This window comes from Cyanobacteria bacterium GSL.Bin1 (assembly GCA_009909085.1).
Classification (GTDB): domain Bacteria; phylum Cyanobacteriota; class Cyanobacteriia; order Cyanobacteriales; family Rubidibacteraceae; genus Halothece.
In genome coordinates this window covers 1-57671 of sequence record JAAANX010000194.1, presented here as the reverse complement: position 1 = coordinate 57671, position 57671 = coordinate 1, and the positions used below count along the sequence as shown (strand labels likewise).

53 protein-coding genes, 1 tRNA gene and 1 pseudogene (1 of these 55 running past the window's edge) are annotated in these 57671 nt (G+C 44.1%); 27 read left to right on the top strand and 28 right to left on the bottom strand.

What is annotated here, in order from left to right:
- The 4 genes from GVY04_22510 to GVY04_22495 all read right to left on the bottom strand — a co-directional run.
- A protein-coding gene (locus tag GVY04_22510; protein ID NBD18800.1) for a DUF748 domain-containing protein crosses the window boundary here: on the bottom strand, positions 1-5002 show its 5' portion. The gene continues 449 nt to the left of window position 1, outside the view; only the first 5002 of its 5451 coding nucleotides appear in the window; its start codon is at positions 5000-5002; its stop codon lies beyond the left edge, outside the window.
- 59 nt (positions 5003-5061) lie between these two features.
- Positions 5062-5484: a hypothetical protein gene (locus tag GVY04_22505; protein ID NBD18799.1), complete on the bottom strand. Its 423-nt coding sequence runs from the start codon at positions 5482-5484 to the stop codon at positions 5062-5064.
- A gap of 646 nt (positions 5485-6130) precedes the next feature.
- Positions 6131-6574: a hypothetical protein gene (locus GVY04_22500; GenBank protein NBD18798.1), complete on the bottom strand. Its 444-nt coding sequence runs from the start codon at positions 6572-6574 to the stop codon at positions 6131-6133.
- Positions 6575-6770: 196 nt separating this feature from the next.
- The gene (locus GVY04_22495) at positions 6771-7262 is read right to left on the bottom strand and encodes a cupin fold metalloprotein, WbuC family (GenBank protein NBD18797.1); all 492 of its coding nucleotides are present in this window, start codon (positions 7260-7262) and stop codon (positions 6771-6773) included.
- A 123-nt stretch (positions 7263-7385) separates the two neighbouring features.
- On the opposite strand from GVY04_22495, the gene uvrB reads away from it, so the two are divergent.
- Positions 7386-9383, top strand: coding sequence for an excinuclease ABC subunit UvrB (uvrB, locus tag GVY04_22490; protein ID NBD18796.1), 1998 nt, complete (start codon positions 7386-7388; stop codon positions 9381-9383).
- A 33-nt stretch (positions 9384-9416) separates the two neighbouring features.
- Here uvrB and GVY04_22485 read toward each other — a convergent pair whose 3' ends face one another.
- Positions 9417-9782: a carboxymuconolactone decarboxylase family protein gene (locus GVY04_22485; protein NBD18795.1), complete on the bottom strand. Its 366-nt coding sequence runs from the start codon at positions 9780-9782 to the stop codon at positions 9417-9419.
- 357 nt (positions 9783-10139) lie between these two features.
- Between GVY04_22485 and GVY04_22480 the strand changes: the two genes are divergently transcribed.
- From GVY04_22480 to GVY04_22470, 3 genes are all read left to right on the top strand, one after another.
- Entirely contained in the window at positions 10140-10388 is a 249-nt protein-coding gene (locus GVY04_22480) for a NifU family protein (protein ID NBD18794.1), read from the top strand.
- 160 nt (positions 10389-10548) lie between these two features.
- Positions 10549-12063 (top strand): site-2 protease family protein, encoded by a 1515-nt coding sequence (locus tag GVY04_22475; protein NBD18793.1) that lies wholly within the window; start codon positions 10549-10551, stop codon positions 12061-12063.
- Between the two features lie 196 nt (positions 12064-12259).
- Entirely contained in the window at positions 12260-13213 is a 954-nt protein-coding gene (locus GVY04_22470; protein ID NBD18792.1) for a ribonuclease Z, read from the top strand.
- Positions 13214-13334: 121 nt separating this feature from the next.
- Here GVY04_22470 and GVY04_22465 read toward each other — a convergent pair whose 3' ends face one another.
- The gene (locus GVY04_22465; protein NBD18791.1) at positions 13335-13652 is read right to left on the bottom strand and encodes a hypothetical protein; all 318 of its coding nucleotides are present in this window, start codon (positions 13650-13652) and stop codon (positions 13335-13337) included.
- Between the two features lie 98 nt (positions 13653-13750).
- Between GVY04_22465 and GVY04_22460 the strand changes: the two genes are divergently transcribed.
- From GVY04_22460 to GVY04_22440, 5 genes are all read left to right on the top strand, one after another.
- Positions 13751-15094, top strand: coding sequence for a cytochrome P450 (locus tag GVY04_22460; protein NBD18790.1), 1344 nt, complete (start codon positions 13751-13753; stop codon positions 15092-15094).
- A 172-nt stretch (positions 15095-15266) separates the two neighbouring features.
- The gene (locus GVY04_22455; GenBank protein ID NBD18789.1) at positions 15267-16046 is read left to right on the top strand and encodes a hypothetical protein; all 780 of its coding nucleotides are present in this window, start codon (positions 15267-15269) and stop codon (positions 16044-16046) included.
- Positions 16047-16061: 15 nt separating this feature from the next.
- The gene (gene prmC / locus GVY04_22450; GenBank protein NBD18788.1) at positions 16062-16967 is read left to right on the top strand and encodes a peptide chain release factor N(5)-glutamine methyltransferase; all 906 of its coding nucleotides are present in this window, start codon (positions 16062-16064) and stop codon (positions 16965-16967) included.
- Complete coding sequence (locus GVY04_22445) at positions 16967-17710, top strand: hypothetical protein (GenBank protein ID NBD18787.1); 744 nt, start codon at positions 16967-16969, stop codon at positions 17708-17710. Before prmC ends, GVY04_22445 begins: the two co-directional genes overlap by 1 nt.
- A 370-nt stretch (positions 17711-18080) precedes the next feature.
- A complete protein-coding gene (locus GVY04_22440; protein NBD18786.1) occupies positions 18081-19085 on the top strand; it encodes a DnaJ domain-containing protein in 1005 nt (334 codons plus the stop codon).
- Between the two features lie 35 nt (positions 19086-19120).
- On the opposite strand, the gene chlG is transcribed toward GVY04_22440, so the two are convergent.
- A complete protein-coding gene (gene chlG / locus GVY04_22435) occupies positions 19121-20119 on the bottom strand; it encodes a chlorophyll synthase ChlG (protein ID NBD18785.1) in 999 nt (332 codons plus the stop codon).
- 97 nt (positions 20120-20216) lie between these two features.
- Positions 20217-21041, bottom strand: a complete 825-nt coding sequence (locus GVY04_22430; protein NBD18784.1) for a DUF3598 family protein — start codon at positions 21039-21041, stop codon at positions 20217-20219.
- A 162-nt stretch (positions 21042-21203) separates the two neighbouring features.
- Here GVY04_22430 and GVY04_22425 point away from each other — a divergent pair, with 162 nt between their 5' ends.
- The 8 genes from GVY04_22425 to GVY04_22390 all read left to right on the top strand — a co-directional run bounded on the left by GVY04_22425 (position 21204) and on the right by GVY04_22390 (position 28528).
- The gene (locus tag GVY04_22425) at positions 21204-21584 is read left to right on the top strand and encodes an aspartate 1-decarboxylase (GenBank protein NBD18783.1); all 381 of its coding nucleotides are present in this window, start codon (positions 21204-21206) and stop codon (positions 21582-21584) included.
- 2 nt (positions 21585-21586) lie between these two features.
- The gene (gene rlmD / locus GVY04_22420; GenBank protein NBD18782.1) at positions 21587-22966 is read left to right on the top strand and encodes a 23S rRNA (uracil(1939)-C(5))-methyltransferase RlmD; all 1380 of its coding nucleotides are present in this window, start codon (positions 21587-21589) and stop codon (positions 22964-22966) included.
- 153 nt (positions 22967-23119) lie between these two features.
- Positions 23120-23542 carry an ATP-binding protein gene (locus tag GVY04_22415; protein ID NBD18781.1) on the top strand — a complete coding sequence of 141 codons (423 nt, stop codon included), beginning with the start codon at positions 23120-23122 and terminating at the stop codon, positions 23540-23542.
- 93 nt (positions 23543-23635) lie between these two features.
- Positions 23636-24202: a CBS domain-containing protein gene (locus GVY04_22410; protein NBD18780.1), complete on the top strand. Its 567-nt coding sequence runs from the start codon at positions 23636-23638 to the stop codon at positions 24200-24202.
- Between the two features lie 9 nt (positions 24203-24211).
- Complete coding sequence (gene deoC, locus GVY04_22405; protein ID NBD18779.1) at positions 24212-24895, top strand: deoxyribose-phosphate aldolase; 684 nt, start codon at positions 24212-24214, stop codon at positions 24893-24895.
- Between the two features lie 43 nt (positions 24896-24938).
- Positions 24939-25742, top strand: a complete 804-nt coding sequence (recO, locus tag GVY04_22400; protein NBD18778.1) for a DNA repair protein RecO — start codon at positions 24939-24941, stop codon at positions 25740-25742.
- A gap of 134 nt (positions 25743-25876) precedes the next feature.
- Positions 25877-27244: an MFS transporter gene (locus GVY04_22395; GenBank protein ID NBD18777.1), complete on the top strand. Its 1368-nt coding sequence runs from the start codon at positions 25877-25879 to the stop codon at positions 27242-27244.
- A 144-nt stretch (positions 27245-27388) separates the two neighbouring features.
- Complete coding sequence (locus GVY04_22390; GenBank protein NBD18776.1) at positions 27389-28528, top strand: glycosyltransferase; 1140 nt, start codon at positions 27389-27391, stop codon at positions 28526-28528.
- Positions 28529-28532: 4 nt separating this feature from the next.
- Here GVY04_22390 and GVY04_22385 read toward each other — a convergent pair whose 3' ends face one another.
- The 7 genes and pseudogenes from GVY04_22385 to GVY04_22355 all read right to left on the bottom strand — a co-directional run bounded on the left by GVY04_22385 (position 28533) and on the right by GVY04_22355 (position 36262).
- Positions 28533-29054 (bottom strand): ComEA family DNA-binding protein, encoded by a 522-nt coding sequence (locus GVY04_22385; GenBank protein NBD18775.1) that lies wholly within the window; start codon positions 29052-29054, stop codon positions 28533-28535.
- A 3-nt stretch (positions 29055-29057) separates the two neighbouring features.
- The gene (locus GVY04_22380) at positions 29058-29495 is read right to left on the bottom strand and encodes an NINE protein (GenBank protein ID NBD18774.1); all 438 of its coding nucleotides are present in this window, start codon (positions 29493-29495) and stop codon (positions 29058-29060) included.
- Between the two features lie 216 nt (positions 29496-29711).
- On the bottom strand, positions 29712-31325 hold the full coding sequence (murJ, locus tag GVY04_22375) for a murein biosynthesis integral membrane protein MurJ (GenBank protein ID NBD18773.1): 1614 nt from the start codon (positions 31323-31325) through the stop codon (positions 29712-29714).
- Between the two features lie 466 nt (positions 31326-31791).
- A pseudogene (locus tag GVY04_22370) lies at positions 31792-33180 on the bottom strand (hypothetical protein).
- A gap of 323 nt (positions 33181-33503) precedes the next feature.
- Entirely contained in the window at positions 33504-35159 is a 1656-nt protein-coding gene (locus GVY04_22365; GenBank protein NBD18772.1) for an iron uptake porin, read from the bottom strand.
- A gap of 392 nt (positions 35160-35551) precedes the next feature.
- Positions 35552-35624: transfer RNA gene (locus tag GVY04_22360), tRNA-Glu, on the bottom strand.
- Between the two features lie 95 nt (positions 35625-35719).
- Positions 35720-36262, bottom strand: a complete 543-nt coding sequence (locus tag GVY04_22355; GenBank protein ID NBD18771.1) for an NYN domain-containing protein — start codon at positions 36260-36262, stop codon at positions 35720-35722.
- 148 nt (positions 36263-36410) lie between these two features.
- Here GVY04_22355 and GVY04_22350 point away from each other — a divergent pair, with 148 nt between their 5' ends.
- Both GVY04_22350 and GVY04_22345 read left to right on the top strand, forming a co-directional pair.
- Complete coding sequence (locus tag GVY04_22350) at positions 36411-36647, top strand: 50S ribosomal protein L28 (protein ID NBD18770.1); 237 nt, start codon at positions 36411-36413, stop codon at positions 36645-36647.
- 323 nt (positions 36648-36970) lie between these two features.
- Positions 36971-38539, top strand: coding sequence for a rhomboid family intramembrane serine protease (locus tag GVY04_22345; GenBank protein ID NBD18769.1), 1569 nt, complete (start codon positions 36971-36973; stop codon positions 38537-38539).
- 450 nt (positions 38540-38989) lie between these two features.
- Here GVY04_22345 and GVY04_22340 read toward each other — a convergent pair whose 3' ends face one another.
- Complete coding sequence (locus GVY04_22340; GenBank protein ID NBD18768.1) at positions 38990-40174, bottom strand: transposase; 1185 nt, start codon at positions 40172-40174, stop codon at positions 38990-38992.
- 189 nt (positions 40175-40363) lie between these two features.
- On the opposite strand from GVY04_22340, the gene lepB reads away from it, so the two are divergent.
- Positions 40364-40945 (top strand): signal peptidase I, encoded by a 582-nt coding sequence (lepB, locus tag GVY04_22335; protein NBD18767.1) that lies wholly within the window; start codon positions 40364-40366, stop codon positions 40943-40945.
- 93 nt (positions 40946-41038) lie between these two features.
- Here the strand turns inward: lepB and GVY04_22330 are convergent, their stop codons facing one another.
- Positions 41039-41230 (bottom strand): DUF2949 domain-containing protein, encoded by a 192-nt coding sequence (locus tag GVY04_22330; GenBank protein ID NBD18766.1) that lies wholly within the window; start codon positions 41228-41230, stop codon positions 41039-41041.
- Between the two features lie 625 nt (positions 41231-41855).
- On the opposite strand from GVY04_22330, the gene GVY04_22325 reads away from it, so the two are divergent.
- Complete coding sequence (locus GVY04_22325) at positions 41856-42440, top strand: thioredoxin fold domain-containing protein (protein NBD18765.1); 585 nt, start codon at positions 41856-41858, stop codon at positions 42438-42440.
- Positions 42441-42444: 4 nt separating this feature from the next.
- Here the strand turns inward: GVY04_22325 and GVY04_22320 are convergent, their stop codons facing one another.
- The gene (locus tag GVY04_22320; GenBank protein NBD18764.1) at positions 42445-43662 is read right to left on the bottom strand and encodes a coproporphyrinogen III oxidase; all 1218 of its coding nucleotides are present in this window, start codon (positions 43660-43662) and stop codon (positions 42445-42447) included.
- 229 nt (positions 43663-43891) lie between these two features.
- Here GVY04_22320 and GVY04_22315 point away from each other — a divergent pair, with 229 nt between their 5' ends.
- A complete protein-coding gene (locus GVY04_22315; protein NBD18763.1) occupies positions 43892-44971 on the top strand; it encodes a PIN/TRAM domain-containing protein in 1080 nt (359 codons plus the stop codon).
- 13 nt (positions 44972-44984) lie between these two features.
- Here GVY04_22315 and GVY04_22310 read toward each other — a convergent pair whose 3' ends face one another.
- The 6 genes from GVY04_22310 to GVY04_22285 form a co-directional block, all read right to left on the bottom strand.
- A complete protein-coding gene (locus GVY04_22310) occupies positions 44985-45455 on the bottom strand; it encodes a tetratricopeptide repeat protein (protein ID NBD18762.1) in 471 nt (156 codons plus the stop codon).
- Positions 45456-45511: 56 nt separating this feature from the next.
- On the bottom strand, positions 45512-46780 hold the full coding sequence (locus GVY04_22305) for a transposase (GenBank protein ID NBD18761.1): 1269 nt from the start codon (positions 46778-46780) through the stop codon (positions 45512-45514).
- 187 nt (positions 46781-46967) lie between these two features.
- The gene (locus GVY04_22300) at positions 46968-47189 is read right to left on the bottom strand and encodes a hypothetical protein (protein NBD18760.1); all 222 of its coding nucleotides are present in this window, start codon (positions 47187-47189) and stop codon (positions 46968-46970) included.
- 82 nt (positions 47190-47271) lie between these two features.
- A complete protein-coding gene (locus tag GVY04_22295; GenBank protein ID NBD18759.1) occupies positions 47272-47763 on the bottom strand; it encodes a YbgC/FadM family acyl-CoA thioesterase in 492 nt (163 codons plus the stop codon).
- 27 nt (positions 47764-47790) lie between these two features.
- Positions 47791-48312, bottom strand: coding sequence for a gamma-glutamylcyclotransferase (locus GVY04_22290; protein NBD18758.1), 522 nt, complete (start codon positions 48310-48312; stop codon positions 47791-47793).
- 56 nt (positions 48313-48368) lie between these two features.
- Positions 48369-48560, bottom strand: coding sequence for a heavy metal transporter (locus tag GVY04_22285; GenBank protein NBD18757.1), 192 nt, complete (start codon positions 48558-48560; stop codon positions 48369-48371).
- 163 nt (positions 48561-48723) lie between these two features.
- Between GVY04_22285 and GVY04_22280 the strand changes: the two genes are divergently transcribed.
- Positions 48724-49887, top strand: coding sequence for a ferrochelatase (locus tag GVY04_22280; protein NBD18756.1), 1164 nt, complete (start codon positions 48724-48726; stop codon positions 49885-49887).
- A gap of 32 nt (positions 49888-49919) precedes the next feature.
- On the opposite strand, the gene hxpB is transcribed toward GVY04_22280, so the two are convergent.
- Entirely contained in the window at positions 49920-50582 is a 663-nt protein-coding gene (gene hxpB / locus GVY04_22275) for a hexitol phosphatase HxpB (GenBank protein NBD18755.1), read from the bottom strand.
- Between the two features lie 15 nt (positions 50583-50597).
- Positions 50598-51680: an NAD-dependent epimerase/dehydratase family protein gene (locus GVY04_22270; GenBank protein NBD18754.1), complete on the bottom strand. Its 1083-nt coding sequence runs from the start codon at positions 51678-51680 to the stop codon at positions 50598-50600.
- A gap of 144 nt (positions 51681-51824) precedes the next feature.
- Between GVY04_22270 and GVY04_22265 the strand changes: the two genes are divergently transcribed.
- Positions 51825-52523: a PHP domain-containing protein gene (locus GVY04_22265; GenBank protein NBD18753.1), complete on the top strand. Its 699-nt coding sequence runs from the start codon at positions 51825-51827 to the stop codon at positions 52521-52523.
- Positions 52524-52803: 280 nt separating this feature from the next.
- Positions 52804-53118: a hypothetical protein gene (locus GVY04_22260; GenBank protein ID NBD18752.1), complete on the top strand. Its 315-nt coding sequence runs from the start codon at positions 52804-52806 to the stop codon at positions 53116-53118.
- A 290-nt stretch (positions 53119-53408) separates the two neighbouring features.
- On the opposite strand, the gene GVY04_22255 is transcribed toward GVY04_22260, so the two are convergent.
- On the bottom strand, positions 53409-53591 hold the full coding sequence (locus tag GVY04_22255) for a hypothetical protein (GenBank protein ID NBD18751.1): 183 nt from the start codon (positions 53589-53591) through the stop codon (positions 53409-53411).
- Between the two features lie 357 nt (positions 53592-53948).
- Between GVY04_22255 and GVY04_22250 the strand changes: the two genes are divergently transcribed.
- Positions 53949-54710, top strand: a complete 762-nt coding sequence (locus GVY04_22250) for a succinate dehydrogenase/fumarate reductase iron-sulfur subunit (GenBank protein NBD18750.1) — start codon at positions 53949-53951, stop codon at positions 54708-54710.
- Positions 54711-54896: 186 nt separating this feature from the next.
- Here the strand turns inward: GVY04_22250 and GVY04_22245 are convergent, their stop codons facing one another.
- A complete protein-coding gene (locus GVY04_22245) occupies positions 54897-56144 on the bottom strand; it encodes a hypothetical protein (protein ID NBD18749.1) in 1248 nt (415 codons plus the stop codon).
- A gap of 697 nt (positions 56145-56841) precedes the next feature.
- Between GVY04_22245 and GVY04_22240 the strand changes: the two genes are divergently transcribed.
- Entirely contained in the window at positions 56842-57297 is a 456-nt protein-coding gene (locus tag GVY04_22240; GenBank protein NBD18748.1) for a DUF29 family protein, read from the top strand.
- The last annotated feature ends 374 nt before the right edge of the window (positions 57298-57671 follow it).

The following is a 57671-nucleotide window of genomic DNA, read 5'->3' as shown; positions in this document are numbered from 1 at the left end:
TATTAGCCCTTAATTGTCCCGGTTGGAGTTCACTGGCCCGTCCTTCTACTAAAGCTTCTACTTCCACTGATCGTAACGTTCCCACACCCGGATTAATGCCAGTACTCACTTCGTTGGCTGCACTAGCATTACTAATACTCCCGCTCGTTTCAGTAACCGAGGTGACTAAACGTAGATTGAGAGTGGGGTCTAGCCCTTGGCTCGGAATAAATGTAGCAGTTTGTTCATAGCCGTTAGCTAAACGAAACTGAGTGGGCCCCAAATTCACTTGACCGCCTTCTAAGGTGATCGTTCCCTGAGGACGAAGAGTCGCCAGGGTGCCATTGAGAGTCAGATCTCCCTCCGCTAAGAAATTCATGATCGGTGGACGGGTCACCTTAAGGTTTTCCCCGAGCGTAATTTTTAAGTCCCTGAAGGCGAGATTGGAGGTATTATCTGGAGACGTCTCATTATTGGTTGGGGCTGAATCTTGTCCCGCTAAAATAATTTTTCCCTCTGACACGGTCATTTCCCCGCCAATTTCCGGCTCAATTACGCTTTGACCAATATTAATCTTTCCAGCAACCGCTCCTTCATAGAGATTAGGAAGGTTAACACTCAGGTCGTCTAGGGTAATATCGAGGCTTTCGGAACTAGCAGTGGGGTTAAATAAGGGCAATCCTCCCGTTGCAATGACTTTCCCCCCACCCAGATCAGCATTAAATTCTTCTAGGGAGAGCTGATTAAAATTAAATGTGACTCGGCTATTAATATTGGTTAACGGTTTGGGAAGCACTTCGGTGCCAATCTTAGCTTGGGAAAGCGTTACGACACCGCTGGTATTGAATTGGTTGAATTGAAAATTCTCCTGATTAAAAGGACCATTAATCGCAAGATTAACAGCCCCTTCTCCTCCCTGCCAGGTTAATTGACCATTCGTAATTACATCGAGTAAAGCCAAGCCATCATCTTGGAGGTTAATATCGATATTTAAATCGTCTGAGGCGGGAGGAACAACCGCAAAGGGAAGTTGATAGGGAATATCACCGCTGAGCGTGAGAGGGTCGCTATCTTCAGACAGTAACCCTTCGGCAAAGAAATTCAGTTGGGAGTTGTTATAGCTAAAACTGCCCTGAATCGTCTCAACAGGAGTTTGATTGAGCGTTGCTTGTTCAACACTGAGTTCCCCTCTGGCAGTGGGGTTATCTTGTTTTCCGGCGACAGTTGCTGTGCCGTTAACAAACCCGCTAACACCGATAAACTCTGGCAGTTCAACAATATCTTTTAAGTCAGCAATAGGAATTTGGTTCACTTGTAATTGGGCGGATTGGTTTTGCCCGCCAATGGTACCGGAAAGGTTGATAAAACTCTCTCCAGAGGCGAAGCGAACCGGGAGGAGGGTAATCACCCCATTATTCAGGCTACCCTTGGTTGTGACAGTTTGTGCTTGGTAGGGTCCCCATTGCCAAGTGTTGCCCTGGAGATTAAAGTTTCCTTGGATATCTGCAAGATTAAACGAGGTTCCTTGGAGACTAACCTGACCCGTAAAGTTGCCTTGAGCCGAATTAAGGGGCGGAATAGCAGTGACAGTGTCTTCTTCTGCTTGCATTTGCGCCAGAAGGGCTTTAATTTCGGAGAATCGTTGCAGTTGGGTTTGAATCGGTTGGTTTTTGATCCCAACCGCTGCAATATCTAGATCATCAGCATTCCCATAATTAGGAGTAGCAAAATTGGGGTTGAGATCAGAGAACTCAAAAAGTTGCAGCGCACTGAGAATGTCTTGAATCCGTCCTTGTTCAATGTTTAAGTTGGCTTGAAAATCTGGGTTCGGTTCACTCAGGTTGAAACGACCGCTGGCACGATATTTGCTTTCTTGTTCAATCAGAGTTGCTTCTTGGACAGTAACCGTGTTGTCAAAATAGGTAAAGTTTGCGGTGACGCGATCGCTGTTAAAGCGTCCTAAAGCAGGATCTAAGAGAGCAAGTTCCCCAGAAAGGTCATAATTGTTGAGATTGAGGGCGAGTTCTCCTTCTAAGCTTCCAGAGACCGGTTGAGTTGCTAATGAGGCGGGGAGAGGGGTGAAGTCTTTAACGAGGTCAAGGGGAATTTCATCTAACGTTACTTGTAAGGTGTTGTTTTGGCGGGTTCCTTCGGCAATGGCATTGTCTCGTTTAACAAAAAAGGAAGCGGGTTCGAGAGGGAATAAACGATTCGGTCGCGGTGAGGATAACGCCAACTGAATTTGATCAGGGGTTTCCGTATTTCCGATTAAGCCCAGCTGAAGCCCTTGTTCAGCGTTGATTTGGATCCCACCGGTCATTTCGGGGTCAAAGGTCAACCCTTCAACAGCGAAGTTTTGCAGACGAATCCTACCTTCGGCTTGAGGTTGGATCAAATTACCAGTAAGGGTCCCGGAAAAATTGGCGAAGCCCTGTACATCAGTTGACTCCATGGCTTGCGGACGCGGGAGTGGCAGTTGAGCTAAATTGAGTTGTTGTGCATCAACCGTTAAGTTGATTTGTTCAACAATGGCTTGTCCCTGCTGCTCAAAGTCCAGATCGACCACACCTTCGGCAAAAAAGTTTGTTGCTTGGGCTTCTTCAAGAATAACTTGTTGACCATCCCAACTGAGGCGCGTGGTCAGAGGACTCGTAATCAGGGCAAGTCCTTCACTGAAGTTTAAGTTGGCTTGCGCGGTAATTCCTGCGGGCGTGAGGTTATTAAGGGTCCCCTTCACGGTCACTTCGCCAGCGAGATTCCCTTGTAATTGGTCTGAAAATTGAGAGAGTTGGATATTTTTTGGAGTTGCGACGACTTGAAAGGCTCCTTCATCTAAGCGAATGACATTGGCGGTTACACTGCCCCCTGAAACTTGATTAACTGCGGCAGTTCCTTGCACCGTAATGCCGGCTGGGGTTAACTGATCTAAGGTTCCTTGAGCAGTGAGTTGAGTATCAATGACGGCATTTTGTAGGAGTGGCGGCAGGTTAGGAACAAAGGGAGAAAGCTTGAGACGGTCAGCCTGTATTTGCCCTTGCCAGTTCCCTTGATTTAGGCGAACGTTACTGAGCGCAATTTGTTGGTTTTGATCATTGCCATTAATGGTAATTGACCCAGACCCTTTACCTTGAATTTGGTTGAGGGCAAATTCTTTGATATCGGCATTGACCTGAAACTGTGCAGAGAGCAATTCATTGAACTCAGGTGGGGTTTGCGGTGCCAGTAAGGCGATGGGAATATCCCTGAGTTGGAAATCAGCATTCAACTGACCTTCATTCAAGGTCAGGTTGGTAGCAGCCAATTCTCCTTGCGGAACCCTTAACGAACCTGATCCAGTAACCCGCAGTTTTTCAGGAGAAAAGTCAGCAATATTAGCATCAAGGCGAAACTGTCCGGAAATAGGCTTTTGAAGTTGAGGAGGCACTTGCTCACTCAGTTGTTCGGGTTGCAAGGCATTGACGTTAATTTGAGCTTTTAGGCGACCTTGAGCCAGTTGCAATTCCGGTAGAGTTACTGTCCCCTCAGCAATGGCTAAATTGGCTGTTCCTTCTCCCTGAAGACGTTTCCAGTCCCTTAAGGATCCTCTAATTTCACCAGAGGCATTTAAGGTGCCAAGATCCTCAGGAAGATTCTCTTGATAAGGGCGAATGATCTCTCCAGAAACATCGTTCACCTGAAAATCTAAGGCAATTTTTTGGTCGTCAGTCAAGTTAAGCGTTCCTTGAGCAGTTACTGTTCCGCCTGTTTTGGGAGTCGCTTGAAAGTTCTCAACCTTGAGTTGTGTTCCTTGTACCGAGAGTTCCGTTTGCAAACGACTTATTTTGACTTGATCAACGGTTGTGGTTTCAGTGCTCTTGGCAGTGATGTTAATTTGGGGGTTATCTAAGGCACCGGTAATGGCAAGATTAGCTTCAATGGTTCCACTGATTGGAATTTTACTGGGATCAATATCAATGGCGGATAAAAGCTGAGCCACTGGAGTCGGTTCCACATTGGCTGTTAAATCATAGCCCTGAGCAAGGTTAATGTTTCCTTGGGCAGTCGCGTTAATGTCACCCAATTGAGTATTGAGATTTTCAACAATAATCTTTTGTCCAGCAAGCTCGAGCTTGGCGTTGGTGTTTTCAATCGCAGTGGTAAATTGGTTCAGTTTTCCCTCAAAATTGTTCAATTCGGCAGTTCCTTGAAAACTGGGCAAACTGCCATCTAAGGCAAGAGAAATGTTGGTTTGAGCGTTCAGTGTTCCTGCTGAAATATCGAGGGGTGAGGCAACTAAGCGGGCTAACTCAGCCACGGCTAATTGATTACTACTGAGCGCAATCTCCACTTCGCCATTTTCGAGTTGCGCTTCTCCTTCTAAGTCGAGACTACCTTGGGTATTGGTAACCGATAAGTTTTTGGCTTGAAAGGGAATGCGTTGATTATTATCCAGAAACTGGCTCTTGACTTGCGGTAAAGTTAAATTAACAGGCGCTTCTAGTTCTCCTGCTGGGTTGCGAGGGTGAAGGGCAAGATTCCCCTCTTCAATGGCAAGGGTTTTGACTTTAAACGCGATCGCGCCAGGGGGTTGCGGTGTGAGTTTTGTGGTGAACCATTTCCGATTGGGCGTTTGCTTAATCGTAATCTTGGGTTTGACGAAGGTAACCTCTAATTCCAGAGTCTGTTCAGTAATGAGCTTGAAGGGAGTAAAATCAATTTCAACAGCAGCAATTGTTGTTGCTTCTGAGTTGTCTTCTGTGGGTGGAATCACACTTGCGCCAAAGGTCAGAGAAGTCAAGGAAAAGGCTTCGAGATTCCCTACTTCAACGGGACGGGAGAGAAGAGCACTCATACTTTTAGCGACAGTTGGCGAGAGCCGATAATTCACAAAATACCAACCGTAAGTCACTCCTCCCCCTAATCCCAGAAGAATCAAAATCAGCAGCGATCGCAGCCAACGGGGCTGAGAGGGCGATGAGGGAGATGGCTCAGGAAGAGATGTCTCTGAGGTTGAATCCGATGGGGAATTAGGCTGAGCACTCATGATCGCAATTTAAAGATTAGGAGATTTAAGTTGAAAGGACTTCTCACCAGACTCCGGTTTTATGGATTGAGCCATTTAGCTGCCATAATACCAACGATTGCGGACAAAACGGGGGGACTCAAAAATTGCACCACATTGGGTTGGGTGAGAACGGCTTCAAAAATCTCCGGATAATGCTCATACGTATAAGTCGCCACATGACTAATGTCTTTGGCATTCATTCGTCTGGGATCAGTCGTTTGGATGCTCACCGTCTCGGCTAAGGTTTGTTCCTCAATTCCTTGCTCGCGAAGTTGCTTGATGAGCTGATCGGCAATCCCTTGACGTTGTTCTCGATTCAGATTAGGAATAATTTGCTGAAGTTCCCGTCGAATTAAAGGTGCTGATTTGCTCATCGGCTGGTGATTGGGTTGATGCGGGAAAGAGTTTTGTTCTGCTTGCTTTTGAGTTTTGGGTTTTATTTTTTCGGATTGAGATGACATTTAAAGACTCCTTTTGAATGCAAAATTTTAGCTTGAAAGGAAATAGTTTTATCAAAAATTGTTATCGATTTTTTATTAAGGTAACAAAAGCGCGATCGCGCTCCTTCCCTCGCAAGCAAGAAATAACAATTAAAAACTCCCTTGTCACAGCAAGGGAGCATTGAATCATCCAATAAGGAATATTTGTTCTAAGCTTTGACGCTCCAAAATTTGAAGAAGTTGGATTCTTGGGCTGAATCTTGCCTCCGTCAACTCAGTTGACTGTGGTCTTACAGTCTCATGTCTTGTCCGACTACACCTTTTACAGCAAGCACTCTTCAGGACAACTCCCCAAGCGTTTAGATTTCCGTCCGCCCGACGGTATCGTAAATTTATTTTTCTCTCCCGCCCTTGATCCTTCTTGAGCAGTGGAGCAATGGGGCAAGCGGTTTCCGATACCAACTTGGTGATACTAGCTTTTATACAGCCGGAGCTTTAGTGAGGATAGGTTCGCGTATCACGGCTAATCCAAGATGTCTCCTTTAGCTTACGTTCAATGTACCAGAAACTTTTTCGATTCGCCAACTTCGAGATATCGAATCTCTCCGTTGACCCGCCTTATCACCAACGGCTGAAGCACGTTGGTTTTACGGCGACTTTTATAAATTTAATCAATATAACCCATCAATAAGCTCGGATCATCAATTTGATTAGAGGCAACGGGACGATTGCCAAAGTTAGAATAAGTTTCATCAATTTTGAGCTTGCTTGCTCCAATCGGACGATTTCCAGAAGAATAAAAGTTACCCACAGTTGGCACTTGACTGGCAAAAACGGGACGATCTCCGCCCATGGTATGGAAAGTTTCCGCAATTTTCAATTTACTGGCAAGGATGGGACGATCTCTGCCCATACTACGGAAAGTTCCTGCCAGTTCCAGCTTCCCTCCACTCACCGGACGATCCCCAACTGATTTCAAAGCCAGGGCGTTTTGACTGTCCTGAGTTGCTTTCTCTTCCGATTTGGCTTTGGTTTTAGAAGTGGTTTTAGAAGTGGTTTTCTGTTTCTCAGCTTCTAAGGTCGCATATTCCTGCACTTGTTCTTCACTCATGATAATTTCCTTTTAATTCGCCTTCCCAACTTAAGCTGTTTCTGAAGACAGTTTATCTTTTCCGTTACTGATTTTAAACTTTTAGGTTTTCTTTTGATTTATTTCTATTATAGGAAGTTATGGAGATTTCGTACAAAACCCTTGGCAATTTGGGCAAGAAAAGCTGATCGGACTAATAAAAAAAAATTATAGTTGGTTAGGGAAGGTCAGTCAATCGCGCTTCCCAGGATCGGACTTGTGCTTGCGCCTCCGGTGTTCCTTCCGGAGGAAATGTTGTGAGAAAGTCTTTATCCCTTGCCGGAACATAGGGACCTTCTTTAAGCTCAAATAGAACTGTATTGGGCGCCAAGGCAACTAAGGTGTGAAAGGTTCCTTCGGGAATTTCAATGCCATATTTGTGATCTTGTGGACTAAGTTTCTCAGTATGAATCACGGTTCCTGACTCCTCGAATAGTAAGACTCCCGCTTTTCCTTGTAGCGCGAGAAAAAACTCAAAGCCATTTTTATCTTCTGGACGAGTATGGCGATGGGGACGGACATAAGTTCCGGGTTGCATAATATTGATGAAGCGTTGCACTTGCTCAGAAAGTTGATGAAAATTGTGATTTTTCCGTAGGCGCTGACTATTTGCTGCTTCATTGGCTACGGTATCAATTAGCGTTTGGTTAAGGAGTTTTAGATTCGTCATTGGTCACTGGTCATTCGTTACTCATGATTAATTGTATTTCATTTCTTGTAAAAAGAAAAAATAACTAATAACAAATAACGTCCCCTAATTCACCTTATACTTTAACAGATTAAATAACGCAATATGTCAGATTTTCAACTACAATCATCTTATCAACCGACAGGCGATCAACCGCGCGCGATCGCGCAATTAACCCAATCTTTGCAAAGTAAAAATCGGTTTCAAACCCTTCTGGGGGCAACGGGAACTGGAAAAACTTATAGTGTTGCTCATGTCATTGAAAAAGTCGGTAAACCCACTTTAGTTTTAGCGCATAATAAAACGTTAGCGGCACAATTATGCAATGAGTTGCGAGAATTTTTTCCTAATAATGCGGTCGAGTACTTTATTAGTTATTACGACTATTATCAACCGGAAGCTTATATTCCCGTTTCTGACACTTATATCGAAAAATCCGCTTCAATTAATGATGAAATTGATATGTTGCGCCATTCAGCAACGCGCTCTTTATTTGAACGACAGGATGTTATTGTTGTCGCCTCCATTAGTTGCATTTATGGTTTAGGAATGCCCAGCGAATATCTTAAAGCAGCGATTCCATTACGCTTAGGGGAAGAAGTGAATCAGCGTCAACTGTTAAGAGACTTAGTCTCAGTTCAATATGCCCGCAATGATACAGAATTACAACGGGGAAGATTTCGCTTAAAAGGGGATGTTTTAGAGATTGTTCCGGCGTATGAAGACCGGATTGTTCGGGTAGAATTTTTTGGGGATGAAATTGATGCGCTACGTTATGTTGACCCGACAACGGGGGAAGTTTTAAACAGTTTAAAAGGGATTAATTTATATCCGGCGCGTCACTTTGTGACCCCGGATGAACAATTAGAAGCCGCCTGTGAAAATATAGAATTAGAATTAAAACAACGCTTAGAAGAATTAGAATCGGCAGGGAAACTATTAGAAGCGCAACGGTTAGAACAACGGACTAAGTATGATTTAGAACTCTTAAGAGAAGTGGGATATTGTAATGGCGTTGAAAATTACTCCCGTCATTTAGCTGGCAGAAATGCCGGAGATCCACCGGAATGTTTGGTGGATTATTTTCCTGAGGATTGGCTGTTAGTTGTAGATGAATCCCACGTGACAGTGCCGCAACTGAGAGGAATGTACAACGGCGATCAATCGCGGAAGAAAGTCTTAGTGGAACACGGCTTTCGGCTTCCCAGCGCAGCGGATAATCGTCCGTTGAAAGCGGAAGAATTTTGGGAAAAGGTCAATCAATGTATTTTTGTTTCGGCAACTCCCGGAGATTGGGAAATTGAACAATCGGACGGCAATGTAATTGAGCAAATTATTCGTCCCACGGGTGTCCTTGATCCACAAATCTTTGTTCGTCCGACAGAAGGACAAATTGATGATTTGTTAGGCGAAATTAAAGAGCGCGCTGATAAAAATGAGCGGGTTTTAGTCACCACTTTAACGAAACGGATGGCGGAAGATTTAACCGAATATTGTGAAGAACGAGACATTCGCGTCCGTTATTTACACTCAGAAATTCACTCGATTGAACGAATTGAAATCTTGCAAGATTTACGACAAGGGAAGTTTGATGTTTTAATTGGTGTGAACTTACTTCGGGAAGGATTAGACTTACCAGAAGTGTCTTTAGTTGCCATTTTAGATGCGGATAAAGAAGGCTTTTTACGCTCAGGACGATCCCTGGTGCAAACCATTGGACGGGCAGCGCGTCATGTGGACGGACAAGCCATTTTATACGCTGACAATCTAACTGATAGCATGGACTACGCGATTCAAGAAACGGAACGACGACGAACATTACAAATGGAACATAACGAGAAACATGGCATTACTCCGCAGCCGATTGTGAAGAAACAGAATAATTCCATTCTTGCCTTTCTCGATATTTCCCGGCGTTTAAATGCCCAACAGTTAGAAATGGTCTATGAACAAGCCGATGACTTACCCTTAGATAAAATTCCGCAACTGGTGGAACAATTGGAAGCAGAAATGAAAGAAGCCGCAGAGAATTTAGAGTTTGAAAAAGCCGCTAGCTTGCGCGATCGCGTGAAAAAATTAAGAGAAAAATTGCTCAGACATTAAATCTTTCTCGTAACGATCATCGATATCACAGGGCTAAGCTTCAAACTCTTCCATCGCTTCTATCACATGAACCGCATACATCATTGCGGGACCGCCTCCCATGAGAACAGCCACACTCAGCGCTTCCATAATTTCGTCTTTTGAAGCTCCTGCTTGCAGGGCATCATGGGTATGAAAGGCAATACACCCATCGCAACGAGTGACGACAGCAATGGCTAAGGCAATGAGTTCTTTTGTTTTTGGATCAAGTTGACCAGCCGTGGCAGCCCCTTGATGTAAAGCTGAAAACGCTTTTGCAACATCCGGTTGAGCAGCTGAAAACTTACCCATATATTGTTTGATCTGCTTCAACTGCGCTTGATATGGTTTTTTCTCTGGTGAAGATTGAGTGTTGCTCATCGATAACCTCCTCAAAAATAGGGTCAATGTTTTTAGGGTCTATCTTGTGAGAACGCGAGTAGCAGTTTACTAAAGAAATTATGATTGCTTGAGGTCAGTAATACAATCTTTCTAATTTCACTGTGGCATCTTGATGGGTAAACCGCCACTCACTGGTTATTAATTCTCAACTGGGCGGATCCTATCTCCCCCTGCGACAGACCATTCACGCGATTGGGAAAGTCGGTGAAACCATTACCACTGAGTTTCAATTTAGCGATCTGCAACTCCTCTAACTAAGAGCGGTTGTTTCCGATGTCAGAAACAATCACAATAAGATATAAGGAAACTAGACTGATCAATCAAAAAAGGTAGATTATGGCTGATACTAAACTTGCCCTCACTCCAGAAAACGTAGAAAAAGTCTTAGATGACCTCCGTCCCTATCTCATGGCAGATGGCGGCAATGTCGATTTAGTTGAAATTGAAGGTCCAATTGTGAAACTCAGACTGCAAGGTGCTTGTGGCTCTTGCCCCAGTTCGGCGATGACCCTAAAAATGGGCATTGAGCGTCGTCTCCGGGAATTTATTCCAGAAATTGCAGAAGTGGAACAAGTCATAAATTAAGTGCTGAGTAGTTGCCACTTTTCCCTCTCCTAAATGAATCTAGGAGGGGGCTATTTGATAATTAATAATGAATAATTGATAATTGGTTACTTGTAACTCCATACTGTGGATGGGGCAACACAATAACGACTCACAAGTAACAAATCGCCAGTAACGAATAATGTTTAATAACTCAGAAACTCTCGCCACTAGTGCAATTATCCTCATTGCCGTTGCAATCCTAGTTTGGGGATTCAACCGGGCTCGACCTTATGGCAAAATTGGTATCCTATCTTGGTTACAGTCCGTTGTCCTCATGGCACCGTGGTTGCTATTTTTCGGATTATTTGCAGCAGGAATTTATCTCAACTTGGTGGGAGTGTTGTTGTTGTTATTAACTTCTACCGGAATTTATATTTATTTGGGGAGTCGTTTGCGCTCTGCAGGTCAAGATGTGATGCTGCGTCAACAAGCCAATGAACGCTTACGGGAACAACAATCCTCAGCCCAAGACAATCCAGACCAAGAACCGCAAGAGAATTCAGAAGAGGAAGCTACATCAGGGGCAAAGAAACCCCCCATTCCCGAGGAAGACTTAAAAACCATTCAAAGTTTATTTGGTATTGATACGTTTTTCAGTACAGAAACCATTCCCTATCAAGATGGTGCAATCTTTAAAGGCAACTTACGAGCCGACCCCGAACAAGTCTATCAAGAACTGTCCCAGAAGCTGCACACAGCCTTAGGGGAAAAGTATCGTCTCTTTTTGGTGGAAGGTCCGGAAAATAAACCGGTAGTCATTGTTTTACCCAGTACAAACGATCCGCAACCGAGTACCGTCAGCCAGCAGATCTTAGCCGTTGTCTTAATGGTGGCGACTGCAGTGACCAGTGTGGAAGCCTTTAGTTTATTATTGGGATTTGATTTATTTAATAATTGGGAGCGCTTTCAAGAAGCAGTCCCCTTTGCGCTCGGACTGGCGATTATTTTGGGGGCTCACGAAGTCGGTCATCGGATTATCGCTCAGCGGTATGGCATTTGTTTGAGCTTACCCTTTTTTATTCCCAGTTTACAAATTGGCTCCTTTGGGGCAATTACTCGCATTGAGTCTTTACTCCCCTCCCGCAGCGTTTTATTTGAGTTTGCCTTAGCCGGTCCAGCAGTGGGGGGACTGGTCTCGTTATTAATGCTAATGGCCGGTTTGATTTTGTCGCAACCAGGCAGTTTATTTCAAGTTCCCACTCAATTTTTTCAAGGGTCAATTTTAGTCGGTTCTTTGGCAAAAGTTGTTTTAGGGTCGCAATTACAAGAATCAGTGGTGGATGTCCACCCGCTAACCGTTATTGGTTGGTTAGGACTGGTCATTACAGCTCTCAATTTAATGCCAGCCGGTCAACTGGATGGCGGAAGAATTGTGCAAGCGATTTATGGACGGAAAACAGCTCGCCGGACAACGGTTGCCACTTTAATTGTTTTGGGCATTGTTGCAATTACCAATCCTAGTAACCCGATTCCTCTCTATTGGGGCATTTTAATTTTATTTTTACAACGTAGTCTCGAACGTCCCAGTCTGAATGAGTTAACCGAACCGGATGATGCTAGAGCCGCATTAGGATTGTTAGCATTATTTTTGATGTTAGCTACCTTGATTCCTCTCAGTCCAGGCTTAGCCGGTAAACTGGGGATTGGAATGTAACGGTCAGTGGGGTCAAAGATTACGCCTTCCTAAACCGAAGGCGCCTGTCCTCACTAAAGCTCCGGTGACCGCCCAGCCGCGGTCAATCTTTAATTTAGCTAGATTGATCTGAGGTCGAGGCTAATCAGGCAAAAGGAAGAAATCGCTATTGTCTGTTGTCTAAAACATGAAGAACAAGTAACGAATAACGAAAGCAGTGGAAATTACTTTTTTAGGAACCAGTTCCGGTGTCCCAACGCGATCGCGCAATGTCTCTAGCGTTGCCCTTCGTCTTCCGCAAAAATCAGAAATCTGGCTCTTTGATTGTGGGGAAGGGACGCAACACCAACTCATGCGCAGCGATCTCAAATCTTCTCAAATTCGCCGGATTTTTATTACCCACATGCACGGCGATCATACTTTCGGTTTGCCGGGATTCCTCGCTAGCACGGGGTTAGCCGGAAGCAAAGGCCAAATTGATATTTATGGTCCTCCTGAACTCAAAGACTATCTCAAAGCCTGTACTCACTATTCCCATACCCATTTCGCCAGTCGGGTGCAAGTTCATGGCGTGCAACCGGGTGTTGTGCTAGAAAATGAACAATTCACTGTCACTTGCAATCCTCTCAAACATCGTATTCCCGCCTTTGGTTATGCGGTGACGGAAAAAGATCGTCCGGGGCGGTTTAATGTTGAAAAAGCGAAAGCCCTTGGCATTCCACCCGGTCCGATTTACGGTCGTCTCAAACAGGGAGAAACTATTACTCTACCCAATGGTCGTCGGGTTTCGGGAAAAGATCTCTGTGATCCGGATGAACCCGGTCGCAAATTTGTCTATTGCACAGATACTGTCTTTACTGAAAATGCGGTGGAACTGGCTCAAAATGCCGATGTTTTGATTCACGAGGCAACTTTTGCTCATCAAGATTCAGACCTGGCATTTGAACGACTGCACTCTACCTCAACCATGGCAGCACAAGTTGCCTTGGAAGCGCAAGTCCAACAACTGATTATGACCCATTTTAGTCCGCGCTATGCCCCAGGGAATCCATTGCAACTCAATCACTTACTCGAAGAAGCACAAGCGATTTTTCCCAATACTTGCTTGGCGTATGATTTTATGGAGTATCCAATTCCTCGTCAGCGCCAGTTAGAAACCATTCGTTCCTAAAAAACAAATTACAACGTTTAAGAATGGGGTTCGGTTCACCGAGTAAGATTGCTGTCAAACTGGTTCGACGAGGGGTTACTGTTGCAACCACCGGTGTGATCAAAATGGTTTTAGACCCTCATTAATGATTGTGACCTTCCATTCCCTCAGGCTCTAATTGCTTTTGTGAAGAAACTTCACCCACATTCAGCTCAATAATCGTCATATTTTTTTGTCCCACGCTGACTAAACCCATGGTGATTTGACCAATGGATAGAATTCCCATGGACACTAATCCAACCGAAAATAGACCCATGGGGATTAAACCAATGGAGATTAAACCGTGAGGAACTGCCCCAATGGAGATTAACCCATGAGGAGAGATCCCAATACAGAAGATACCATCATGGGGAGCCACGCCAATATTAAATAATTTTTGTTTTTTGAGGGAGAGTCGCATTTCTTTTTTTTTCTCGACGATCAGTGCTATAAGAACATAAGTGATTTTTCTTAGATTTGTCAAAAGACATCTTGTCGAATTTCCATTATTCAACATTTATGAAGCAGACAATTCCTGGTTTAGAAACCCCTCCGCTATTGCAAACCTTAGAACTGATTGCTAACCCAATTCGCTTTTTTCAGAAATATCAACATCGCTATGGAGATATCTTTTCCGCAAGAATTTTAGGGAATCAGTCCCCTAATATATTTTTTGTCGGTGACCCGCAAGCCATCGAAACAATTTTCACAGCCCCTCCAGAACAATTTCAGTTGGGAAAAATCACTCATGTTTTTCGCCCTTTTACTGGCAATCAATCCCTCATTATGTTGGATGGAGAAGAGCATTTGCGACAGCGTAAGTTATTAATGCCGCCCCTACATGGTAAGCGGATGCACTTCTATCAGGATGTGATTTGTGAATTAACCGAAGAATTGTTATCCACACTTCCGAAAAATCAGCCTTTTTCCAGCCGGAATTTAACGGCTAAAATTACATTAAAAGTTATTTTGCGTGTGGTTTTTGGCATTAAATCGGATGCGCGATCGCGCCAACTTGAGCAATTAATTACGGAACTGCTAGAAGCCATTACTAATCCTCTCTATTCCAGTTTATTTTTCTTTCCTCCCTTACAAATTGACTTAGGGAAATATAGTCCTTGGGGTCACTTTGTTCGTAAACAACGTGCAATCGATACTTTAATTTATGAAGAAATTAAAGAACGTCGCCAACAAGACTATTCACAAAAAACTGATATTTTAAGTTTATTATTATCCGCTAAGGATGAAGGGGGTAATGGAATGAGTGATTCAGAGTTGCGCGATCAGTTGATTACACTGCTTTTTTTAGGTCATGAAACAACAGCCTCTGCTCTGGCTTGGATGTTTTATTGGGTATATTCCTTACCAGAAATATGGAACCAATTAAATACAGAAATGCAATCTTTAGGCTCTTCTCCTTCTCCGCAAACTTTACTAGAATTGCCCTATTTAGATGCAGTTTGTAAAGAAACATTAAGACTCTATCCCATTGCTTTAATTGCTCAGCCGAGAATCGTTCAGGAAACAATTCAACTTCATCATCAGTCATTTTCACCGGAAACGATTTTAGTCCCTTGTATCTACTTAGCTCATCATCATGAAGTCACTTTTCCCCAGTCCCACTCCTTCCAACCAGAGCGATTTTTAAATCATCAATTTAGTCCCTATCAATATTGCCCTTTTGGTGGAGGAAATCGTGCTTGTATTGGCGCTGCATTTTCTTTGTACGAAATGAAATTAATTTTCGGTACTATTTTTGCTAATCTATCTTTAAAGCTCGCCCCTCAAGCTCCGGTTAAACCAGTGCGCAGGGGAATTACAATTGTTCCTTCCGGAGGAGTGAAAATGATTTGCCAAGCTTAACTCAATCGCAGAAATAATTAGTAGGAATAGAAAGAGATGAGATCAATAAAAAATGGGGAATAAGACAGTTTTAAGTGACAATTAAAAAAGTATCACGAAATACCATACACAAAGTAAAATGACTTCGTCAGAATGTAAGATAGCACTTGTAATCAAATAGGTTGGAACTGTAATGAAATTTTTAAAAAATTGGGGAATTCGTCTCGGCTTATGTAGCGGTGCCATGCTTAGCGTATTTTTGGGCCTGACACCTGGCACTCTGGCGCTACCGCAAGCTCAAATTATTCAAAAACTTCAGCAAGTTCCTGTATTTACGGTCGCCAATGAAAATGGGTCACCTCTTGTGGCTTCGGGTGAAAATGATAGCCGTGTCGCTGGAGTTTTTATTAGTCAGCAGGATGCCCAAGAATTTGTGGGTCGTTTGAAGAAAGAGAATCCGGAATTAGGACAACAAGTGCAAGTGGTTGCGCTTTCTTTAGGCAGAGTCTACCAACTGGATCAGGAAAATGAAAGTAAAGAAGATGGTATTGATTTTGCTTATGTTCCCATGGAAAAGGAAGTAGAGTCTGCTCTTTCTTTACTGCAAGAACAGGGTCAAGAAGTACAAGAGTTCTCAGGCGTACCACTATTTATTGCCCGTGGGGGTGAAAATGAAGGGTATTTAATGGTCGAACGAGAAGGTCAGCAAATTATTCCGATGTTCTTTGAAAAGAGCCAACTTCAGGAAATGGTTGAGCAATTTAAGCAAAGCCAACCTGAGCAAGCCCAATCTGTGCAAATTGATGTGGTGACCTTGCAGAGTATGCTCCAGACTTTAGAAGAGAAAAATGATGAACAACTCAAACAAGTCGTTTTAGTCCCGTCTCAAGAGTCTTTAGAGTTTTTGCAGACTGTCTCAGAGCAAGCGCCCCAACAAGCAGCACCTGAGCAAAGTCCCCAACCGGCAGAATAAATCTAGCAACAGCCTATGGTTTCTGGTCAAGAGTTAGCTTTTTGGCGAGAAGAAAGTTGCCAAGCCGCGATCGCGCGAGGGATTCCTCCCCAAGAAGTGGATTGGTTATTACAGAGCATCGCAGGGTTAAGCCCCCTCAGTTTACGCTTAGAAAGCTATAAAACTGATCTCGAAATTGCCCTGCGGGTTCCATTTTCACAATTAAAACAACTCTGGGAAAAACGGCTTCAAGACCGAGTTCCGGTTCAATATCTCGTCGGGGAAACGCCTTGGCGAGATTTAACCTTGAAAGTCTCGCCGGCAGTGCTGATTCCGCGACCGGAAACGGAAATGATAGTCGAACTGGCACTCGAGTATGGACGCGATCAGTTTTATACTGGACATTGGGTGGATTTAGGAACGGGCAGTGGCGCGATCGCGCTTGCTTTAGCCAAAGCCCTACCGGAGGCGAAAATTCACGCCGTTGATAGCAGCCCAGAAGCCTTAGCCATTGCCAAAGAAAATGCTTACCTTTTAGGGCTGACAAATCAAATTGAATTCTATCAAGGATCTTGGTTTTCTCCCCTCCAACACCTACAAGGTGAAATCAGTGTCATGGTATCCAATCCTCCCTACATTCCGACTGCCACCTTAGGGGAACTGCAACCGGAAGTGAGACAGCACGAACCAATGGCCGCTCTCAATGGAGGAGAAGATGGGTTAGTAGCAATTCGTCACTTAATTCAAACTGCCCCGCAATTTCTCCTTGACGGGGGTCTCTGGCTCATTGAAATGGAAGCAAGACAAGCCGATACCGTCAAGGAATTACTGGAGAAGAACGGTTATTATCACCCCATTACGATCCACAAAGACTTAGCGGGAATTGAACGATTTGCACGAGCCGATGTGAGGAAATTGCCTTCAGACGATTATGATGGATGATGGCTAGTCGTCTTCGTAAAGCTCAAATGGATAACCTGAATTCCCCCTCTACCAATCAAATTCCTGAGTTGCAAGAAAAGCTATTTTCCCAACCGGGGAAAAAACAACTTCCTATTATCTCAGAACTGGCAAATGCAGGAGAAGTTGGTTTAGAGGTTTTAATGACCTTTTTAGAAAAAGAAGGGACCAATCTTACCCCTGCTGTGGGAGAAGCATATCTTGAGTTGTATGGGGCTCAGTTACCCAAAACAGAAGCATTTTTACAAGAGAAGTTCCCGAAAGGGGTGGTTCCCCTCAATAGTGAGCGTAATATTGACTACTCACCCTTACAAGTCGCATTAGCCCAACGAGATTTTCAGGAAGCCGATCGACTAACGTTAACCAAACGCTGCGAGTTAGCTGGTGAACAAGCGATGCAACGGAAATGGATTTATTTTACTGAAGTGGAGAACTTTCCCAGTACTGACTTAAAAACCATGGATCAGTTGTGGTATGTTCACTCCCAAGGGAAATTTGGCTTTTCTGTACAGCGTAAAATTTGGCTTTCTCTTGGACAAGACTTCCCGAAACTCTGGACAAAAATTGGTTGGAAAAAAGGAAATCTTTGGACACGCTACCCCAATGAGTTTATCTGGGATCTCAGCGCACCCTTAGGACATCTTCCCCTCTCTAACCAGTTGCGAGGAGTCCGTGAGTTTGCCTCCTTAATGAATCATCCGGCTTGGCAAGGGAATGAATCATGAGGGGGAGAGTAGGAGACTCTGCAATCGCTGCCGCGCGATCGCGCGCAAACTATTCTAAACTAGGCGTTAACGTCTCTAATCGATACAATGACTCCGAGTCAGCGTATCTCGTTTCCGTTGTGGAGGATAGTCTGCCACTGGTTTGGCTTCGGTAAATAAGGTTTCTGTTTCCTCTGGGGTGAACCATTACAGGACTACCAGGATTGGGAGTGTAATCTGAGGCGGGAATTGCCAATTGACCCGATAGCAAAAACCGAACTTCCCTCCCGTTGCGACTTTGCTACGCTATACGTGAGACAATACGTGCTTTATCTTTAATCACTATCTTAGAATTTAACGGCCAGTCGTCACGCTGAGGAGAGAGGAGCTTATGGCAAAAACTGATTTCAAGGACTATTATTCCATCTTAGGCGTCAGCAAAAACGCTAGCGATAGCGACATTAAAAAAGCCTATCGTAAACTCGCCCTGAAATATCACCCGGATCGGAATCCAGATGATAAAGAAGCGGAAAATCGTTTCAAAGAAGTGAACGAAGCCTACGAAGTGCTATCTGATCCGGAAAATCGCAAAAAATACGATCAATTTGGTCAGTATTGGCAACAGGCGGATCAATTCCAACAACGGGGTGGTGGCACTCGCACTCGTACCACTGGCTTTGGGACAGATATGGGTGGCTTTGACTTTAGCCAGTATGGTAGTTTTGAAGAATTTATTGATGAACTTCTCGGACGCTTTAACACCTCCGGCGGTGGACGGACACGCTACAAATATCAAACTTCACCCGGTGGTACTGGCTTCACTGACTTTGGCAGTGGTTTTGGGGGCAGCACCAGCGTCGGCGCCGATACCGAAGCAACGATTCGCCTCACTTTTAGTGAAGCATTCCGCGGTGTGCAAAAACGCTTGAGTGTCGGCAATGAAGTGATTAATGTTCGTATTCCCGGTGGCGCAAAACCAGGAAGTCGCATTCGCGTTCCTGGGAAAGGAAAAGCCAGTCCCTACGGTCAACCCAGAGGGGATTTGTACCTCAATGTTGAACTCCAACCCCATTCCTTTTTCCGCTTTGAAGATGACCACCTGATTTGTGAAGTACCGATTACCCCAGATGAAGCGGTTCTCGGGGGAGAGATTGAAGTGCCAACCCCTGATGGAAAAGTTTCGATGAAAGTGCCGGCTGGAATTCGTTCGGGACAATCGCTTAGACTACGGGGAAAAGGCTGGACCAAACCGAAAGGAGAACGGGGCGATTTATTGGTCCGAGTGAATATTACCATTCCTAAAAATATTAGTCAGACTGAACGGGAGTTGTACGAGAAAATTCGCGCCAACCGGAAAGAAGATCCTCGAAAAGATATCAAACACGTCCGGTTATAAGACAAGGGGGGATAAACCCCTTGCCATAAAAAAAACTAAATTCCCGAGTGTCCCAGTGCTAAGCCAGTGACTAACATACCAAGAACTAGAAAGGGTTGGGCACTTGCTTGATATTTGACATCATTTTCTAAGGGGGAGCGTAGAAAATACATATCTTGGAAGGTAATTTGGGGAATGACCAGCAAGATTAAAATGGTGGCATAGAGATTTTCGTGAATGCTCATCAGGTAACCGGCAATTCCGACTTGGAACAGATCAATCATCAAAACACTAATCCACGCTGCACCTCCTACACCAAACATGACAGGAAGCGACTTTAACCCCAAAGCGCGATCGCCTTCAACACTCTTGAAATCATTCACCACGGCAATGCCAAGACCCGCCATACTGTAGATGAGGGTGAGAATAATAATCGTCCAGTTTAAATCGCCAAAAAGCGAATGTCCCGCCCACCAGGGTAACGCGATATAACTGGCGCCAAGGGCATAGTTGCCTAACCAACCATTTTGCTTCAGTTTTAAGGGCGGTGCCGAGTAAATGAAGGCGAGAAAGGTCCCAATGAGGGTAATGATGGTAATTTTGGGATAAGCATTTCCACCCCATTGATCTAAGGCAAACGCGATCGCGATCCCTGCCCCTAAAAGGACCAGAATTTGCGTGACAACCTGCGGAACCGAAATTGCCCCCGAGGGAATCGGACGATAGGGTTCATTAATCGCATCAATCTCACGATCATAAAAATCGTTCAGGGTTTGGGTATAACCGGTCATCAAAGGACCAGAAAGCAACATACAAGTAACAACCTTGACCAAGTCTTCCACTTGCCAATGGAAATTCCCAGAGGAAGCCGCCCCACAAACCACACCCCAAATCAGGGGAATCCAGGTAATGGGTTTCATCAGTTGCAGGCGAATTTTCCAAACGGAGGTTTCTCCGGTAGCCGCCCCTTTCATCCCTAACATTTGGCGGGTTTTTCCAGATCGGTTTTCTTGTTGTTCTTGTTCTGGTGTTTCAGAAGAGGTGGATTCAGACATATCACTTCAAGTTTTGTTAGCTTTTCTTCCATCATCTTAGCGATGGCAGCAAGATCGATAATTAATACCGGTTTGCCCTTTTCCCCGATCTCAACCGCTAATTGCTTTTTGTTTCCACAATCAAGGTTAAACTCACCCAAGTGCCTCGTTCATCGTAGCGACGCAGCAAACGTTGACGGTGGTTGGCATCGACTAACCATCCCGCTTCCAAGAAAAAAGGCTGGCGATTTTCCAGCTTCAGAGGGGTTGTACAGGATGCCCCGCCAGGTAAGAATAATACTTGTCTGGTTTGCGCTCCTTCGGTAAATAGTAAACCGTGATCAGTTATCGTTGCCGAGGAAGTGAATTCCCACTGTTCTGTTTTTAGGGTTTGCTGTAAGCGATTGCCTTGTTGGGTAATGCGAAGTTGCGTTCTGTAAGTTTCTCTCGGTCTTAAATCAGGATATAAGGTGATGGCTTCCCCGTGCCACTCTCCGAGAAGTTGCTCAACCTTTAAATGTGGAGAAGGTTCGATGGTTACGCCTTGACGATGTTCTCGAATTAAAGTGATCGTGCTGAGTTGGCTTTGTTTGTCATAGAGGGGAACCAGTCGCAAACGACGGTCTTGGTCTAAAAAGCCTAATTCTGCCCCAAATTCGCTAAAGGGGGAAAACTGGCTAGATCCCACAGAAAACGCCCCATTTTCAAAAACCAGGGTGTTGCGGTTGAGACTTTGATACTCCATTGTCTGCTGAGAGGTGGGTTCTCCCCCCAATGCTGAGAATTTTTCAATGGTTTGCCGCACCGTTTGCTGTTCGTTTAACCCTTCTAAAGCAACGAGACTAGGCGTATCTTCGATGATTTCACCTTGGGGAGACAGACGGGTAAATGATCCCTCCCAAGTCCCAAGATGAGTGAGTAAATTCTTCCATTGTTGAGTCATATTGCTTCGTCGTTCGTCATTGGTCATTCGTCATTTGTTATAGCGTTTTTTGATTCCTTGCAGGAGAGTCGTAAGCAAACCACTGTCATGACCCAATAGCAAAACAAGTTAGGATCAATATAAAATAAAAGACTGAGCGTAATTGAGGTAAGAGCTTTCCCTATGCAGCGGACGTTTCTTCTGGGAAAAATTCATAATTGTCGAGTCACCGATAGTAACTTGAACTATATGGGGAGTATCGGCATTGATCAAGGGTTATTAGATGCAGCGGGAATTGAACCTCACGAACAAGTTCAGGTGCTCAATATTACCACCGGTGCGCGATTAACAACCTACGCGATCGCGCTGGAAGCCAATTCCGGTAGAATTGAACTGAATGGGGCCGCTGCCCGTTATGCAGAAATTGGTGATCGTTTGATTATCCTCACCTACGGTTTACTCACTCCCGAAGAAATTCAACATCATCACCCGCAAATTGTCTTTGTGGATGAACACAACCACCCCCTTGATCCCCTATTGGCGCAATCTAGCGTTTGGGTTTAATGATGACCAATCCAAAACAATGGCAACAGGGCAGTTTACTTGAAGTTGAAATTACCGATCTCAGCGATCGCGCTGATGGGGTTGGACGTTGGCAAGGGCGGGTTGTCTTTGTTCCTGATACGGTGACTGGAGACCGCGTCTTAGTTCGTCTCGTTCGGGTGAAACCTCAATACGCCTACGGTCAAGTGCAAAAATTACTCACGCCCTCTCCCCATCGCATTCGCCCGCACTGCATTGTGGCGGATAAGTGTGGCGGCTGTCAGTGGCAACATATTGATTTAGCTTATCAGCAGCAAGCCAAACAACAGGTTATTTTAGACGCCCTCCAACGGATTGGAGGCTTTCCAGATCCACCCATCGCTCCCATTTTAAGCAGTTCCAGTCGTCTCAATTATCGGAACAAAGTTACCTATCCCCTACAACGTTCAGCACAAGGAAACGTCCAAGCTGGATATTACCGCAAAGGATCCCATAAACTGGTTAATCTCAACCAATGTCCGGTGCAAGATTCCCGCTTAGACCCTTTTTTAGCCCAAATTAAGCAAGATATTCAAGAACAAGGGTGGGGCATTTATAACGAAGAGAGAGGAACCGGGAAACTGCGCCATTTAGCCCTGAGAATCGGTCGCAGAACCGGACAAGTCTTATTAACCCTCATTACGACCGACTGGAATTTAGAAGGGATTGAAAAACAAGCCCAAACTTGGTTGCATCAGTATCCGGAGTTAGTGGGCGTTTGTCTCAATCAAAATTCGCAACGGAATAACATTATTTTTGGCAAAGAAACCCGCTGCCTTGCTGGCAAAGGAGAAATTGAAGAGGAATTTGCTGGATTAACCTTCTTTTTGAGTCCTAATACCTTTTTTCAAGTCAATACAGAAACTGCTGAAGCCCTCTGTTCTCTCATTTTAGATAAATTCGCTCTCACTGGTACCGAAACGATTGTTGATGCTTATTGTGGCGTCGGTACCTTTACCCTGCCTTTTGCCCGTCAAGCCAAAGCCGTGATTGGCATTGAAGCCCAAGCCAGCGCGATCGCGCAAGGAGAACGCAATGCCCAGCGCAATCAAATTGAGAATGTAACGTTTCATGTCGGAAAAGTGGAGACAATTCTCCCCCAATTAGAAATTACTCCCGATTTAGTTTTCCTGGATCCGCCCCGAAAAGGCTGCGATCGCGCGGTTTTAGAAACACTCAGTACCATTCAACCGCCACGACTGGTGTATCTCAGTTGTCGTCCGGCAACCCTCGCCCGCGACTTAAAGGAACTAACTAGCGCTGGCTACACCCTCACCCTTGTCCAACCGGCAGACTTCTTTCCTCAAACTGCTCATGTCGAATGTGCCGTTTTTTTACAACGGGGAAATCCCCCAAAGCAATAGAGGGGTTTTACCCTTGTCAAAATTCTGATATAATAAAAGAGAAAATTCCAATAAAAAATCTATCAGCTTTTATCAGCTGAAGCAGAATTTTTTACTTAATTCTTCCTAATTAATCCCTTCATTAATGGTTTAAAAAAAGTGAGGTAATAGCGTGTGATTGCATTATCACCCCGTCCAACAAAATGCAACTGGGGGACTGTCAGTTTTGCCTCAACTCTCTATCTCTGTCCTATTTTAGACCTCCTGGTGGCAAAAGTTCCCCAAGATTGGCAAGCAGAAATTCGGTTAGGATTGCAAGAAGCGTTAGTCAATGCAGCGAAACACGGGAATCAACTCGATCCAGGCAAAACGGTCATTGTCCAGTATGCCATTATGACAACCTCTTGTACTTGGTTGATTAGTGATAATGGGGCTGGCTTTGTTCCTCAATGTGGTTGTCAAGAAGATCCCTATAGTTTCCTGCCGGATGAAAACTCAGAAAATGGTCGCGGCTTGTGTCTTTTGTATCATATCTTTGACCAAGTAGAGTGGAACCCAGAAGGAACGGCATTAAAATTAACCAAAAATCGCTGTTGATTATTCCTAGTTCCAAAAACTAAAAAAAGGAACTAAAAAATGGTAAAGTGAGCACGATATTACTTGCCAGAATTACTGAGGAGAGTGCATCTCATGATGATGAAAGCAAAAGACATTATGACCGAAGAGGTGGTCAAAATTAAAGGGTCAGCAACCATTGCCGCAGCCGTAGCCCTAATGAAAGAGAAGAAGATTCGCTGCTTGATTGTGGATCGCCGTCGGGAGGGGGATGCCTATGGCATCATTACGGAGACGGATATCGTGAAGCAGGTGACAGCTTACGGGAAAGATCCCCAGGAGGTGAGAGTCTATGAAATTATGACTAAACCTTGTGTTGTGGTGAATCCCGACTTAGGAGTGGAATATGTTGCCCGATTATTTAGCCAAGTTAACATCCATCATGCGCCAGTCATTCAAGAAGAATTGTTAGGCTTGATTTCAACATCCGATATTCTGAGAAAAAGCGACTTTGTGGAAAAGCCGAAGGAGAAAATATTAGCAGAAGAAATTGAAAACGCGATCGCGAAAGCCCGTCAAACTTGTGAAATTAAAGGGAGAACTTCACCAGAATGTGCGGTCGCTTGGGATGTAGTGGAAGAGCTGCAAGCGGAAGCCGCTCACCAAAAAGCCGAAAAAATGGAGAAGATCTCTCGAGGCTAAAAAATTGTTATGGATCACGATCTTGATATTGCCCGCATGATTGATCATGCACTGCTAAACCCGGCGGCAACAACCGAGGAGGTGAAGCGGTGTTGTAACGAAGCGTGGCAGCATAATTTTCCAACGGTTTGTGTTTATCCCAGTGCGGTACGAGACGCAACAGAATTCCTACATGGCAAAGCCCCACAAGTGTGTACCGTGATTGGCTTTCCCACCGGCGCAACCACAACTGCGACTAAATGCTACGAAGCCGCAGAAGCCGTAGAAAATGGCGCAACGGAACTGGATGTGGTGATTAATTTGGGATGGTTGAAAGGGGGATCGCCCGAGCGGGTGAATCGAGAAATTGCCGAAATCTGTGAAGAAACCGGTGTCGTCATCAAAGCAATTATTGAAACCGGGTTGTTAACCCAGCAAGAAAAGCAATTAGCCGTCGAAGTCTGTTTAGATGCTGGGGTAACCTTTATCAAAACCAATACCGGTTGGTTTGGGGGCGCAACAGTGGCCGATGTCGAATTGATTCGGGAGATTACGCGCGGGCAAGTGGGAATTAAAGCTTCAGGGGGGATTCGGACGCTAGAAAACGCGATCGCGCTCATTGATGCGGGTGCGAATCGTTTAGGCACCTCTCGCGGTTTACAACTGATCCAGCAACAAGAGAAAATCAGTTATAGAGAGGATGCGGACACTTAGGCATTCCCTGCTATGGTGAGAGTTGGTGTCTTACAAGCCAAGCATGAGTAAAACTTATCAAGCAACAGGCATCAACCTAAAAGGAATGCCCTTTGGCGAGCGCGATCGACTGCTGACGATTTTGACCGCAGAATACGGTCTGATTCGAGCCGTTGCGGGAGGAGCGCGTAAGTATCAGTCTCGGTTGCGGGGACGGAGCGAATTATTTGTCGTCAACCAATTATTCCTGGTGAAAGGACGTTCTTCCCTCTATCGCCTCACCCAAGCGGAAACGGTGTGTACTTACCCGAAGCTGAGTCAGCATTTGGGTAAACTTGCCATTAGTCAGTATCTTGCTGAAATTGTTCTTTGTTTTGCTCTGAGCGATCAACCGCAAAATGAACTATTTACCCTTTTACAAGAACATTTACATCGCATTGAACAGTGTGCGGTTTCGGCAGATGCGTTTCCCGAAACCCTCTTCCCCCTACTGAACCAAGGAATTTTTCATCTTTTATCTTTAGCTGGTATTGCCCCTCAAGTTCATCACTGTTGTCTGAGTCAACGTCCACTCAATATAGAAGAGAACAACCCTCATTGGCAAGTTGGCTTTAGCTACCAAGCTGGGGGCATTGTCTTGCAGCGGGAAGAACCGGTTAATGATCTCCTTGGTAGTGGAGAATTAAAAGTATTACAACACTTATCACAATCCACCCTTCCCTCGGGTTTCTCCGCAGAAATCGCTCATTTAAAAACGATTGAAAAATTGTTACGAAACTATACAGAATATCATTTTCACCGTTCCATCCGATCTGCCAGTTTGGTGGACACCCTTAACAATGAACAATTCACAATGAACAATTACTAATGAAACCTTTTGACGTTGCCAACAAAGCAGTTTCTTATTTGTCATTCTCTTAGCTTCCTGACCTCAGGGGGAAACCTAATCCAATTCCACATAACAACAATGAACGAATAACGAAATAACCCAGAACAAGTTTAATGAAACTATCCGAACAAGAACAAACGAATTCGACAACACAAACCACCGATATTAATGCTCAAACCCCTGCTGAAGAAAATACACAGGGCTTTCTTCCCGTCCTCAAAAATTACCGCTTTTTAACCCTCTGGAGTGGGCAAATCTTTTCCCAACTGGCGGATAAGGTTTATCTGGTGTTGATGATTAGTCTTATTGCCAGTCACTTCCAACGGGCTGACCAGACGATTAGCGGTTGGGTATCGGCGATTATGATTGCCTTTACCATTCCAGCCGTTCTGTTTGGTTCCCTAGCTGGCGTCTATGTTGATCGCTGGTCGAAAAAAGGGGTTTTAGTGGGAACAAACCTCGTGCGAGGGCTTCTGGTCTGGTCGGTACCAGCGCTACTGTATTTAACTGAAGATCTGTCCCCCTGGTTTAATTTACCCGTCGGTTTCTGGGGACTGTTAATCGTTACTTTCTTAGTTTCGACCCTGACCCAGTTTTTTGCCCCAGCAGAACAAACGGCAATTCCCTTATTAGTTCAGCGTAAAAATCTCCTGCCAGCTAACTCCCTTTATACGACCACGATGATGGCTTCCGTGATTATTGGTTTTGCGGTGGGAGAACCCTTATTACAGTTGACGGAAACCTTTGCCCACTGGCTAGGACTGACTTGGGATTTTAGTAAAGAGATTGTTGTCGGTGCCGGTTACGCGATCGCGGGACTGCTTCTCATTCCCCTGAATCCGAAAGAAACCATTCACACGAACGACGAACGACCCCATGTTTTTCAAGATATCTGGGATGGCGTGCAATACTTACGCCAAAATCATCGCGTTCGCAATGCCATGGTGCAATTAATTATTTTGTTCTGTGTGTTTGCCGCGTTAGCCGTATTAGCAGTGCGCTTAGCCGAAACCCTACCTAACTTAGAATCAGATCAATTCGGCTTTATTTTAGCAGCAGCCGGGGTGGGCATGGCAATTGGCGCTGCATTCCTTGGTAATTGGGGACAAGCCCTCTCTAGGGCGCAATTGGGCTTATGGGGCTCATTTGGTATGGCAAGCGCTTTAGCTGGCTTAGCCTTTTTTACCGGCGATGTCACTGCGGCGTTTATTATGACCGCACTCTTGGGCTTTTTCGCTTCTTTAGTTGGGATTCCCATGCAAACGACCATTCAAGAAGAAACTCCTGAAAACAAACGGGGAAAAGTTTTTGGCTTGCAGAATAATGCTGTTAATATTGCTTTGAGTTTACCCTTAGCGCTAGCGAGTGTTGCCGAAACCATCTTTGGTTTAGAAACGGTTTTATTGAGTTTAGCCGGAATCGCGATCGCAGGAGGACTCTTAACTTGGTATATTTCTCAGGAGAAGACCAGTAACCATTAACAAGTGGTTATTGGTCGAGGCGTTTTCTCAAACGTTTTCTTCCTCTTGGCGAGTGGTCACTGATCAACATTGGCTGGATAATCTTGCAGCCCACTTTTTGATCACTGTCCACTGCCCGTTATTCATTGTTGAGTTTTTAGTTGCATGCACATCGCCTGGTTGGGAAAAAAATCACCATTTTGTGGGAATGTCACCTACAGTCGCAATATTACTCATGCCTTGCTAGAACGGGGGTACGAGGTTAGTTTTTTCCATTTTGCCCAAGAGGAAAAGACATCCGATAATTGGCCCCACTGTCAGGAGGTTCTTTTACCCTTTATTTATAAATCTCAGGTGTACACCATTCCCACTTTAGGCTCAACGAATATGCTGCGGCGATCGCTGCAAGATTTGAAACCCGATCTCGTCCATGCTTCTCTTACGCTTTCTCCCCTCGACTTCCGCCTCCCAGAAATTTGCAAAGAGCTGAATCTTCCTCTTGTCGCGACGTTTCACCCCCCTTTTGATAGCAAACTGCGCAATCTCAAATCCAGCACGCAATTCCTTACTTATCAACTCTACGCCCCTTTTTTAGCTCATTATGATGGGGTAATTATTTTTTCTCGCATTCAACGGGATTTATTAATGCGCTTAGGGGTTCCCGAAGAAAAATTAGCTGTGATTCCCAATGGGGTTGATGAAAACAAGTATTCCCCGGGAGAATCAGATTTTAAGGCTCATTTTGGGGCAGAACGTTTATTTATCTATCAGGGGCGCGTCTCTGCCGAAAAAAATGTTGAATCTTTGCTCCGGGCTTGGAAATACTGTCGTTTGGGCAATGAATCGAAATTGGTAATTGTGGGTGACGGACCGCTAGTGAGTTCTCTGAAACCGTTTTATAATAAACGTCACGGCGTTATTTGGCTCGGCTTTGTTGCTGATGAAGAAAAACGCATTGAAATTTTGAGAGCGGCGGATGTATTTATTCTGCCCTCTCTAGTTGAAGGATTATCGTTATCGTTATTGGAAGGGATGGCGTGCGGCATTGCTTGTGTTGCCACTGATGCGGGGGCTGATGGCGAGGTTTTAGAAGAAGGGGCTGGTGTGGTTTTAAGTACGAATCGGGTGACCCCGCAACTGAAAACGTTGTTGCCGTTGCTACAAGATCACCCCGAGTTAACAAAAGTATTAGGGGAGAAAGCGCGAGCGAGAGTGCTTGATCGATATACGCTCAACTGCAACATTACGGAGTTAGAATCCTTGTATCAGCAAGCGGTGCGGGCTAAATCGATGCAAATGATGTAAGCATTCAGAACCGCAGATAATGCATTAGCTGCGAGGTTAACTGTGCTTCTAAACCTAGGCGCTGATGAAAATCCGCTACATTACGATAACTACCATGATTGAGGCGATTAACAACCACTTTTTCGGCTAAGGCTTGATCAAAGAAAGGGAGCGTTGCTAGCTCCTCAGCAGTTGCCATATTAATATTAACCCGTGTGGGGGTGAGGAGACTTTCGGGATCAGCAAAGGTAAAACTGAGGATGGGTGCAAAAGGTTGCAGCCGTTGCACAGGAAGATTTAAAGCAGCTGCAAGATCTTCAATGGCGTAGAATTGCACGCCACTGGCGGTTAATGCAGTGAGGGTTTGCGCTTGACGAATGGAAAACCCAGGAAGACGTAACCAATCATCCACCATTGCTGAATTGACTTCAATTTTAATGTTGAGTTGTGCCGCGATCGCGATTTCTTCCAAAGACTGAAACCGATAATACGGATCGTTTTTAATTTTGCTTCGTAACCACAAAAAACGCGGATTGAGCGATATCATAGCTTACTTATTAATCCGATTCACGAGTTGACGACGCTGCTTTTCAAATTCATACTCTGAGAGTAGCCCTTCTTCTCGTAACTGATCTAATCGTTGAATGGCATTAGCCGTTTCCTCGACTAGGTTGGGAGAGAAATTTTGCTGACCATCGCTTCTGAATGAGGAAGCCACATGCTGATTGAAACGTTGCTGAAAACGATCTTCTGACTGCATAAAATACCAAATTCCTTCTAGCAAACTGGCAACTTGCGCGAGTCCAAAAAAAGACAAAATCCCCATTTCTGTCATTGGCGGGGTCAAGATCACCGACAGCAATAAATAAGTTAATCCCCACCAGGGTTGTCCCAAATAAAATTTATGCAGCCCAGAGAGTGGCGTAATTGCACTCACCATTGCCAACATCACTGCTAACTTCTGACTTTTTTCTTGCGCTAAGAACATTGATAAACCTGTCTAATCATTCCTTGAGTTGTTACTTAGCTACGCCGCCAATAAAAGGGCAATTGATATGATCAATGCGCCTGAGTTGAAAATAATTAGGACAAACGCTTTCTTTCTCCTTAGAAATTAACGATCCCCAGTCCGATCAAAGCCTTGCCTTTCTATCTTATCCTACCTGCCATCGCACTCGATTGGCTTGCTCCAGCTCGATTTTGATTATTTCCTAAGCTTGTTTTTAAGACGAGTGGTGAGAAGGGTTAGTTCGGGTAAGCGTAACAAACTGGCGATGCTAAAAAAGATGATTAAGGCAATGGTTGAAGGAAGGATGATTTGTCCCATTTCTAACAAAAGATTGCCATGTCCCAGCCATTGTTGCCAAATCTGACTGCTTCCCCAACTTCCCATTCCTGCTAAGAGAGTTGCCCCAATCAAAATGGAAAGAATTTTTCCCCACTGCAATAAAGGGAGTCCATTTAATCTCTGGTTGAGCGCCCATAACATAATTCCCATCGAAGTAATATTGACACCAATTGTGGCAAGAATTAAGCCGGGAGTTTGGAAGAGATTAACGAATAAATAGTCCAAGATGACATTCAGCAAAATATTAAAAATACTAATTCGGAATGGGGTTTGTCCATCACCCAGGGCATAAAAAACCCGCACCAAAACATCTCTTCCTAAATAAAAAAACATTCCTAAGCCATAGGCAACTAAAACGGGAGCAACCACTTCTAATGCCGTGTTATCGAAAGCATAGCGTTGATAAATAAAGCGTACAACCGGAAAAGCAAGGGTCATTAAAATAGCCGTGAGGGGAAGCATGGTTAAAGCAGATAGTAATAATCCTTGACGGATTCTTGTTTTTAATTCCCCCCAATTTTCTGGAGCAGCTAACCGTGAAAAAACTGGTAACATTGGCACTAAAATCATGTTAGAAATAATGCCTAATGGGGTTAAAGCAATGAGATTCGCATATTTCATTGCGGCAGCTGCATTATTAATATAAGACGCAAAAAATAAGTCGGTATAAACATTAATATGGAGCATCCCCGAAGAAAGCGTTGCCGGTGCCATCACGCTTAACACCTCTCTGACGCCCGGATGGGAAAACTGAAAACGCAGCCTAAATTTTCCTAAGCCCGATCGCGCTTGGGCATAGAGTTGAATTAACCACTGTAAAACAGCCCCAAGTAAGGTTCCTCCGGCTAAAACCATGCCCCCTAATCGCGCGTACTCAGGGTTGAGTAAATCATTGCCTAAAAACAGCGCTAACCCTCCTAAACCGGCAATGACAGCTAAGCTGGAAAAAAGCGGGCTAATCCCCGGTAGCCAGTATTGATCGGACGCATTGAGGGTGCCAAAACCAATGCCAATGAGTCCCGCTAAAACGGCCATCGGTGCCATAATTTGCAGTTGCTGAATCGCAATGGAACGGACAGCGTCTCCATTCGGAGTTCCCGTTAGCCCTGGGGCAACTAAATCAATTAAAAAGGGAGCAAATACCACCAACACAATAGCGACGAACAGTAAAATCCCACTGACTAAAGTGGTGACGGTTTCTACTAAAGGGGCGGCTTCTGATTTATCGCGCCGGGATAAAACACTGACCAAGGCACTGTGAAAGGGCCCATTAATGCCTCCTAACAGAATTAATAAAAACCCCGGAATAATATAAGCATAGGCATAGGCATTGACCACTGGACCAACGCCAAATGCAGCAGCAATGACTTGTTCTCGCACTAAACCAAAAATTTTACTAATCAGTGTCGCGATCGCGACAATACCAGCAATATTGGCTAGTGAACGATGAGAGGTAGGTTTTCCTGACACAATGAAGTTCCTAAAGCGAAAGGGGGAAATCGTGACTACAGATTGATGGTGGAGAGGAGGAGAGGGGTTCAAGAAAGTTTTCGGGGATAGGGAATCGGGGTTAGGGATTCAGTAACGCCAAGGTTCCCTAGCACCCAATCCCGGTCTGATTTTCCAGCTGATTGTCACCCTGTGAGGATGATTACTGTCCGATGGTTTTCTTGTGTTCAACAACTGTTTCGTCAGACGGGGTTTCTGCTGCTTCGGTTTCTTCAGTGACAGCGCGATCGTCTTTCATTTCTTCTTCAGATTCAGTGACTGTTTCCGGTTCTTCAACAGAGGAGGGCTGAGAAGAGGTTTCTGATTCTGTTTGGTTCTCTTCCATTACTGTTTCCGGTTCACTCGGAGTTTCCTCTTCCGTGACAGCTTCAGGAGTAGTTTCTTCAGCCGGGGTTTCCGGTGCTTGTTCTTCGGTTACTGCTTCGGGTTCACTAGGGGCTTCCTCTTCGGCTTCCGGTTCAGTCGGAATTTCCTCTCCTGTCATTTCCTCTTCAGTTTGGGGTTCAGGAGTAGTTTCTTCAGCAGGCGTTTCCGGTACTTGTTCTTCGGTTACTGCTTCGGGTTCACTAGGGGCTTCCTCTTCCGCTTCGCTAGCCGTTTCTTCAGCCGGGGTTTCCGGTGCTTGTTCTTCGGTTACTGCTTCGGGTTCACTGGGGGCTTCCTCTTCCACTTCCGGTTCAATGGGAGTTTCCTCTCCTGTCATTTCTTCTTCCGCTTCAGTTTCAGGAGTGGTTCCTTCGACAGGCGTTTCCGGTGCTTGTTCTTCCGTTACCGCTTCACTGGGCGTTTCTTCTTCGGCTTCAGCTGGGGCTTCCTCTTCGGGAGTGGTTTCTTCTGGTGTAACTTCTTCTTCCTCAACCTCTGGTTCAGGAACTTGATACTCAGCATCAACAATCACGCGGGCTTCTGCTGCGGTTAATTCTCCCCGGACTAATTTAGAAAGGGTATCTTCTCCCTGGGGTTGATAAGTAAACAGTCTCGCCGCCGTATTAAAAGCGTTATCAATCCGATTGCCATCCCCATCAAGGAGTTCGAGCTTAATCCAGTTTTGTCCGACTTGAAACCCTTCCAAGTAAATCGGCAGCCAGTTATCCATAATAAAGCTTTCGCCGTTGATCGTAGCGCGGACTCGCCAGTCTCTTTGTGCAGCCGGGTTAATGGCAGCACCATCTTCTTCACCGAGCCGGATCGGAGCATTAGTGAGATAATAATCCAATAAAATCGGTTCTGCACCATAAGTACCTTTTGGGCGACTATAGGTTAATAAAGGTTCCTCTGGATCAGGTGCATTGTCTCCAGTTTCTGTAAATAAGTGAAAGGTTACTTGCGCGTATGCCCCTTCATTTTTAAAACTTTCATGCCATGGGCGAGAGGCAAACATCCGAATGGTATGGGTTCCGGGAGTAAGATCTTCAAAGACAATCGGTTCTTCAGCCGTATAGACGGCACGATAGGGTTGGTTATCTAAAATGACATGAAGATGGGGTCCCATGCCCAATTCTTCATTTTTAAAGAGTGGATAATCTTTAACATCAACTTGGATACTCACGCGAGTATCTTCAATCACTTCCCCATTGGTTGGGCTAAGAATCGACACTTGCGGTTGATAGTTATCAATGGTTTGTCTTAATTCTTCAAAAATGGCGGGTGGGGCAACTTCACTGAGAACTGCTTTTGGGGGGGGAACCTCTTCCGCTTCTTCGGTTTGAGCGGTTTCTTTCCCGCCGCAACTAATCAGTCCGATACTTAATAAGCAAATTAGAAAACTACAGCAAGCCAGTTTTGCCCATTGACGGATTTTAGTTTGACTAAACACGATTTTATATTTCCTTAGTATGTCTTTTCTGTGCTTCACTGTATCAGAATTAGTCCCTTTGTCCTTGGTCATTAGTCCTTCGTCTTTGGTACGAATGACTAACTTCGACTAGTGGGCGATCAATTTTGTCTTGAGGGATGAGTGTGCTGATCTTGTCCCCCTTGTCCCACCTCAATCCATCATTTCAAAGTTGACAGAGTACTAGAGTCATAACCAGTGACAGCATAAAATCCCACGACCTTTTGAAGTAGGATGAGTAAAAAAAACCCCTCCCCGTTTGGAGAGAGGCTTTTTGTATTGTTAGAAATAGCTTCGTTTAGCGTTTAGAAGGAGAAGCTAGTGCGGAGAACGCCGACATAAACGGTATCGTTATCTTCATCACGGTTAGGGTTGAAGACAGCGAAGAAACCAGGGGTAATGGAGATGTTGTCGCTTAGGGGGAAGTCGTAGGAAATTTCACCAATGTAAGTGCGGTCTTCTTCATCATCTGCAAGAATGTCGCCGATACCCCCCTCAACGTCACTAAAGAAAGTAGGACTTGCAAAAGCCAGACCGAGCTTACTTCCTTCTTTTCCTAAATCAAAGAAGGCAACATTAGCGCCAAAATTCCAACCATCAGCTTCAACGTCAGCATCGATATCATTAGCTTCAGCGTCTAAGTCAACGTAAGTTGCCCACCCGCCAATTTCGGTGCGAGATCCTAAACGAATGGCACCGCGAGCACCAACTGCGTTTTGAGTAATATCGGCACTATCGATATCACCATCACCATCAAGGTCACCGATATTAGTACCATCTTGACCGCGGGTATAACCCACACCAATGTCAAAATTATCCCCAGCATAGTTAAGGTTAGCGGCTGCCACATAGTCTTGGAACAGACCGACCTCAAAGTCAGTTGCCGAGTCATCGGGGTCAACGGTGTAACCAACGCCAAAAGAGAGTCGGTCAGTTAAGGCAATGTTTGTACTAATACCTGCCCCGTCTTCATCTACGAAGCCAATCGTACCATCAAGCGTTGCGATATCATCTTGAGTAAAGTCATTAATTTCACCGCCGCTACCGAAGTTATACTCAAAGGTTTCATCGGGATCCATATCGTTGGCGCCAATGGCAATCTGAACCTTGTCACCAAGGGGGAAGGTATAGATTAAGTCTTCGAGTTCAAAACTGCCACCGGTATTTTCTGAATTGTCTAAAGCAGCATCATTAGTACCTGTAGATTGAACCACAAAGTCACCGTTGGAACCAAAATCAGCAGCTTGGAAGCTCACTTTTAATTCATCGCGACCGGTGAAGCTGGCATTAAAGTCGAGAACCGCATCGTAGAGAAAGCTGACGTTGCTGTCAACCTCATCCTCACTCTCTAAATCTACTCCACCTGTACCCACAGTAAGATTTAAGTCATCGCCAAAGGCAACCGTGTTCATAAAGACCACCGAACCATTTAATTTGGTGGTTGTGGAGAATTGATTATCTTCTAAGAAGCCGACGCGACCTTCTAGGTTATCAACGCGAGTCCCCAGAGTAGCCAGTTCCGCTTCAAATTCTTGCATTAAGCGTTCTAGGGCAGCTAAATCTTCGGCGCTGACTTGGCCTTGGTTCGCTGCGATGAGACGCTCAATTTGTTGTAAACAGGCGTTTAAACCAGCCGCAAATTCATAACGAGTGAGTGCGCGATCGCCGCGATAAGTCCCATCGGGATAACCGGCGATACAACCGTAGCGTTCTACCAAGTTACGGAGTGCTTCAAATGCCCAATCTCCAGGGGAAACATCACGAAGCTGGAAAACGCTATTAACTTGGTTCAAGGAATCATTGCTTCCTTGATTGTTGTATTCATCAATTTGCTGTAACAGTTCTTGTTCAGAATTGCCTGCACTTTGAGCAAATACGGGCCCCGCTTGGGCAGCAATAAAAGATGCACCTAATAAGATGGGAGCAGCTTTGAATAAATGAGTTAGCTTAATATTTGACATCATAACCTCACACCAAAATTTTTAGACCATATGGATTTAGATCCTCTAACATTTCTGATTTTAGAGCAAATTGCTAGAGAAGATCAATATTAAGTGACTTGTCATTAAGGAGAAGTAATATTGCTCAATGTCTTATAATGTGAGGGTTTCATCCATTTTGCCTTTTGAATACCTAGTCCACTTGTTTGATTGTCACAAGTCTGTTTTTTCTTTATTTGATCCCTTTAAAGTCGTGTCTTTCCCTAAATACTTAAATAATAATTTCTTAATAATAAGAATTAATTAGGGTCTGCTGAACCAAGTTATAGGCTTCGACGTGAGACTTAGGAGTAGGATGAGTTAAGCAATCACAAAAAAAGAGCACTAGTCGATGCTAGCGCTCTTTTCTACAGTACCCCCAAGGGAATTCGAATCCCTGTCGCCTCCGTGAAAGGGAGGTGTCCTAGGCCTCTAGACGATGGGGGCTCGTTGTTCAGTCCTTTAATAATCTAACGTAGCTTTTGGGGACTGTCAACATTTCTCCGCCAAAAATTTCAAATTGTCTCAGGAAAGCAGGCGTGCTAGGAACCATGACGCAGCTTTGACAACTGCTTCTGTGCTTTCGGATCCAGGGCATTGACTAAAAAACGCCCTTGCGGTTTTTGGCGCGATCGCTGCTTAGTTTTCGTCTTACGTCTCGCCCAGGTGACATCATTCGCCAGTTGTTGGGCAGAGAGCCATTCTGCACCATATCCGGAAACCGTCAGCTGTTGGGCGCGATCTGAAGTCGCAACAATCAACCGCTGCTGCGCCACTCTGCCTTGACGGGAATTGGTGGCACAAAATTTTTCAATATAGGTATCGGCAGTTTCTTTATAAGCGGTATAGTAAACTGACAGATACGCTGTCAGCGTTTCACGAAACTTGGGGGTACTCTGGAAATGAGCATCAAAAACGACTTGCGTGTGATAGCCTTTGCTTGCAGTATAGTTAATTAAAGTATCCACAAGCCGATCGCGGGCTGCTTCTAAATCGCGATCGCGCAGGGACTTGAGTTCGGACCAAGCCCCGATGATGTTATAGCCATCGACTAATAGAACGGGAGAAGCGGTAGGAAAAGACATGATTCTGCATCAAATTCATATATAAAGGACAAGAGTTGGTGAAATAGATCATCGTTATGTCCACAATGATAATCTGAATTGCATTAACCTGTCTCTATCTTTTTGCTTGGTATGATGGAGAACGGATTCTTTTTTGGAGAAATTGTTTATGAGTCGTCGATGTCAATTGACAGGAAAAAGAGCAAACAACGCCTTTGCGATTTCACACTCTCACCGCCGAACGAAAAAGCTACAAAATGCTAACTTGCAAACCAAGCGGGTTTGGTGGCCAGAAGGAAACCGTTGGGTCAAACTCACTCTTTCCACAAAAGCCATTAAAACCTTGCAAAAGAAGGGCTTGCAAAAAATGGCAAATGAAATGGGAATTAACCTTAATAAGTTTTAAGCAACTACCACCCCAAAATGACCTGCTCTTAGGACAAAATAGACTTAACCGCAGGTCATTTGATTTAATTTAAGGCTTGAGTCATATAATTCTGATGGTCTCTCCAATTCCGTGACCAATGGCTAGTCCTTCCTGTAACTGCATATCACAGTCAAATTCGTCACTCGAATAAATCGATTTCTTATCAGTATTGGGACAATTGAGGGTTGATCCAATTTCCAGAGAAGCTCTTATTTCTTTTGTAAGCGATCTAACCCTCTAAAACTGATCGTTATGATAATGATTGTAGTTACTGATTTTCATGCCTAAAAATCAAATATTGGATGGACTTAAATACAATTTTGCGCCTCTTAGTGATTATTTCCTGTTGTTCTTTAATTGTCCGAGTCATAAGTTCCCGTAGGAATTGGGGATGGTTAGGAGTCGCAACTGGTATTCTTGCTGTCATTATTGCTTCTTCATTTTTTGCCCCTGAACGATCAGGTATTATCGGCGGCATTTTCTGGTTAATTTTGGTTTTAATGCCGATTCTGGGGTTAAGACAAGTTAATTATTTGATTTACCAAGAAAAGTTTCAAAGCGCCAGACAGTTAGCGTCTTTTTTATCTTTGCTACATCCGGGAGATGGCTGGCAACAACAACCGCAATTTTTACGAGCATTAGAATTAACGAAAAAAGGAGAATTAAAAAGAGCACAAGCCCTTTTAGATCGATATTTGCAAAACTCAAATCATGATTTTCAGCATACTGCGCAAGCGATCCAGTTTCGGCTTGAAGCCCGTTGGCAAGAGTGTTTAGAGTGGTTGCAAACGGAAGTTTCGGAGTTTCGGCTATGGCAAAACTCAACGTTAGCCACCATTTATTGCAGAACCTTAGGAGAAGTGGGTGATTTAAATGGTTTAATTTGGGCCTTTACGTTTCATCAGGACCAACTCCAACAATTGGGGGGGTCGATGGCTGTGAATTTAGCGCGTTTATATGTTTTTGCTTTTGCTGGAGAGGTTAAAGCAGTCCGGCAACTCTTTGCTTCAACTTTAAAAATTTACCCTAAAAATGTACAGGAGTTTTGGCTAGCAACCGCAGAAATGGCAGCGGGAAATCAGGAAGTTGGACAAACGATATTATTCAATATTCAAAAAAAAGATCTGGCTTTAGAGGCAGCAATTGCATTTCGTTTGACTGAACCTTGTCCGGAAGCCAACTCCATTTTAAGGGCTGATTCCTTGCAGATGATTGCAGCGATTAAAAAAGATCTACAACACGAACTCAATTATGGGGGTGCAATTAGTTTAACTCCCACCAAAGCCAACACCACCTATAGTTTAATTTTGATCAATATCCTGGTCTTTATTTGGGAAATTAATCAAGGCGGGAGTCAAAATTTAGAAACCCTTTACCAATTAGGCGCAGCAGTTCCCAACGCCATCATTTCGGGAGAACCGTGGCGAATTTTGACCGCTAATTTTCTTCATTATGGTTGGATTCACTTAGCCAGTAATCTTTTGGGATTATGGATTCTTGGTCCTTATGTGGAATTTTATGTGGGATGGATTCGCTATTTAATCATCTATTTTATGAGTGGTATCAGTGCCATTTCTGTATTTACAGCAGTTGCATTAAAAATGGGGCAAGGCGATGAATTATTAGTGGGGGCTTCTGCGGCAATTATGGGGTTAATGGGGGCAACTTTTATCATTTTATGGCGAGGATGGCAACAAGACAAATCAAAAATTGCTCAAGACCGATTACGGTTAGTGATGCTCATTATTGGTTTACAAGTTGTTTTTGATCTGAGTGTCGCAAATGTCAGTTTCTTAGGTCATTTCTTTGGTTTGATTTTTGGCATTGTAATGACTCGCATCCTCTTATTTTTTACTGATCAAAAAGCATAGAAAACTGCTTGCGATCAAAATGAGTTTCTCCACTCCAAACCAGAACTTTGAGGGACTCCAACCACATTTACTTACAAGATTTTTTCGGAGAACCGGGCGATACGTATTGAGATTCAATCACACTAAATCAGCATCATATCAAGGCGCGATCGCTGCCTTGATTAGGAATTTTATCGGTTTTCGCGAGTCCGGCTGACACTCATTGATTCTCCTATGCCACACTGCAGCGTCCCGCTTTGGCTTGAGTCAACCTTAACGCCAAAGAGGTTTCCACCCCCGGTCTCCCGAAGGGAGAATTGGCATCGCCTTAGCTTTTTCTTCCAGAATATAAAATTTCAGTACCACGCAGAATGAGATGAGTTGACTCAGACATTTTTCCGTAAGTTCTACATTGAACCTCATCCCGTCAAATCAAGGATTATGACGGGAGATTCCCATTTAGACTCTTACCTAGACCGTAGTCCCCGGCAGACCGTCATCACTGGGCTGTTTCACCACGGGCGCACCGACCGCAGTTAATCCACGTTTCATTACCACTTCAGCAGCGGCTACGTCTCTATCTTGCTCAGATCCACACTCTGGACAGACATGAAGGCGTTGGCTCAAATCCTTTTTCCCTGTATTGACTCCACAGTGGGGACACACTTGAGAAGTGTAATCTTTATTCACTTTGGCAAAGTACGTATCGCTTTGAGAGCAGACATACTCCAGAATGGTGAAGAACTGACCGAGACCCATATCTAAGGACTGCTTACAGAACCTTCCTCGACTCCAAGCTGTGAAGTTGATGTCCTCGACAAATATCAGGCCTGCATCAACACAAAGTTGATGAGCCAGTTTGAAGTGGTAATCTTTACGCTTGTTAGCTACTTTTTCATGCAGCAAAGCAATCCTTTTTTGTAGCTTAAGGTATTTATTAGAACCACGTTTCTTGTTACGTAATTTTCTTTGCAGTAATTGAATCTTGCGCAGAACGTTATCAAGAAACACTGGTCGCTTTACCGTTAAGCCATCAGAAGTGGCTAGCATACTTTGAATCCCAACATCAACACCTATAGCATGACCATGAGGTTGAGGTATTGGGACATCAACCTCAAGTTCAAGAGCTAAGTTAGCGTAGTAGCCAGACGCTTTCTTGACTATTTGAACTTGCTTAATTTTGAATCCTTCTGGAATCTCCCGTGATTTGACAAACCTGACTTCTTTAAGCAAAGGTAGTTTAATCTTATTTCCGTTAACCTCAAATTTTTTAGCCAACAAGTTAAAAGACTTCATTCGCTTCTTAAAGCGAGGGAAACCACACCCTTTTGCTTTCATGTCATTAAAAGCGCGGTCAAGTTTTCTTAATGTCTGCTGCATCGCTATTGCATTTCCAGATTTAAGAAAATCATTGGTCTTTTTAGCCTGAGTTAGGTTAGCTGATTGAGTATGGTAGGTAGGATATTCAAACGGTGGAACAATAGATTCAGACTTGATCGAACACGCATTAACTGGGCAACTACGGCTGTTAGACCAGAGCTTTCTTTCCGCTAAGGCATAATTCCAAACTGATTTGCAAACAGCTAAGTTGTGTTCAATTTTGTCTATTTGCTCTTTAGTTGGAATGATTTTGTAGTTGTAAGTTAAATTCAGCATTCAACCAAATTTATGTGATTAAAATCATTATAGCATCAATCCTACAAAATGCAAAAGCAAATTGTAGATGTCCTGATTCATCTGCCCGTTAAGCTCTTCACGTCGCTATAACGGGAGTCCTCTCAGGACGTTAGGATAGAAAAGTATTCAACAAGAACAGCTTATAATCTAGATCCGATTTGTGACTCAATGGCTGAAAATAATGTAGAAAATCCCTGGGTAGAAGGACTGAAAACCTTAGCTTTAAGTGCGGTGTTAGCTTTTGGCGTTCGTACCTTTGTTGCCGAAGCACGGTACATTCCTTCCACATCCATGTTACCGACCTTAAAAATTAATGACCGTCTCCTGATTGAAAAGATTGGCTATCGCTTTACCTCTCCCGAAAGAGGAGATATTGTTGTTTTCTCGCCAACAGAGGCGCTAAAGGAACAAGGCTATGATGATGCTTTTATTAAGCGGGTGATTGGTCTACCGGGAGAAACGATTCAAGTCAGGGGAGGCGTCGTAACAGTCGATGGCCAGCCTCTGCTGGAAAATTATCTTGCCGATGAACCGGATTATGATTTTGGTCCGGTGACAGTTCCCGAGGGTCACTACTTGGTTTTAGGCGATAATCGGAATAATAGCTATGATTCTCATTATTGGGGATTTTTGCCTCGTGAAAATATTATCGGTCGCGCTGCTGTCCGGTTTTGGCCCCTCGGTCGGATGACATTCATTGATGACCCGTCATACTCTCAATCAGAACAAGAAGCTCCACAAACGCCCTAAATTAACGTTACGCGTTTTCAGTTTGGGGGTTGCTTTCCCGAAGCTTCTGAATATTGTCAGCATAAGTCAACCATTACTCAGCATTGATACGGCTTATACGGTTTCGAGCCAATCATAAATGCGTTCTAGCTGCTCTAAGGTAATTAAACCATATTGCCAGAGCAGCATTGGTAATGGATCCGTATTGCTTTGGCAATGGCGTTGCGCGATCGCGATTGAGTCATTGGAAATCGCTAATTCTTCTTGCAAAAAGCGCAAGAATTTAGCGTAGGTTGTTGGCATCATGGGTTTGACCTCATTGATAATCTTAGGAGTAAGTTAAACATTAAATATGAAAACTGAGTGAACCCTGAGTTAAGCTAGAGGAGAAGATAAATTTCCCTCTCTTTTACAGAAGGTTATTTTTTCTGAATCGAAGAGCTAACTAGAGTAGCTCTTCAGGAATTGTGTCTTGGTTATAACTTAATCTTTTCTTAACTTTGTAATCACTGATTTGAGAGTTGTAATAACCCGTGAAACCGTCATTACAAGCTGCAAAACGGATAAAACGTAAAAAGTGCTTTACGAATTTTTTATGGGTTGCAAAGGCTAATTACAGAGTTTAGATTAAATCAAGGTTTGACCGACTCTATCTCTTGATTGATCCTGGATAGCGCTTGGGATCAGCACCAAGGAGGACATCAAGAAGGTTAAATGCCTCAGGAGAGGTTGCCTTAAAAAAAGATTACTATAGTAAACCAATATTATATCCATACCTAGGTGAATGCGCAACCTTCCGGCACAAGCGTCATAAAAGTTAATTACCTCTGGCTAAAGCTTGCTGAGACGCCATCAATCATTGATAATAAACAATTGATTGTTTTTCTTTATTGCCAAGATAATTATTATTCAGTTTAATTTGAGTTCATTTATGTTTAAAACAATTGTTCCTCGTCAACGCTTTTCTGCATTTGCGCTAGTTTGTATGGTCGCTCTTGCTTGCTGGCTTTGGTTAATGCCGAGCGCGATCGCGGGATTAGATGATGATCGTTATGATGGCAATATCTTTGCGTTGTATGCTGGTAATGGTTCGTTAGTTCCCCCCCGCGTTTCTCTGGCTGAGTCGATGAAAGGGGGAAAACCGAGTTTGCTGGTGTTTTATTTGGAAGATAGCAAAGACTGCAAAGCCTTTTCCGTAACGGTTTCTGAGTTACAACGCTATTATGGGCGAGCCGCCAGTTTTATTCCGATTAATGTCGATATGTTAAGGGATCAAGACGAATTCCAGCCCACAGAAGCGGGTTACTATTATCGTGGACTGGTTCCGCAAACAGTGATTATTGACCAACAAGGAGAGGTTGCTTTTAATGAAGTGGGACAAGTCAGTTTTGAGCGGATTGATGATGCTTTTCGTGAGGTGTTTGACTTATTGCCTCGTTCTAAATCAAAAGAATTAAAGCGTCGCTCATTGAATAATATCAATGTGGGCTTAGAAGAGTCCGACAAAGAAGAGTAATTGTTTAAGCCGTTTCATCAGAAAACGCGCTAAATAAGTGCGCCAAAATGGTATTTGAAAATAAGAGCCCTTCGGGATCAGCCAGTTGTAAGTGTCCCCAATGATGATGATTGGCGTGACCTAAAATTACCCAGTTGCGCTCTATGTAAGGTTCCAAAATCTGAATCAGATATTGGACTTTTTCTGAACCAAACTGGTGCGCGATCGCGCTTAAGTCAATCCCTTCAGTTAATCTTAAACCCAGCATCAAAATTTCCAATAGTTGATCATCAGGATCAAGATGGGTCGTTTGATGCAACTCATGATTAGGATCGCTCAAGGTTTCAACCCAACTCGCATACTCACGGCGCGTGCGCGGTCGAGTCAAACGTTGTCCGCCTAAAAAACTGGCTGCCCCCATACCGAACCCATAATAAGCCTGATTCTCCCAGTACACTCGATTATGGCGACATTGGGAGTCTGGGTAAGCATAATTACTAATTTCGTAGTGGGTGTAGCCAGCAGTGGTTAATTTTTGCTGAGTTAGACGATACATTTCGGCAGCGGTTTCATCGGGGGGTAAAGGTAATTTCCCGGCTTCCGCTTGCCGTTCAAAGGCAGTTCCCGGTTCAATAATCAAGTCATAACAAGAAAGATGAGGGGGAGATAACGTAATGGCTTGGTCAAGGGTAGCGTCCCATTGCTCAAGGGTTTGTTGGGGTAAACCGGAGATTAAATCGAGGCTAAAGTTCGCAATCCCTAATTGTTCAAATTGCGCGATCGCGCGATGAATATCATCAACCCGATGCGTTCGTCCCATTTGGGCTAATAATTCATCTTGAAACGCTTGTACGCCTAAACTGTAGCGGTTAATCCCCAGCTGCTGATAAGCCTTTAGTTGCTCAAGATCAAAGGTTTGCGGATCAATTTCGATGGAAATTTCTGCATCTTTAGCGATGGAAAAAGAGTGATCTAAAGTCGCCAAAATTTTCTCCAGTTCCGATACGGGTAACAAAGAAGGGGTTCCCCCACCAAAAAAAACCGTGTTCAAACTTGCAGTCGGAAACCAATGAGCCGTCAAACGAATTTCTTGACATAATCGGGTGACATATCGTGCCATTGCCTGAGCCCGGTTCAGCGTTCCTCCGCCATCCCCAATCACACTAATTGGGAAATCGCAGTAATAGCAGCGACGACGGCAAAACGGAATGTGAATATAAGCGGAACTTGTTGGCAAAATCATTAATCAATTATTAACGAATTAACCTGGATTGACGATTCCCATCTTAAGGAAGACATGATTATTACAGAAGCGTTCACAATAGGAGATAGGAAAAAGGACAAAGCAAACGTTAAATATTATGCTGTCTCAAACCGGAAAGACTGAGTCTAAGCCTTGGTCAAGCAAAGATATAATAGGAGTTTAATTCCGATCCTAATCGTGATCATAATTTTTCCATTGGACAATACTCATGATTGATGTCATCATCGTTATCTTATTCGTTCTTACTGCTGCCAGTTTAGGGTTTGGTAGTATCGACTTACTGCCGGACGCGGCTTTAGAGTCTGTCACCAACATTGAAGCCCTGCGTTGGATTATTGGCAGTTTTACCGCCATTATTGGTTTAGCCGTCGGACTAACCGCGCAAACGTTCTATCGTCGTTTAGAAAAGCAAATTCGCCAAACGCCCATTGAAGTGATCCTGACTCGCTCGGTCGGACTTGCTATTGGGTTGTTGATTGCTAATTTAATGTTAGCCCCCATTTTTCTATTTCCCATTCCCGAACAATTGAACTTTGTTAAACCTTTAATTGCCATTTTAGGGAGTGTCATTTTTGGCTTCCTTGGGGTCACCCTCGCTGACACGCACGGGCGAACCTTTTTACGACTGATTAATCCCAATAGTATGGAATATCTTTTAGTGGCGGAAGGTACCCTCAAATCGGCAACCACAAAGGTCCTCGATACCAGTTGTATTATTGATGGACGTATTGAAGAACTCCTTAATACAGGCTTCATTGAGGGGCAATTGATTATTCCGCAATTTGTTTTACAAGAGTTGCAGTATCTTGCCGATACAGCCAATGACCAAAAACGAGTGCGGGGTCGTCGCGGCTTAGATATCCTCAAACGGATGCAACAAGAGTATCCCGAACGAATTGTGATTAACAGTTCGGATTATGACGATGTTTATACCGTTGATGCTAAATTGGTGCGCTTTACTCAAGAAATTAATGGGGTTTTACTCACCAATGATTACAACTTGAATAAAGTCGCTGACTTACAGAAAGTATCGGTGCTCAATGTTAATGATTTAGCCCAAGCGGTTCGTCCCATCTATCTTCCCGGGGATACACTGGAGTTAAAAATTCTCAAACAGGGCAAAGAACCCGAACAGGGTGTCGGCTATCTAGAAGATGGCACAATGGTCGTTGTAGAAGAGGGACAAGAGTATGTCGGGGGAGAACTACCCGTCGTGGTCACTTCTGCTTTGCAAACGTCTGCGGGGCGGATGATTTTTGCTAAACCGCAAACTTCAGTGCCTGCCTAGTTAGATTGCCTCGTTAGTCACTCAGTTTTGCTGTACATTCTAAAATGAGTTTCTGATTAATGAGGGCATAAGGTTGAATTTTCAATGCTTTACGAAAAGCAGCGATCGCGTCACGGTAGTCTCCTAACGCCGCGTGACACAACCCGAGACCATGCCAAGCCCCGAAATGAAACTGATTCAACTGCACCACTTGCAAACAGTCAGCTCGTGATTTTTCATACTCTCCCCGTAGGTAATATAAGACCGCTCGCCGATTCCGAGCTTCGGCAAAGGTAGGATTATCTGCAATGACCTCAGTGAGGAGTGCTTCCGCTTGTTGTAAATTCCCTTGATCAATCAGCTTTTGGGCGCGTCGTAACTGTTCTAATCCCCAAATCCCTTTTTGCTGAAACCAAATTTGCCAGAGTTGAGCCGTGGCAGATTGGCGTACCGTTTCATCTTCGTCTCGTAGTTTTTCTAATAACTGGCTGATGTTTTGATCCATTACTGACTAGAATTGACTTTGAGCACTGTGTCTTTTTTCTATTGTGCCAGTTTGCCTTAGCCAGCTGCTGCGATTGGGCTAATTGACACTCCCACGGCTAGGCTACGCGCTTTGCCGTGGGATTCTTGGTTCTGCGACGATGCTTGCTTCGACAGGACGTGTCCTACCAAAGTAGAGGCGTCATCTTCCCAAGCGTTTTTGGAGTCGAGCCCCACCGTTCCTGTATGCCCTACAGTACGGAGTCCTTTTCTTAAGATGTTGATGGCAGCGTTTTCGTCTCTATCTAGTTGGCAACCACACTTACAGGTATGAGTGCGTGTAGATAGAGATTTCGTGACAATCCGTCCACAATTAGAACATTCTTGGCTTGTGTAGTGAGGTGGAACAGCCACCGTCACCTTCCCAAACTTCTGAGCAAAATACTCCAACCAGACACGGAACTGATACCAACCAACATCTGAAATAGATTGAGCAAGGTTATGATTCTTGACCAAGTTTTTAACTTGCAACTCTTCATAGGCGACCACATCGCTAGATAGGATTACGCAACGCGCTACTCTCCGAGCGTGTTCTTGACGCTGCCTACTTATTCTCAGGTGTTTCTTGGCTAATCTTTGCCTTGCCTTTCTACGGTTAGATGAACCTTTGTGTTTGCGTGATAGACGACGTTGGGAGCGTTTTAACTCCTCTTCTCCTTTGCGGAAGAAACGAGGATTTGGCTGCTTGTGTCCTTTACTGTCTGTATAGAAATCGGTTAAGCCAACATCTAAGCCAATGGCTTGTTGAGTCGGTTCAACCTCCTCTTTAATATCGACGTTGAGGCAAAACTGGCAGTAATACCCATCTGCTCGTCTAACTAACCGCACTCGTCTAATCTGTTCTTTGGAATAGAAATAGATATCCCGACTCCCAATCAGTTTCACTCGACCAATACCGTTTCCATCAGTAAACGTGATGTGCTTTTTCGTGTTGGGGTCAAGTTTCCAACCGGTCAGTTTATATTCAACTGAACGGTTGTTTTTTTGGTATTTAGGATATCCCTTTTTACCAGCTACTTTCTTTTTGCAATTGTCAAAAAATCGACTAATTGCTGACCAAGCCCTCTCCGCAGCAGACTGTCTGGCTTGAGAGTTGAGCTTTTTTGCCCATTCAAACTCTTGAGCAAGAAGTTTGCACTGCTTATTCAGGTCATACTTGGTCGCACCATGATTGTCTTCCCAGTAACGAAGCGCTTTGTTTCGGATGAACTGAGTTGTCCGAATTGCTTCATCAATGGCAGTATATTGAGTTGTCTTGGCTTTGACTTTGTACTCAATGACAATCATAATTTAAGCTGTCTAAAATAGCTTAAATTAATTTAGCACAAATGAGTTGAGTTTGTTAAGCTCAAAGCATTGAACTTTTCGCCTAACTCGCCTTATATCCAAGGTCTAAAGACGCTTGGTTTTACGGCGACTTCTATAATGCGATATCTAGCCCAGGTTAGAAATCAACTCAACTTAAGGGTTGAATTTACTGCTTGTTTTCCGATTCCTCTTCTTTTTTGGTATCAACTTCAGGAACCCAGTCCGGGCGCTCTTGTCCTTCCCAACCAGCTGGGCGTTTTGAGTTATACCAAGCAATGGAACCAATGGTGACAGCAGCAATAAAACCGATGATATAAACGGCAGTAAAGGAAATCGGAAAGCTATTACCTGCTTCTGCAGCTGCCTCTGCTTGCATTAAAATATTCATAATTTTAATTATCTCCAAATTCTATAGGGAAAATCTTACCAAATCCTTGGCAAAGATTGGTCTATCTTCAGTGCAGTTTTGGCTAAGTATGTCGTTTTACTAAGATATCTTTCACAGTTGAGGGTAAACTCCGCATCACTTTTCCTTTTTCTCGATCAACGGCAACCAGTGTCACTGTTGCGGTAAGATACTTCGTTTCTCGATCAAGGGATTGAATTTGGTAATCCCAGTGCATCCGGACCCCTGACATTTCATTCATACGGGTGCGGAGTACTGCTTCATCCCCAAGTCGGAGGAAATAATGATAGCGCAGGGATAAATCAACCACTGGCAATTCACAACCCAGAGCGACCAGTTCGCTGTAGTCTAAGCCCAGTGATCGCAAATATTCAATTCTGGCTTCTTCGAGCCATTGAATATAAGTTCCATGCCAAACCACTCCCGCGTAATCGGTGTGGTGGGGATAAACTCGGATCGGATACTCAAACCAATGCTCTGAGTCAGCATGAAGCGATTGATCGGGTTCAATGGCATCAGAGGGTGGAATTTGAGAAGGATTATTCGTTGCTGACACGACGATGCTCCTAATCGACGGTTGCTTCTAGCTTATTTTATCGAGTGAGCGGTAAGCTTGCTGGAGATTGTGCATTTGGTGAAAGAGTTGCCAACGATAGTCTTCCGGGAGTCCACACGTGGTTGCCCCACGCAAAACCACATGAAAATACCACTCGTTTGGTGGAATTTCTCGCGGTAATTTATTAACAACTGTATACGTCCGAACTCGGTGATACCATTTTCCGTGCGCCTGAACACTGACTTCTTCTCGCCGATAGCCTTGGGTTGGCACTTCTTCGCGAATATCGAGGGCTTCACTAAAGCGCCACGGCAGTTGGTAGAGAACTCCCATCACTGACGCGCTGGTATCACGAACGACATCGAGGACCCCACATTGACGACGGGGAGAGCGATGATAGAAGCCAAGACGATAATGAGGGAGAGTAGCGGGACCAACCACATAAGGATAGGTATTTTCTTGCAGCGTCCGTTTGAGATCAACCGGACACATACAAGACCCATAGGCGAAATAGTAGAAGGATTCTGGCTGAGATGACAACTGCTCCATAAATCACTTGTTTCCCGAGTTGAACTTTGTCAAAATGAGTTTAATATTTCTTTGCTTTAGTTAACGGTATGTCCTGCCGTGTTAATCATTTCTTTCACTGCACTTGCTTGAGCGGTGGTTTCCACCTTAACAATTTTCTGCTCGACATCCACTTCAACCTTGGCGTTGGGGTCTTGGGTTTTAATTTCATTGGTAATGGCTTCAGCACAGCCTTCGCATTTAATGCTGGGAACGTTAAGCTCAATCATAACTGAAAACCTCCTGTGGCTAAAGTAATACCAGATACCTTTCCATCCTATCAAGGCAGTCTGGGGAAATTCTAAGAATTCTTGCGAGCTTAACTCAATTAAGAAGAAATTGTTAAACTTAATAAAGAAACTGAAAACTTAAATTTAATAAACAATACTTATTATGGGTCGAGTCGGGGTTTTACTTCTAAACTTAGGTGGACCGGACGAATTAGAAGATGTTCGTCCCTTTTTATACAATCTATTTTCTGACCCAGAAATTATCCGTTTACCCGTATCTTGGTTGCAAAAACCATTGGCTTGGTTTATTTCTACAGCGCGATCGCGCAAATCCCAAGAAAACTACAAAGAAATCGGGGGCGGATCGCCGCTGCGTCGGATTACAGAAGAACAAGCACAAGCCCTCCAACAGCAACTGCAAGCAGAAGGGAAAGATGCCCGCGTCTATGTGGGAATGCGGTATTGGCATCCCTTTACGGAAGAAGCAGTAGTTCGGATTAAACGCGATCAAATCGATCAACTGGTGATTCTTCCCCTCTATCCCCAATTTTCTATCAGTACCAGTGGGTCAAGTTTCCGGATTTTAGAACGCATTTGGCAAGAAGACCCCGCTCTCCAAAAAGTTCCCTATACCGTCATTCCCTCTTGGTACGATGAACCGGCCTATTTACAAGCCATGGCAAACTTGATTGGTCAAGAACTGGATAAATTTTCTAACCCAGACCAAGTCCATATTTTCTTCAGCGCTCACGGTGTTCCCCTCAGTTATGTAGAAGAAGCGGGCGATCCCTATCAGTATGAGATCGAAGAATGTACCCGTTTAATCATGAAAACCTTAAACCGTCCCAATGAGCACACCTTAGCTTATCAAAGTCGGGTCGGTCCGGTGGAATGGCTGAAGCCCTACACGGAAGAAGCGATTGTAGAACTAGGAAAAAAAGGGGTTAAAGATTTACTGGTGGTTCCCATTAGTTTTGTCTCCGAACACATTGAAACCCTACAAGAAATTGATATTGAGTATCGCGAACTCGCTGAAGAAGCGGGAGTAGAAAACTTCCAACGAGTTCCTGCCTTAAATACTGATTCCACCTTTATCCAAGCCCTGACTAACTGTGTCGATCATGCCCTAAATTCCCCAGATCGGGGCTTTGCAGAAGTGACTCCCTTAAAGAAAAACCTCAAAATGTATCCACAGGAACGGTGGGAGTGGGGAATGACAACAACTGCAGAAGTGTGGAATGGTCGTTTAGCGATGTTAGGCTTTCTCGCTCTCATGATTGAATTAATCAGTGGTGCGGGTCCCTTACACTTTGTCGGACTGCTTTAGAGGACCTAGGACTGACCCCTTGCTTAAGGAGATTACTCTTTGCTGAGGAGAGAAGCAAGCGCCGTTTTTGCTTGGAGAAGCGAAGGAAAGATCTCGTCAGCAATGATCAATCTTGGATCTGGGTCGGGGTATCCTTCGGGAATGGCGTAACACATCATTCTCGCTGCTTTGGCAGATAGAACCCCATTGAAGGAATCTTCTAGGGCTAAGCAGTGAGTTGGGGTTACTCCCAATTCTTCAGCAGTGGTTAAATAAACGGCTGGGTGAGGTTTTCCATAGCATTCCTCAGTTGCAGAGTGAATAATTTGGAACTTATCACTTAAATGCAAACGCTTGATGACAGCTTCAATGAGAGCGTAATCAGAAGAGGAGGCTAATGCTAAAGGCAAGGGAATGCTCTCTAAAAAATCAAATAAAGGATCAACCCCTTTTCTCGCCGCCCCTTGGGTTTCAATGAGTTCAATCACCCGTTGGACAATTCGTTGGGCAATTTTTTCCTGAGATGGATGATCCCAAGGAAATTGCCGATACCAATAATTCACCACTTCATCAATTCTTAATCCCATTGTTTGCAGACACAGTTGCGGGGTTAACTTTAATCCAACATCCGCAAACATTTCAATTTCTGCTTGTTGCCAAAAGGGTTCTGAATCAATCAATAACCCATCCATATCAAAAATAATTGCTTCGAGCATGGTTTTTAAAGTGGTTTAATTTCCAGTAACAGTCGTATCAATCTTAAGACCCCGTTGCTGCATCATCCCCTCAAACAGGGGAGTTGTCACCGCTTGTTCTACTGACCACACTCCCGGCTGAATAACATCTTGATTGAGTAATAATTGGGCAACACTGCCGGCACCCATCCCAGCCGCGATCGCGGTATGATTATGATAAAATTTAAGCTTATAGTGTTTTTTCTCGTTACCTTGCCAACCGGTTACATCAACAACAACGGCAATTCCGACACCACTTGCTAAATCCGTCACTCTTGCCATCCCTAAACTCATCCGAGATAACCCTTCCATAACCAATGGATTCTTTAATACGGAATGGGGGACACGATGGGCAACCAGCGCCGTTAAATCATTGTAAAAATTAGGAATAGAGGCAAACTTAGTAACAACGGTATCCACAGCAAAAGACTGAGTGAGAGTATAGGTTTCAGCAACATCAAACCAATACACATCCGCTTCGCCATATTGGGGAAATGTCACGGTTTCCGGTTCACTGTAGGGGATAACCTTTTGCCATTGCCCCTTGATCCAAGCAAAAAAAGGAGATTGAATGCCTAAAAAGGTCGTTCGCATTACTGTCAAACCGGCGCCACCTGATCCGGCAACCAAGTAATTTAAACGAATCGACTCGACTTGATCGAGGGCTTCTACCCCTTTTCGCGCCATTAAGTTAGAAATTCCGGGAAAGACGCCGGTATGTAAAATCGCCGTGACTCCCGCTTGGAGTGCAGCTTGATGGTAATTGGCAACCTGCAAATGAAACGAGCGGTGATCACTAACATCAATATAGTTGATGCTTTCCTCAATACAATGCTTTAAAACCCGACCATCCCGATGGTGAAACGGTCCGGCGCAATGAACCACTAAATCAAAATTAGAAATCAGGTTTTTAATTTGATCTTGATTGTTCAAATCGAACGGTAAAAAAGGAAAATCTTGGTTATAAGAAGATTTACGTCCGGTTACCGTTACATTAGCTTGGCTGTGCTTCTGAATGTCCTGTGCAACACAACGACCAATATGTCCCGTCCCACCAATAATCAACACCTGTTTTGTCACAGCTTCCCCTCGTAAAAACAACTAGAAAAAGATTTGCTAAGGTTAAAAGGAAGAAATTTGTAATATTACTCAACAATTATCGGTTTACTTTCCCACTGAATCAAAGCAACATCTGGATTGAACGTACCAACTACTGAGGTTATCATGCCGACTACTTATTTCCCTCGTCAATCACACTCATCCTTACAAGGGCAAGATACGCAAACTCTCCAAGCAATTTGGCAAACGATTAACGCAGATAGTTGTCCCCATTACTATAACTTCCATCTGCACACCATTTACTCTGATGGACAGCTCCAACCCCACGCTTTAATTGACCAGGCTTTAGCCTTAAAGGTGCAAGGGTTTGCCATTACCGATCATCACACCGTTAGAGGCTATCAAATCGCTCGTCACTATCTACAAAGCTATCGTGGTGGCACATTTATTCCTCAACTTTGGACAGGCGTAGAAATTACTTCAATATTGATAGATACCGAAGTGCATATCTTGGGATACGCTTTTAATCCCGAACATCCGGCAATCGTACCTTATTTACAAGGAAATAGCCCGAGGGGGAACGCAGCTAGGGCTGAAAATGTCATCAAGGCAATTCATAATGCCGAAGGATTAGTTGTTTTAGCCCACCCGAAACGCTATCGTCGTTCTGCAAAAGAATTAATTCTGGCAGGGGTTGACCTGGGGATTGATGGGGTAGAAACTTACTACTCATATAAAAATGCGATTCCTTGGCGACCTACCCCTGACCAAACAGTAGAGGTCAAAGCACTCACTCAACAATATAATCTCTTCAATACTTGTGGTACAGACAGCCATGGTTTGAGCATATTGCAACGATGCTAGTCACTTGTAAGAGCCAGGGAACTCACTCCCTGCCTTACAGTTAAAGCTCACCATGTAACTAGTTTAGATTTGGAGTTTCTTCTCATAACAGCACTGACATAACGCTCCCGCATCGAGAATGGGAAAAGGACTAAGGTTTTCCCAAGCCATGAATCGAGAGAAACTTTCATATATCACATAACGAAATTTAAATCTAGTTAAAATACAAAGTTCACAGTAAACAGTAACTTAACTTAACAATCAGTAACCTAAAGATGCTAGTAACTAAGGTAAAGAGTATATGGTATTAACTACAGAAAGAACAACAACACTTCAAGCCTTACATACTCAATATGTAGAGGCAACGCGAAAGAATTATCCTCATGCTTATCTTTTCTCGCTGGAAGAAATTATGGCTAATGTTACTGAAAATGCCAAACCAACAGATGATATTAATGTCTTAACGAAAAGTGTTTTAGAAGCGATGATTTATACTTCTTCTAATACCGTGGGAGAAATGATCGAACGTGCTGAAGCTGACTTTATTCATCGCTATGAAGACATGACTCCACAACAAAAACAGGTCTGTAGTCAATATCGATTAAAATTTAGGTAAAGAGCAACATAACGCTTACTGTGGTCTGGCGAGCAGGCACAAAGCGCTGCTCGCTTATTAATCAAGTTGGCAGAATATCACTTAATGTCTCAATCTTAAAATTGATAAAAAGATTAACCAAATAGGGGATTAGTTACTCAGTAAAGAAGGTAGTAATTAAATTAACATCAGCTTAGACTATATCAGAACTTTCGGAAGTACCTTAAATTATTAAAATCTTCGTGGTATTGAAGCACTAGAAAGACTGTAAATCAGTTCTAACTGATGGTTTTATTTCGATTCAAAACTACTTATTCATCAGCGGAATCTTCCGTGGATTCTTCCTCAGACATACCAGGTTCTTCAGGCTCTTCTATGGTCGTTTCTTCTTGTTCGGTTGTCGGTGATTCTTCTGTATCTGTCGTTGGAGTCTGACAAGCTGTCAAAGAAAACAGTGATCCAATTAGTAGTAAAGTAATGAGTTGAGATTTCATAAGTTTCTCCTTAATTTTCGAGTTGAGAAATGTTTTACCTTATTTTATAAGTAATAGCAAAATGATACCAAATTGAATTGACTACGTGTATGATATTAATCTCATTTTAACTTAGTAGCATGATGCCTGACTCTTGATTGATCAAGTTATTGTCTTGCATTAGAAGGAGCAATCCTGTCTAACGCGATGCCTGCCTAGCGGCGCGGTCTACGACCTACGACCTATGATCTACAAGCCACCCTAGATTAATCATCACTCTCAAGTGTTAGATTTGATGAAATTGGTTAATGAACAAACTAATCTTAAGTAATTAGTGTTTTGTGTCTTATGGGTGATACTTACTGGAATTATGGAACGATGCACCTAAAATTAAAAATTTGGCGACAACCCAATCCTAATGTTGATGGAAAAATACTTACCTATGAACTTGATAATGTGTCTCCAGATAGCTCCTTTTTAGAGATGCTGGACATCCTCAATGAGAAACTTCTCGAGCAAGGAGAAGATCCGGTAGCGTTTGATCATGACTGTCGAGAAGGGATCTGTGGCAGTTGCGCAATGACAATTAATGGGATTCCACAAGGTGCTGAGAAAGAAACGACAGCTTGTCAACTCTATATGCGCCACTTTAATGATGGTGATACGATTACCATTGAACCTTGGCGAGCTAAACCATTCCCTGTCATTAAAGACCTTGTTGTTGATCGCTCTGCCTTTGATGAGTTGATTCAAGCCGGTGGCTTTATTACCGCCCGTACCGGAAGTGCCCCCGAAGCCAACGAAACACCAATTCCAAAAGTAGTGGCAGATGAAGCCATGGATGCAGCAGCTTGTATTGCCTGTGGAGCGTGTGTAGCAACTTGTAAAAATGCCTCAGCAATGCTGTTTGTGGGGGCGAAAAACGCTCACCTGAATCGCCTTCCCCAAGGAGAACCGGAGAAAGATCAGCGGGTGCTGAATATGATAGAAACCATGGATCGGTTAGGCTTTGGCAACTGTAGCAACTTTGGAGAATGCCAAGCTGTTTGTCCAAAAGGAATTACGCTGGATGTGATTTCTAAGTTAAATCGAGATTACGCGATCGCGCAAGTCCATCGCTTCTTTTCGGGCAAAAGTTAGTTAAAGATTACGCCTTCCTCAACTACGGAATGAGGTGCAACCCGAGAGGAAAGCAGCACGGAAGCACCTGCTTTGACCAAAGTAAAAGGTGTAGTCAGGTAGGACATGAGACTGTAAGACCAATATCGATTCATCGGTGGAGGCTAGACTCAGCCCAAGCATCTAACTCCTTCAGGTGTTGGAGTGTCAACTACCTTTTATCAGGGATATTGGTTGATTGAGAGCGTCTTCAAAAATTGCACCGCGCAATTCGAGATCTCTTCTCATGGGTTGAGATATCCCGCAATTATCTGCAAAGTAAGTATTTTTTACATTAGCACCTTTGAGGATCGCACCGCTCAAGTCAGCGCCCTTCAAGTTGGTACGGCTGAGGATCGCACCGCTTAAATCAGCGCCCCTCAGGTTAATTCGGCTTAGAGTCGCACCGCTGAAGTTCGCTTCCCTCAAGTTGACATCTCTGAGGTTAGCACGGTCTAGATGAGCCTTCCTCAGATTAGCACCCTCTAAATTCGCCTCCCTTAGGTTAACACCCTCTAGATTTGCACGCCTCAGACTAGCACCGCTTAGAAAAATCTTACTCAGGTTAGCACGGCTGAGATCAGCACCATCGAGGTTGGCATGGCTGAGATCAGCACTCCTTAGGTTGGTATACTTGAGATTAGCATCCCTCAGGAAGGCGCCACTGAGGTCAGCGTCACTGGCATTGGCATGGCTGAGGTCGGCACAAGTGAAGAAAGCCCCCCTGAAGTTCGTATTACTTAAGAAGGCCCCCCGGAGGATAGCACGGCTTAGAAACGCACCGCTGAGGTTGGCTCCACTCAGGATAGTACCGCTGAGGTCGCTACCACTGAGGTCAGCACGGCTCAAATCAACCCCACTCAAAAAAGCACGATTCAAGAACGCACGGCTAAGATCAACACAATTGAGGTCGGCATGGCTGAGATTAGCATCCCTGAGGTTGGAGCCGTTGAGGTCGGCACGACTGAGATTAGCATTGCTGAGGATGCTACGACTGAGATTGGCACCGCTGAGAAAAGCACCACTGAGAATACTACGGCTGAGGTTGGCACCGCTGAGGTCAGCACCACTAAGAATACTACGGCTCAAGTCAGCCCCTCTGAGGAAAGCACTACTGAGATCAGCGCTTCTGAGGAAAGCACCGCTGAGATTAGCATCGCTCAGGTCAGCCCCATTTAGGAAGGCCCCCCTGAGAAAAGCATCTTTCAGGTTGGCTCCACTGAGGAAAGCATCTCTAAGATCAGCATCGCTAAGTTCAATCCCTTTTAAATTGACTCTACTGAGATCTGATCGCGCAAAATCTTGTTTGCGATCCAATCCTGCTAGTTGTACTAACTCAGCAAAGTTCTTTGTTTTTGCCTCTGCCACTTTTCGGATTACACTTTGTAACTCTTGAGGCGACATTTCCTCGTTCATACTTCAACTCCTGCCAGAGGCGTTCTACTTTTCCAAGCTGAGGTCAGCGGTACACCGGACTTAAACTCCGGAACCAAGTTCCGGCGACGACCCCTTGCCTACGCTGACCGCTCAGCCGCGGCTATTTCCACCAAAGGATAGATTTTTGGATTGATCTCCATAGATTCACCCTCAGTAAAATTACATAACTTCTGTTATCATATCATTTTTATCGTTGATTTCAATCAAAAAACTAAATTTACAAAAACGATTCAACTAATGGTGATTCCGTATTAACCACAGTAAGCTGGTGGGCATTCTAACCGGATTGTAAATTTGAATCACAATAATTAGCAAATTTAAATTTAACTTTTAAGGCGATCTAAATAAATTCTTGTTCAAAGGGCTGTCCGTGTTGAAGAGCCGGCTAGCCTGGAGTCACGGAAGTCAGTTCCTTCAAAAAGAAACCCAACGCGACAGTCAAATGAAGCATAAACTTCCTGAAAAACCGATTTTCTGCACAGCAGCGGTTAGAGAGTCAAAGCTCTCAGGATGATCTCTTACCTCAGTTTACTAAGTTTAGTCCAAAAACAGAAAAAGCGGATACTTCGTTAAGATCTTAAGGGTTAACTGATTACGCGATGCTTCCTAGACACAGAGTGCTGCTCGCGCCAGTCCGTCGTTTCTTTTCTGGCAAACGTTAGTCAACATCAAAGTTATGACGTCTCAATTTACTTCCGCTAATTCTAATCTCTACGAACACGATTATCAGCAATGGCTAGAGCAAATTATTAGTCAGTTAGAAAACCGTGCTTTTCATCAAATTGACTTAACGCACTTAATTGAAGAACTCGAAGACATGGGAAAGGCAGAAAAAAATGCTCTTGCCAGTAACACAACCATTCTATTGATGCACTTGCTGAAATATATCTATCAACCCAGTAAACGCACGGCATCTTGGCGCAGAACCATTGTGGAACATCGACGACGCATCCTTCGTGCCTTCAAAACTAGTCCCAGCTTAAAGCCCTATTTTGAACGTATATTTGCTGAGTGTTATGCAGAAGCCCGAGTTGATGCAGCCACAGAAACTCAACTTCCCATTGAGACCTTTCCTGAAGATTGCCCTTTAGCCATTCAAGATATCCTAGACCCAGAATTTTTACCGAAGTAATCTTTATGTATGGATTGGCTAGACTTTACGACTAATGAGTGTTTCTATCTTTCATCTGCGTTGTGAAGCGTAGGTTGGTTTATTCGGTGAATCATGAACTACTCGCAAGCCGACTTACGTCTGAGCTTGCGGTTTCTGACGCTTCTTCGCTCCAACTTTTCTCATGCTTCCGCAATCGACAGAGGTTGGCAACTCTGCGTCTAAAGAGGCACGTTCCGCACCCCGCGCCCACTCAAGCATCACTTGAGCAGCATTTTATATCTTATTAAATTATAAATAACAACAACAACAACAGCGTAGCCAATTCTCACTGATTCAGCCACGTTATAGAAATCACGTTGACACTTTTATAATATTGTCTATAATGTAATTAT

Excerpts from the sequence above, each read along its gene's own strand:
- GVY04_22505 (NBD18799.1), bottom strand. The coding sequence starts at position 5,484 with ATGTCATCTCAATCCGAAAAAATAAAACCCAAAACTCAAAAGCAAGCA.
- GVY04_22500 (NBD18798.1), bottom strand. The coding sequence starts at position 6,574 with ATGAGTGAAGAACAAGTGCAGGAATATGCGACCTTAGAAGCTGAGAAA.
- GVY04_22495 (NBD18797.1), bottom strand. The coding sequence starts at position 7,262 with ATGACGAATCTAAAACTCCTTAACCAAACGCTAATTGATACCGTAGCC.
- uvrB (NBD18796.1), top strand. The coding sequence starts at position 7,386 with ATGTCAGATTTTCAACTACAATCATCTTATCAACCGACAGGCGATCAA.
- GVY04_22485 (NBD18795.1), bottom strand. The coding sequence starts at position 9,782 with ATGAGCAACACTCAATCTTCACCAGAGAAAAAACCATATCAAGCGCAG.
- GVY04_22480 (NBD18794.1), top strand. The coding sequence starts at position 10,140 with ATGGCTGATACTAAACTTGCCCTCACTCCAGAAAACGTAGAAAAAGTC.
- GVY04_22475 (NBD18793.1), top strand. The coding sequence starts at position 10,549 with ATGTTTAATAACTCAGAAACTCTCGCCACTAGTGCAATTATCCTCATT.
- GVY04_22465 (NBD18791.1), bottom strand. The coding sequence starts at position 13,652 with ATGCGACTCTCCCTCAAAAAACAAAAATTATTTAATATTGGCGTGGCT.
- GVY04_22460 (NBD18790.1), top strand. The coding sequence starts at position 13,751 with ATGAAGCAGACAATTCCTGGTTTAGAAACCCCTCCGCTATTGCAAACC.
- GVY04_22455 (NBD18789.1), top strand. The coding sequence starts at position 15,267 with ATGAAATTTTTAAAAAATTGGGGAATTCGTCTCGGCTTATGTAGCGGT.
- prmC (NBD18788.1), top strand. The coding sequence starts at position 16,062 with ATGGTTTCTGGTCAAGAGTTAGCTTTTTGGCGAGAAGAAAGTTGCCAA.
- GVY04_22445 (NBD18787.1), top strand. The coding sequence starts at position 16,967 with ATGGCTAGTCGTCTTCGTAAAGCTCAAATGGATAACCTGAATTCCCCC.
- GVY04_22440 (NBD18786.1), top strand. The coding sequence starts at position 18,081 with ATGGCAAAAACTGATTTCAAGGACTATTATTCCATCTTAGGCGTCAGC.
- chlG (NBD18785.1), bottom strand. The coding sequence starts at position 20,119 with ATGTCTGAATCCACCTCTTCTGAAACACCAGAACAAGAACAACAAGAA.
- GVY04_22430 (NBD18784.1), bottom strand. The coding sequence starts at position 21,041 with ATGACTCAACAATGGAAGAATTTACTCACTCATCTTGGGACTTGGGAG.
- GVY04_22425 (NBD18783.1), top strand. The coding sequence starts at position 21,204 with ATGCAGCGGACGTTTCTTCTGGGAAAAATTCATAATTGTCGAGTCACC.
- rlmD (NBD18782.1), top strand. The coding sequence starts at position 21,587 with ATGACCAATCCAAAACAATGGCAACAGGGCAGTTTACTTGAAGTTGAA.
- GVY04_22410 (NBD18780.1), top strand. The coding sequence starts at position 23,636 with ATGATGATGAAAGCAAAAGACATTATGACCGAAGAGGTGGTCAAAATT.
- deoC (NBD18779.1), top strand. The coding sequence starts at position 24,212 with ATGGATCACGATCTTGATATTGCCCGCATGATTGATCATGCACTGCTA.
- recO (NBD18778.1), top strand. The coding sequence starts at position 24,939 with ATGAGTAAAACTTATCAAGCAACAGGCATCAACCTAAAAGGAATGCCC.
- GVY04_22395 (NBD18777.1), top strand. The coding sequence starts at position 25,877 with ATGAAACTATCCGAACAAGAACAAACGAATTCGACAACACAAACCACC.
- GVY04_22390 (NBD18776.1), top strand. The coding sequence starts at position 27,389 with ATGCACATCGCCTGGTTGGGAAAAAAATCACCATTTTGTGGGAATGTC.
- GVY04_22385 (NBD18775.1), bottom strand. The coding sequence starts at position 29,054 with ATGATATCGCTCAATCCGCGTTTTTTGTGGTTACGAAGCAAAATTAAA.
- GVY04_22380 (NBD18774.1), bottom strand. The coding sequence starts at position 29,495 with ATGTTCTTAGCGCAAGAAAAAAGTCAGAAGTTAGCAGTGATGTTGGCA.
- GVY04_22365 (NBD18772.1), bottom strand. The coding sequence starts at position 35,159 with ATGTCAAATATTAAGCTAACTCATTTATTCAAAGCTGCTCCCATCTTA.
- GVY04_22355 (NBD18771.1), bottom strand. The coding sequence starts at position 36,262 with ATGTCTTTTCCTACCGCTTCTCCCGTTCTATTAGTCGATGGCTATAAC.
- GVY04_22350 (NBD18770.1), top strand. The coding sequence starts at position 36,411 with ATGAGTCGTCGATGTCAATTGACAGGAAAAAGAGCAAACAACGCCTTT.
- GVY04_22345 (NBD18769.1), top strand. The coding sequence starts at position 36,971 with ATGGACTTAAATACAATTTTGCGCCTCTTAGTGATTATTTCCTGTTGT.
- GVY04_22340 (NBD18768.1), bottom strand. The coding sequence starts at position 40,174 with ATGCTGAATTTAACTTACAACTACAAAATCATTCCAACTAAAGAGCAA.
- lepB (NBD18767.1), top strand. The coding sequence starts at position 40,364 with ATGGCTGAAAATAATGTAGAAAATCCCTGGGTAGAAGGACTGAAAACC.
- GVY04_22330 (NBD18766.1), bottom strand. The coding sequence starts at position 41,230 with ATGATGCCAACAACCTACGCTAAATTCTTGCGCTTTTTGCAAGAAGAA.
- GVY04_22325 (NBD18765.1), top strand. The coding sequence starts at position 41,856 with ATGTTTAAAACAATTGTTCCTCGTCAACGCTTTTCTGCATTTGCGCTA.
- GVY04_22320 (NBD18764.1), bottom strand. The coding sequence starts at position 43,662 with ATGATTTTGCCAACAAGTTCCGCTTATATTCACATTCCGTTTTGCCGT.
- GVY04_22315 (NBD18763.1), top strand. The coding sequence starts at position 43,892 with ATGATTGATGTCATCATCGTTATCTTATTCGTTCTTACTGCTGCCAGT.
- GVY04_22310 (NBD18762.1), bottom strand. The coding sequence starts at position 45,455 with ATGGATCAAAACATCAGCCAGTTATTAGAAAAACTACGAGACGAAGAT.
- GVY04_22305 (NBD18761.1), bottom strand. The coding sequence starts at position 46,780 with ATGATTGTCATTGAGTACAAAGTCAAAGCCAAGACAACTCAATATACT.
- GVY04_22300 (NBD18760.1), bottom strand. The coding sequence starts at position 47,189 with ATGAATATTTTAATGCAAGCAGAGGCAGCTGCAGAAGCAGGTAATAGC.
- GVY04_22290 (NBD18758.1), bottom strand. The coding sequence starts at position 48,312 with ATGGAGCAGTTGTCATCTCAGCCAGAATCCTTCTACTATTTCGCCTAT.
- GVY04_22285 (NBD18757.1), bottom strand. The coding sequence starts at position 48,560 with ATGATTGAGCTTAACGTTCCCAGCATTAAATGCGAAGGCTGTGCTGAA.
- GVY04_22280 (NBD18756.1), top strand. The coding sequence starts at position 48,724 with ATGGGTCGAGTCGGGGTTTTACTTCTAAACTTAGGTGGACCGGACGAA.
- hxpB (NBD18755.1), bottom strand. The coding sequence starts at position 50,582 with ATGCTCGAAGCAATTATTTTTGATATGGATGGGTTATTGATTGATTCA.
- GVY04_22265 (NBD18753.1), top strand. The coding sequence starts at position 51,825 with ATGCCGACTACTTATTTCCCTCGTCAATCACACTCATCCTTACAAGGG.
- GVY04_22260 (NBD18752.1), top strand. The coding sequence starts at position 52,804 with ATGGTATTAACTACAGAAAGAACAACAACACTTCAAGCCTTACATACT.
- GVY04_22255 (NBD18751.1), bottom strand. The coding sequence starts at position 53,591 with ATGAAATCTCAACTCATTACTTTACTACTAATTGGATCACTGTTTTCT.
- GVY04_22250 (NBD18750.1), top strand. The coding sequence starts at position 53,949 with ATGCACCTAAAATTAAAAATTTGGCGACAACCCAATCCTAATGTTGAT.
- GVY04_22245 (NBD18749.1), bottom strand. The coding sequence starts at position 56,144 with ATGAACGAGGAAATGTCGCCTCAAGAGTTACAAAGTGTAATCCGAAAA.
- GVY04_22240 (NBD18748.1), top strand. The coding sequence starts at position 56,842 with ATGACGTCTCAATTTACTTCCGCTAATTCTAATCTCTACGAACACGAT.